Source organism: Novosphingobium sp. (genome assembly GCF_027486195.1).
Classification (GTDB): Bacteria; Pseudomonadota; Alphaproteobacteria; order Sphingomonadales; family Sphingomonadaceae; genus Novosphingobium.
The window spans coordinates 1-48,795 of record NZ_JAIXPP010000109.1 but is presented as its reverse complement, the minus strand read 5'-3'; the positions used below and the strand labels follow the sequence as shown (position 1 = coordinate 48,795).

Genomic DNA, 48,795 nt, shown 5'->3' with positions numbered 1-48,795 from the left:
GCGGAAACGGACCGGCTGGCGGGGCGGCTCAATTTCCTTGCTACAGTGGGTTCGGTTGCGCCTTTCGTCGGGCTGTTCGGCACGGTGTGGGGCATCATGGACAGCTTCTTCAACATCGGTGCGCAGCAGAATTCCTCGCTCGCGGTGGTGGCGCCGGGCATTTCGGAAGCGCTGTTTGCCACGGCCATCGGCCTGTTCGCGGCGATCCCGGCAGTAATTGCCTACAACCGCTTCTCGCACCGGGTGAACCGCTTCGAGACCCGGCTGTTCCGCTTTGCCGACCGCTTCCATGCGACCTTGAGCCGCGAGTTGGAGCAGTAACGCCATGGCGATGAGCATGGGCTCTGGCGGTGGCGGGCGGCGCGGGCGGCGGGGGCGCGGGCGCGGCGCGGCGATGAGCGAGATCAACGTGACGCCGCTGGTCGACGTGATGCTGGTGCTGCTGATCATCTTCATGGTGACCGCGCCGATGCTGACCGCGGGCGTGCCGATCGACTTGCCGGACAGCCGGGCCGAGGCGCTCAAGACCGACAGACAAGCGATCACGGTGAGCATGGACGGCGAAGGGCGGATCTTCCTCGACGATCAGGAACTTGCGCCGGGTGAGCTTTCCGACCGGCTGACGGGGTTGGCAGTGGCGGGGCCGGGTGGCCAACTGCCCGTCGTCACGCTGCGCGCGGATCGCAGCCTCGATTATGGCCGGGTGGTCGCGGTGATGGGCGCGCTCAATGCCGCGGGGTTCAAGTCGATCTCGCTGGTCACCAACGGTTCAGTCACGGCGCCTTAAGCGCGATGGGCATGACGGCCTCTTCCTCCTCCCAAGGCCTCACGCGCGAGGAAGCGCCCATACCGTTTGGGGCGCTTGGCATCGCGCTGGCGGCGCACGTGGCGCTGATTGCGGCGCTGACGCTCTCGCCGCCGGGCAAGTCGATCCTGTCGCCCCCCGAACGGATGACGGTGACCTTCGCCGAAGAGACTGCCGACCAATCGACCTCGCCGCAGCCCGATGCCGAGGCTGCGCCCGATGTCGCGCCGGTGCTGGGCGAGCCTGTGCCGGAACCGGCCCCGCCGCAGATCGCGCCGCCTCAGCCCAAGCCCCAGCCCCGGCCACAGCCCTTGCCTAAACCCGCGCCTCCGCCACCGCCTCAGGCAAAGCCGGCGCCGCAGCCCAAGCCTGTTGCGAGGCCGCAGCCGGTCATCAAGCCGCAGCCGCAACAGCGTGCCGTGCCTGCGCCGCCGCAGAAGCCGGCGCAAAAGGTGGCCGCCGCGCCGCCGCTTGACCCGCGCCAGCGGCGGCGGCCCGATGCGCCGAGCGGCGCCAGCCAACTGGGCTCCGATTTCCTCAAGGGGATCAATACGGGGACCCGGCCGGGCGCGACGGGCAATCCCGCCGATGCGCTGAGCGATACTGCCAAGGCCGCGATCCGCGTCACGATCAACCGCAAGGTGGTGCCGCCGTGGAACAGCTGCCCGCTGAGCGGCGTTGAGATCGAGAAGCTGCGCGCGAAAGTGACCTTCCAGCTTGATCGCAGCGGGAATATCGTCAGCATTGCAACGCCGGTTCTTTCCGGCCAGACTCCTGCCAATACGCCGCAGGTGGGCCGCTTCACCGAATGCGCGGTTCGCGCGATCAGGACGGCGGCGCCGTTCAACCTTCCTGTCGAAACGTATGATTTCTGGAAGACCTACACGCTCAATTTCAGGAAAGAGTAGAGCCCTTGCGTAGCACTCTTGTCGTTGGCCTTTGCGCGCTCCTCGCCGCCTCGCCGGTTCTGGCGCAGCCTGCCACACCTGCGCCTCAGCCCGCCGCATCGGCCGCGCCGGCGGATTCCTCGCCCGAGGAAGACGTAGTGGGTACGATCAACAACGATGCTGCCATCGCGATCCCGACGTTCCCGACCAACGAGATGCTGCCGACCGCAGCCGATGGCGGGAACACCGAGGCGCTCGGGCGCAATCTTGCGCGGGTGATCTATGGCGATCTCAAGAACAACGGGCTGTTTCGCCCGGTCGGCCCTGATGCGCTGCCGGGCATTGCCTTTGGCGAAGTGACCGCGCCCGCGTTTCCGAACTGGCGCGCGCGTTCGGCGGAAATGCTGGTGCAGGGCTTCGTCAAGGCCGGCGCCGACGGGCGGCTGACAGTGGGCTGCTACCTCTATGACGTGGCGCTGGGCAGCGAGCTGGCGCGGCAGGGCTATGTGGTGAAGCCCGAGGAGTGGCGGCGCGCGGCGCACAAGTGTGCGGACATGGTCTATTCGCGGCTTTCGGGGGAAAGCCCGTTCTTCGACAGCAAGATCGCCTATATCGCCGAGACGGGGCCAAAGGATCATCGCCGCAAGCAGCTGGCGATCATGGATTCGGACGGGGCCAACCACCGCTTCATCACCAACGGCCAGGCAACCGCGCTGACCCCGCGCTATTCGCCCGATTATTCAAAGATCGCGTACCTCAGCTTCCTCAACGGCACCCCGCGGATCTATGTCTATGATATCGGCAGCGGCCAGCAGCGGCTGGTGACCGAAGGCAAGGGGCCGACTTTCGCGCCGCGCTGGTCGCCCGATGGCAAGTCCATCCTCTATTCGATGGCGATTGCCGGGAATACGGACATCTACCGTGTGCCCGCAACCGGCGGCGAATCGGTGAAGCTGACGGATTCGCCGGGGATCGATGTGGGCGGCAGCTATTCGCCCGATGGCAGCAAGATCGTGTTTGAAAGCGATCGTTCGGGCAGCCAGCAGATCTATGTGATGAATGCCGATGGCACGAACCAGAAGCGCATCAGCTTTTTCGGCGGCCGCTCCGCCACGCCCGAATGGAGCCCGCGCGGTGACCAGATCGCGTTCACCCACATCGCTGGCAATCTTCGCATAGCGGTGATGAACCCATCGGGCGGCGAGATGCGCTACCTTACCGACAGCTGGCAGGATGAAGCGCCGACATGGTCGCCCAACGGCCGCATCGTGCAGTTCTTCCGCACCGCAAAGACCACCGGCAAGACCTCGATCTGGCAGGTGGACCTGACCGGGCGCAACGAGCGGCGGCTGAATACGCCGGTCGATGCATCGGACCCCGCATGGGGCCCGGTTCTGCCCTGAACTGGTGCCAAAACCGTTTGCCGATTCGCCTTGTGCAATGCACTCTGGCGCTGATTGACCAAAGGAGACCCGTCCGTGACCCGCAAGATCATCACATCGAAAGTCTTGACTGGCCTGCTGCTCACCTCCGGCCTTGCGCTCGCGGGTTGCGCCACCAAGCCCAAGGAACTGCCGCCGCAGCCGACCGGCGCGACGACCACGACGACGACTACGCCGCCGCCGGTCAGCCAGCCGATGGGGCCGGTGCCGGGCAGCCAGGCCGATTTCATGGCCTCGGTGCTGGGCGACACGATCCTGTTCGACACGGACCGCTACAACATCGACAGCGAGGATCAGGGCATCCTGCAGAGCCAGGCGCAGTGGCTGGCGCGCTATCCCGGCAAGCGCGTGACCATCGAAGGGCACTGCGACGAGCGCGGCACGCGTGATTATAACCTTGCTTTGGGCGAGCGCAGGGCCAATGCGGCGAAGAACTACCTCGTTAGCCTCGGCATCGATGCTTCGCGCATCACCACGGTGAGCTATGGCAAGGAGCGCCCGGTCGCTCTGGGTTCGGACGAGGCAAGCTGGGCGAAGAACCGCCGTGCGGTGACGATAACCGTACAGTGAAAAGGGATTAGCCACTTCGATGGCACGGCAAGGCAGATCGGCTGACTGGGGTTTCCCACGCTGGCGCGGCTATGGTGGCTCGCGCGAGGCGGCCCCGGTGCGCCTTTGCGACCGGGCCGGCTGCGACGAGAAAGGCGACCGGCCTGCGCCCAAATCGCCCAACAACCCGGACCGGTGGTACTTCTGCGAGCGCCATGCCGCCGAATACAATGCCGGGTGGAACTACTTCGAAGGGCTCGACAAGGAAGAGGCCGAGCTGCGCGAGAAGGCCGAGCGGGGCGAGGCTTCGGGCTATGCGCAATCGGCCTATCAGGCCTGGGCAGGCCCCGGCGATGGCAGCCGCAGCCGCGACGAGATGCGCGCGCTGGAAGCGCTTGGGCTGGAAGTGGACGCCGATTTCGAGGCGGTGCGCAAGGCGTGGCGATCACGCGCCAAGGAAGTGCATCCCGATGTGCGCCCCGGCGATGCCGAAGCGGCGGCGGAGTTCCTGAAGCTGCAGACGGCGTACGAAGTGCTGCGCGCGGCGGAGGAGCGGCGCGAGTGGAAGGGGTCTGACGCGGGCTGAGGGCCGGGCGCATGGTGTCTCGACTTCGCTCGACACGAACGGGACTTTGTTTTCCGCTTAGCCGAGTTCTTCGCTGAGCAATTCCGCGATGCGGGCTTCGTTCGGGAAGCCTTCGCCGACCCAGCGGGCCTCCACCGCGCGGAGGATGCGGGCGACTTCGGGGCCGGCGCTGACGCCGCGGGCGACGATTGTGCCGCCTTTGAGCGGAAACTGCGGGATATCCCAGCCATCGAGCGGCGCGGTGTCGCTGCCGGTGATCAGCAAGCGATCGAGCGCGGCTGCGCGGCCGACCTGGTAGGCGAGCGGGCGGGCGGCTTCCTCGGGAATGGTGCGCGCGGCGACGAGGGCGAGGTGCTTGCGCTGGGCGATCGAGAGCCTGAGGCGCGCGGCGATCAGTTCGGCCAGCGGCGGATCGGCGGGGAGCAGCGCGGCGAGGCGGCGCAGCGGTTCGGGCGCAAGTGCGCGGGCGGCCTCGGCGGCGAGGAGCGGCGGGAGCGCGGCGGGATCGGCTTCAGGCAGGATTACGCCAAGCACGCCGAGCTCAGCCATGCGCGCGGCGGTGGACGCTGGGTTGGGCAGGGCCAGCAGCATGAGGAGTTCGCTGGCGATGCGTTCGCGCGAGAGGCCCTTGAGGCCGGGGGCGAGCGCACTGCAGGCGGCTTCCGCCGCTGTGTCGGCAGGGAGCGAGCCGAAGCGGGCCTGGAAACGGAAATAGCGCAGGATGCGCAGGTAATCCTCGCGGATGCGCGCCTCTGCATCGCCGATGAAGCGCAGGCGGCGGGCCTTGAGGTCTGCGAGGCCGCCGAAGTAGTCGTGAACCGTCAGACCCTGCGGATCGGCGTAGAGCGCGTTGATCGTGAAATCGCGGCGGGCCGCGTCTTCCGACCAGTCGGTTGAAAACGCGACGGTGGCGTGGCGGCCGTCGGTCGAGACATCGCGGCGCAGAGTGGTGATCTCGACCGGGCCGCCTGCGAGCACGGCGGTGACGGTGCCATGGGCAAGGCCGGTAGGGACACTGCGGATGCTTGCGGCCTTGAGCCGCTCGATCACCGCAGGCGGTTCGAGCGGGGTGGCCATGTCGATGTCCTTCACCGCGATGCCCAGCAGCGTATCGCGCACCGCGCCGCCGACGTAACGGACGAAGCCTTCTCCGGCCGGATCGAGCGCGGCGACAAGCGCGGCGAGGTCTTCGCGACGGGTCCAGTCGGCAGCAGGGAGGCGCGTTTCAGCCATGCCAGCGGATCCGCTGCGCAAGATTGGCGATGATCCCGGCGGTGACGCCCCAGATCCGGTGCTCATTCCACTGGATATCGATGTAGCTACCGCGCCGCCCAGCCCATTCGCTTTCCCGCCGGACGTAGTTGGCGGGATCGAGCACGAAGCCGAGCGGGGGTTCGAACCAGCTCGCCACTTCGGCAGGATTGGGCTGGATGGGCAGGTCTGGCGGAACCATCGCGAGGACGGGGGTGATGTCGTAGCCGGTGCCGGTGCGGTACTGGTCGGTCGCGCCGATTACGTCCACCAGCGCGGGATCGATGCCGAGCTCCTCGTTCGCCTCGCGCAGCGCGGCCTCGATAGGGGTTTCGCCCGCATCGATCTTGCCACCGGGGAACGCGGCCTGCCCGGGGTGCGCGCGCATATGCGAGGGGCGGTGGATGAGGAGTACGCCGGGGCCTTGCGCGTGGTCTGGCCGGTCGGTGACGGCGATCAGCACGGCGGCGGCGCGCAAGGGCGTATCGGGAAGCGGGCGCCAGTCCTCGTAAGCGGGCGGGACGGGGAGGGCGTGCCCGACGTCGAAAAGATCGGCGAGGCGTTCGCGCAGGCTCATGCGGGCAGCAGGCTGAAGCGGGTGCCCCGGCTTTCGACCGCGAGCGCTTCGGGTTCGGAGAGAGTGAGCGCGTGGTCGATCAGCTGGCCGTAAGTGCTGCGGTTGAGCCGCGCCTCGGTGCCATGGCGCACGGCGAGGTAGAAGGCGGGGACTTCGGGCGTGCCCGCAGCGCGCAAGGGATGATCGGGGCCGGCGAGGACCACGTCGTCGCTATTGAGGCGGAACGCGATGACCGGGTGGCCGTTCTCGTCGCTGCGGACTTCCATGTCGGTCGCGATGAAGGCGGCGTCGTCCACCGCGATGGCGAGCTTTTCGACCGGAGTGACGAGCCAGTGCTGGCCTGCTGCATCGCGGGTGAGGAGCGATGAGAAGGCGCGGACCATGGCCGGGCGGGTGATCCTGCCGCCCTCGTGGAACCACGTGCCGTCTGCCGCGATGCGCATGTGGCTTTCGCCGATGTTCGCGGGGGACCAGCTCTCTACCGCCGGCAAGCGGCGCGATGCGATGGCCTCTGCCAGTTCGCTCAGCGAAAGCGCTGCAAGTTCGGGGGGCGGTTCATAGGGCACGAACCGCCGATGCCAGATCAGATCAGCCGCGCCAAGGGCCGAGCATGCCCTCTGTGGGCAGGACGGCCGGATTGGCGGTGCGGCAGAGCAGGCGCGCCGGGTCCCACGGGCCGGGCAGCTTCCACCCGCCGGTGTGTGCGGCGGAAAAGCCGAAGAAGCGGCCATAGTAATCAAGATCGCCGATCATCACCTGTGGCAGCGGCGCGCGCGGATCGATCGCGGTGAGGCTGGCGGTGACGAGCGCCTTGCCATAGCCCTGGCCCTGAAGGCCCGGGAGGACAGCGACGGGGCCGACCATGATCATCGGGTGGGCGCGGCCGCTTTCATCGTTCAGCGCGACAGGCCAGCACTGGATCGTGCCGGCGATATGCTCGCCTTCGTCGAGCGCGGCGAAGGACAGGCCGGGGAGCCACTCGGTCCCCTCGCGTACCTTGTAGGCCGTGCGCGCGAAGCGGTCCGGCCCGAAGGCGGCATCGAGCACGTCTTCGATCAGCGCGGAATCGATATCGGCAAGCGGGATCAGCGTGGCCAAGGGGATGCGGGCTTTCGGGTGGATGGCGGAAGGCGCGCCGATAGCGGGCGAGGGGGCCGGGGGCAAGCGCGGGGTCACGATCCGGTCAGCACGACGACCGTATTGTAGGCCATGTGGAGCACGACGGCGGGGGCGAGCCTGCCGGTGCGCTTGAACATCACGCAATTGAGCGCCCCGAGCAGGCCCACCGGAAGCCACGCGATCGGCGGGTGATAGATCGCGAAGAAGGCGGCGGCGGCAAGCACCGCTTTCCAGCCGCCCCATTGCCGATCCAGCGCCCGGTAGAGCAGGCCGCGGAACAGATATTCCTCGGCAAAGGGCGCGCAAAGGATCGCGATGATGGCGTAGCTGAAGCGCAAGGACGGGTTCGCGGCCCACTGGGCGTGAGTCGCCGCGATGTCGTGCGCGAACGGGGGAAACATGGCGAGGATGTGGATATAGGCCCAGGCGAAGCCGCCGAGCAGCAGGCCGAGCACCAGGCCTTCCGCCATCGCCCGCCCATGATGGCGCATGAGGTTCCACAGCGTCTCCCACGGTGCGACGAACATGTGCACGGCCTGCGCGGGCGGAGGAGACCACAGCCACGCGGCTGCTGGATTCATGCCGCGATCCTCAAGGACCCGCGCTGTCACCATCGAGACGAGCACGGCGCTGGCCGAATAGCCGACGGCCATCGCCAGCGGCAGATTTTCACGCCCGCCGATGCCCGCGACGAAGGCGGCGATCACGGAGGAAAGCTCCAGCATCGCGCTGACCGCGATCATGGCATGCATCAGCGTGGGCGGCGGCGGCAGCTTTTCCGACCAGGGATCATAGAGATAGGGCAGGCGCGCGCGGAAGTTTTCCCACATCGCGGCGGCGGTGACCCATGAATAGACGATGCCGACGATGGCAAGCGACCAGACCTGCGTGCAGATTCCGATCGCAAAGGTCAGCATGCCGAGCTGCGCGGCCCAGCGCCGCCCGGAGGGAATCGACTGCGCTTCGCCCGATTCCGAAACGACCGTGACCAGCGTGACAGCCTTTTCGGCCATGCTGCGGGCGAAGAGGTACCAGCCCACGCCGACCAGCGCGATCTTCCACCAATCCTGCGGGAACAGCGCGCAGCCCAGCAGCAGGACCACCGCAACCAGCAGCGTCGCGATCAGCGACCACAGCCAGGCCTTGGCCTTGAGCACGCTTTCGATCCCTTGCGGCCAGGTCAGCGCGATCCACAGCGCGGAGCCTTCCGAGACCAGCGACTTGGGGCCGAGAACCCAGAGCATGTAGGTGCCAAGAGTAATCGCTGCACCAGCGAGGAGGTTCCAGGATTGGGCGGCCAGACTGAGTGCGCCGCGCAGCTGGAACAGGTTGTAGCCAGCGACGGTGAGCGGGATCAGGATGGTCTGCACGATGGCGCTGCGATCGCGCAGGAACCACAGGACTTCCTTGCGAAACAGCGGTTCGCGCCCGAAGCGCGTCTGCCGTGCGGGTCCTGTGCTCAGGGTTTCGGCCGCGAAGGCGCCCGACAGGCCATTGCGCAGCGCGCGCACGCTGAGCCAGACGGCGAAGCCGAGCATGGCGGCGGCGAGGAACCAGCCAAAGGCGATGGCACGCAGGAACGAGCGGCCCCCCGCACCATCAAAGCCGAGCAGCAGGGCGAGCAGGGGCGCGGGCACGCGCGCGGCGATGGCAAGGGTGCCGGCAAAGTGCCCGACCAGCCAGTCGATCGTGGCGGCGCCGACAATCGGGCCAACCATGCCGACGAAACCGAACCAGCTGATGACGCCGATCACGCCGCCGCGGGTGCGCGGGGACAGGCGCAGCACCGCGGAGATTTCAAGCGCCTTGCCCAGGCATCCCGCCGCAATGGTGAGGGGAATGCCGATCACCACCGCGCCGATGAGGCCCAGCAGCACATCGTAGGTGAGACCGAGCAGGGCGCCGACGAACAGTGGTCCGGCCCAATAGGTAGGGTTGGCGGCAAGCGGCGCGATCATCTCGGCAAGGAAGACCGCGCCGGGTTGCACCGGGTGCGAGAAGAGCCATTCCCACATGGGATGGCGGCGGCGCTGGATGTCGAGCTCCAGTCCCTCGCCCTGGCATACCAGCGTTACCAGCCAGAGCAGGACGAGCAGCGATCCCAGCAGCGCGGGGATGGGTTGCGAGAGGCCTTGCGGGGTGAGGCCAGGCTCGGCGCTTTCGGCAAGGACAAGCCCGTTGCTGCCTGGTGCTGCGACGCGCGCGCGCAGCTTTGCCGCGATCTCTTTTTCGTCCTCACTGCGCTGATCCCGCGCGATCCTTGCCGCCTCGTCGCCGATGGCCTCCGCCAGCGAATCGCTGCGGACTTGCGGCGAGGCAAAGGATGTCTGATCGGCTTCCTGCACCTGTTCGAGGAATTCCTCGCTGACAACCATATGCCCGTGGAGCTCTGCTTCGGCGCGCTGGCCGGCGGTTACCGCAACAAACACCGAGCCTGCCGCGAAGCCATGGATGACAACGCTGATGATCAGGCCGATCAGCAAGCCGAGGCCCGACCAGTCCGTTCCCTTGCCATCGCTTCTTTGGCTCAGCAGCTGCTGTTGCCGCTTGCTGCGCCCGCTCTGGCGGCGGCGCGCCGATGCCAGCAGCAGACGCACGGTGCCCCAATAGCCGGGGGGAGAGGCGGCGCTCATTCCTGCGCGGGCCGGGCGGTCAGCTTCAGGAACAGCGCTTCGAGATCGGGCTCGCCGTGGCGGGCAGCGAGCGCGCCAAGCTCGCCCTGTTCGACCACGCGGCCTTCGTTCACGATCACCGCGTGCGAGCACAGGCGCGCAACGTGGTCCATCAGGTGGGTCGAGAAGAGGACCGTGGTGCCGGTGGCCGCTGCCTCGTTCACCAGATCATAGAACAGGCGGGTGGATTCTACATCGAGCCCGTTGGTCGGCTCATCCAGCACGAGCAGGCGCGGCTGGTGCAGCATGGCGAGCAGCAGGCCGAGCTTCTTCTTCATGCCGCGCGAGTATTCTTCGGCATATTTGTCGAGATCGTCGGCAAGGCGCATGCGCATCGCGAGAGCTTCGATCCGCGCCATCGCCTCCGGCACATCGAGGCCGTGCATCCCGGCGCTGAGCGCAAGAACCTCGCGGCCGGACAGGTAGGAATAGAACACCGGCTCGTCGGGCAGGAAGCCGATTGCGCGCTTGACCTCGACCCGATCCTCGAACGCATCAAGCCCGGCGACGCGCAGCGTGCCCGATGTGGCCTTGAGAATGCCCATGAGCAGGCGGAACAGCGTGGTCTTGCCCGCGCCGTTGGGGCCGAGCAAGCCGCAGATCTGGCCGGGCGGAACGCGGAAGGAAACGTCGGTCAGTGCGGTCTTGGGGCCGAACGACTTCGAGACGCGTTCGATAATAACGATATCGTCATCCATGCAGGCCGCCCTCGACTGGCAGGAGAGGTGAAAGCCGCCCTGATAGCGCCAATGCAGCCGTGCGCGTCGGCAGACATATTCTACACCAATCTGGCTCCATTACTCCAAGTCTAGCAGACAATTACGGGCAGGCAACCGCAGCGTCTCACAAGATCACTTCCACCGGGGCGGGGGCGGGCATGGTGTGGAGTTGCCAGAAATGTTCGGCGATCGTTTCGGGCGCAAGCGGCGTGCCGGGGAGGATCTGGCCGGTCACGGTGACCGTGCCGACGCGGATGGCTGAGCCTTCCAGTTCCTTGTGCAGCGTCTGGGCAAGGTTGCGGATCCCGGCCTTGCCGATGGCGAGCGAGGCGGCCGGGAGCCAGCCGGTGGGATCGAGCGCGAGGCCGCCGCCGGTGAGCAGCACCGTGCCTTTCCCGCGCGCCTGCATGGCCGGAAGCACCGCCTGCACCGCCGCCAGCGCACCGCCAACGTTGACGCGGAAGTCCGCCACCAACGCATCGAGCGGGATCTGCGAGGGGACCGCAGGCGTGGCGCTGTAGGCATTGTAGATCAGCACCTCGATCGGCCCCAACTGGGCCTCGACCGCGTGGACGGTGGAACCGAGGGCGGTGAAATCACCAGCATCGACCGCGCGCAGATCGAGTTTGTGGCCCTGTTCCGCCATGGCGGCCGCGAGCACAGCGGATTTATCGGGGCTGCGCGCCAAGCCTGCGATCGCATAGCCGCCGGTGGCAAAGCGCTGGGCAAGCGCGGCGGAAAGACCCAGGCCCATGCCGATGATGAGCGCGACGGGGCGCGTGGCAGACATGCGCTGTTCTCCTCTTCCAGTGACCGTCTCAGCCTTCGCCGGCGGTCTTGAGTCCTCCTGATACGGCGTCCCTGAGGGCGCTGTACATGAGGTATTCGAACGGCAGGCCCTCGATCAGTGCGTCTTGCGCGCCAGCAACCGCAGCCGCGAGTTGAATTCGCCGCGATCGACGTAGCAGCCGTGGAGATGGCGGAAGCCGGTTGCCGGGTTGAATGCCTCGCGCCCATGGAGCACGCGGCGGTTGTCGAACACGATCATCTCGCCCGCCTTGAGCTTGAAGGTGAGCCGGTAGGCCGGGTCGCGCGTCATCGCCATGAAGGCGCGATAGGCGCGGTAGTAGGCGGGCATGACATCCGCCGGCATATCGAACGTGGCGGCAATATGGGCGTTCCAGCGGATTTCGCTGATGGCGCCCGCGCGCTCCCCGGTGCCGTTCAGCGTGATCACCGGGGCGTGGGTGCGGATATCGGCGTCCGCATCGTGGAAGCGGAAGGGTATGGCGATTTCGCTGAGCAGGCGGAAAGCCTCCGGATCCTTCGCGCGCAGATCCTCGGCGAGGGCAAAGCCATCGGCAAAGAGCGAGCCGCCACCTTCGGCCTCGTTGGCGAGGCAGTGGAGGAACTGGAAGCCCGGCGGCACTTCCTGATTGGGCAGGTCGGTGTGCAGCGGCAGGGTGACGGCGGTGTAGGCAAGGTTGTTGGGATCGGGCTTGCTGACGACCTCGAAGGTCATGCCGAAGTTGGTTTCGCGCAGGAAACCGATCTTGCAGGCAATCTCCACGCCCGCGTCGATCCGGTCGTCGAGGCCATCGACGATCGAGAGGCCGACGGCGGCGGTATCCTGCATCCACGCGCGCAATGCGCCTTCATTCTCGAGCAGTTGGGCCGCAGCATAGCGCGGCAGGCTGGCCGGGGTGAGTTCCGCGCGCCAGAGCCGGGGCACAATCGCGGCGGGGTCCTTTGTGGCGCAGCCGGGACGATGCTCGAAGAGCAGGGCCATGGGCACGCGGCTGACATGGCCATCGGCGAAGTGCAGGATCACTTCGTCGCCCGCGCGCTCGGCACCCAGCAGGACCGGCTCGGGATCGAGCGTCAGCAGATCGAGCACGCGTTCCTCGGTCTGCGGGTGAAAGGCGCTGGGGCAATTGTCGCGAAGCCAGAGAGTGGGATAGGTCACGGGGCCGGACTGGGACCACGTCGCGAGGAGGGCATCCGCCCGCACCTCAAAGGATGAGATTTTCATGGGAACGTCCCGTCATGGAGCAAGGGTCAACTGACGATGTCGATCAGCCCTTGCGTGGCGGCGGGCGCCAATCCTGCACCTTGCCATAGCGGAACGACGCGGGGCGCCGACCATGGATCAGGTCTGAGCAGGAAAATGTCATAATGCTGCAGCGTATGGCGTATCGTTTGGTTGGACAACTGTAAAACAAGCGTTGCCCTCATTGCCACTTGCTGCGCAGCATGCCACCCCTGCTAGCGATGGATCATTCGCATGGCAGGCCGTCCGGCCCGGCGCGGGACACCGCCCCGTTCGCCCCAACCCTGATCGGCATCGGCGCGGCCACGGCAGCGGCGCATATCGGCAATAACTTCACCACATACCTTGTCGGCGGACTGATGGACCGCTTCGGTTTCACACCCTTCGCGATGGGCGCGTGGAACATGGCCGAGACGCTGAGCTATGCCGCCGCGATGTTCCTTGTCGCGCCGCGCGCGCGCGGGCTGGATGCGCGGGTGCTGGCGATGATCGCGAGCGTGGTGGTGATTGCTGCGCAGGCAGGATCAGCGCTGACAGGGGCCTATCCGCTCTTGCTCGCCGGGCGGATCGGCACGGGGCTGGGCTTCGGCCTCATGAACAGTGCGCTCAATCTGGCGGCGGGGCGCACGGGCAATCCGGCGCGGTGGATCTCGCTGGGGATTGCGGTGCAGACCTTGCTCTACAGCGGGATCGCGATTGTGGTGCCGCTGGTCGGGCGCGATTTTGGCGCGAGCGGGATGTTCCTTGGGCTGGCGGGGATTTCCGTGCTGTTCGGCCTGTGCGCGCTGCTGCTGCCTGGGGGCAAGGGTGCTGTCGAGGCACACGCGCAAGCGGCTGCGCCCATCGGCGCGGAAGGATGGCGCGTGCTGGCGGCGATGGCGCTGTTCGCGTTTGGCTCGCTGGCGATCTGGCCGTTCATCGAGCGGACCGCGCATGCCATCGGCATCCCGGCGACGCAGTTCGGGCTTTATCAGAGCGCGGCGGTGCTCGCGAGTGCGGTGGGCAATGCCGGGCTTGCTATGGTGATCGGCCGCCTGCCGCGCGCCTGGCCGTTGGCGGCGGCGCTGGGTATGTGCGCCTTGATGTGCGGCCTGCTGACCACCGTGGGGAGCGAGGCGGCGTTCGGTGCGGCCTTCGTCGCGTTCATGGTGAGCTGGTTCCTGACCTATCCGCTGCTGCTGCGGCTTGCCTATGCGCAGCCCGCCGGAGAGCAGCTGGCGGTGATGACGACGGGGATGTGGCTGCTTTCACAGAGCCTCGGCTCGCTGGCGGCGGGCGCGATGGCGCAGAGCTTTGGCGCCTACACGCTGATCGGGCCGGTGGGCGGAGTGATCTGTGCGTTGGCGATTGTCGCGGCGATGCCGGTGGCGAGAAGGTTGGACGGGGAATCGTCCCTTGTTTCATCATTGCGAGCGTAGCGAAGCAATCCAGAGCGGTTGTGCGTAGCGCTCTGGATTGCTTCGCTACGCTCGCAATGACGAGGGTGAGTTGGTGAGCGCTAGGCCACGCTCGCCAGATAGGCTTCGAGTCTTGCCAGCAGCGCGGTTTTGTCAGCGGCAGGGAGCCACGCCGCCTCGAAGCCATTCCGGGCGATCCCGGCGAGATCGGCGCGGGTCAGTTTGCTGCGGGAGACGGCGCGCAGCAGCACCTCGTTGATGTACTCGCTGGCCATGTAGGCGGGGTCGTCTGACGAGATCGTGACCTTGAGGCCGGCGTCCAGCATCGAGCGCACCACATCGACCGGCTGGGCGATGCCGCGGCGCAGGGTGCCAGAGAAGGTGGGGCAGACAGTGAAATACATCCCCCGCTGCTTGGCGATGGCGACGAGTTCGGGCGACTGGACGATATTGCCGCCGTGGTCGATCCGGTCGACCTTCAGGTCGACCAGCGCGGTGCGGATGTTCTTCAGCGTATCGACCTGATCGACGTCGCAGTGGGCCGTGACGTGGAGGCCGTTGGCGCGGGCCTTGGCGAAATGGGCGGCGAACTTTTCGGGCGGGTGGCCCGCTTCATCGGAATCGAGCCCGACGCCGACGAGGTGCTGCTTGAAGGGCAACGCGGCATCGAGCGCAGCCATCGCAGATTCGGCAGTGAGGTCGCGCACAAAGCACAGGATGAGCTGCGAGCGGATGCCGAGCTTCGCCTCGGCGTCACGGCGGGCGCGGGTGATGCCCATGATCACGGCTTCCATCGCCACGCCGCGCTTCAGGTGCTCCTGCGGATCGAAGAACATTTCGGTGTAGATCACGTTCTGCGAGGCGGCTTTGGCGAGGTAGGCATAGGCGAGATCGTAGAAATCCTGCTCCCTCAGCAGCACCTTCATGCCGTCGTAGTAGATTGCGAGGAAGCTCGGCAGGTCGTGATACTGGTAGCTCGCCTTCATCGCGGCGACATCGGCGAAGGGGAGATTGAGCCCGTTGCGCTTGGCGAGGGCAAACTTCATTTCGGCCTCGAGCGTGCCTTCGAGATGCACGTGGTATTCGGTCTTGGGCAGGCCCTTGATGAAGGTGACAAGCGCGGGATCGACGCCTTCGGCGGGCGCGGCTGCATAAGCCCAGCGGGGGAGCATGGCGAGCGTAGTTGCGGCGGTGAGGCCAGCCATGAGAGTGCGACGTGTGATCATGTATTCGGCCCCCGGATTGTCCCTTTGCGGGCACATTCGGGATGCAAATGGGCGGGGTCAATCGGGTTTTGTGCAATGGACCGTGCTGGAAATGCGTTCAGCTTTCCGCAAACGTGAAGGGCTCGGGCGTCTTGCGGTAGTCGTCAGGGAGAATCTCGCGGCCCAAGGGCGGTTCGGCGCGAGCAGTGCAGGTGGCGCGGTTGCAGAGGCGGCAGGTAACGCCAATGGGCGTGGGGGCGGGTTGTTCGCCGCGGGCGTAAATCAGCCTAGCCGCGTGTTCGGCGGTGCAGCCGAGCGCAATCGCGCGCAGCACGGCGGGCTTGCCGTGGCCGCCGCCGCCCGAGGTGACCGAGCGCGCGACGCTGAAAAAGCGCTCGCCGCCAGGGAGTTCGAGCCACTGGGTGAGCACTTCGCCGGGGCGGCGGAAGCAATCGTGCAGGCTCCACAGCGGGCAGCCGCCGCCATGCGCGGCGAAAGGGAAGCCGGCGCCGTCGAGCCGCTTGGAGACATTGCCCGCCGCATCGACGCGGATGAAGAAGAACGGTACGCGTTCCTGCCCGGGGCGATTGAGCGAGGTGAGGCGGTGGGCGACTTGCTCGAAACTCGCGCCGAACTGGCCGGAGAGCGCCTCGATATCGTAGGCGCGGGCTTCCACCGCGCGGGCGAAGCGGTCGTAGGGCATGATCAGCGCGGCGGCGCCATAGGCGGCGAGCGCGCGGCGGACGAGCTGGGCCGCGGTCTCGCTCGAAAAGCTGGCTCCGCGCACGAGGGCGGCGATCTCGCCGCGCAGCGCAGTGTAGGCGATGTGGAGGGCGATCTGCCAGCGGCGGGCCTGCGGGCTCAGCGTTTCGTCGATCAGGAGCTGCTCGGCGTGGCGATCGTAGCGGCGCAGCGCGTCCATCATGATCTCTGCCGGCATGAGGCGGACGCGCAGGCCTTGCCCGCGCAAGTATTCGGCAAGGCCGCCCTCCTGCAGGCCGCCGAGCTTTTCGATTTCCTCCGAAAGGGCCTCGGCCTTGCTGTCGAGCGCGGGGAAATAGTTGCGGCGTTGGGCGACGAATCGGCGCGCTTCGGCGAGCGGATTGGCTACATCGCTGCCCGCGCCGCCGCGAAGGCCGGCCAGTGCCTGCTGTTCGCGCATGTAGGCGGTGTGGAGGCGCAGCATGGCCTCGGTCACGCCGGGATAGCTTGTGGCGACGTCCGCCACTTCGAGCGCGGGCAAATCGATCTCGGCGAAGATCGGATCCTTGAGCACATCGGCGAGGCGGCGGGCGTAGTCGTCGCGTTCGTCGGCCGCGAGCTCGCTGACATCGAGCTTGTAGGCCTTGGCGAGGCGCAGCAGGAGATCGGCGGTGAGGGGGCGCTGGTTGCGTTCGAGCAGCGCGATATAGCTGGGCGAGATCGCCAGATCGTCGGCCATGACAGCCTGCGTGAGGCCGAGTTCGCGGCGCAAGCGCTTCAAGCGGGGGCCGAGGTAGAGGGGGCGCGATTCCATGGGTTCGGGCAGTCCTGTGAAGCCTGTACAACTTTACAAGCATATTCTGTAAAGTTTGACAACATGACTGCGCTGCGGGTTTCGCGGGTGCGTTCGCGGGTCTAGCCGGGGTGCATCAAGCCTACCCCAGACAGGAAGCGAGACCCATGACCTATTCCCAGACCATCAACGAAGCCGCCAAGGCGATCGCGCCCTTCGGCAAGCCCTGGGACGGGATCGACGCCGCTTCGGTAGCGCGCATGCGTCTGCAGAACCGCTTCCAGACCGGGCTCGACATCGCGCGCTACACTGCCAAGATCATGCGTGCCGATATGGCCGCCTATGATGCCGATCCGGCCAAGTACACGCAGTCGCTCGGCTGCTGGCACGGCTTCATCGGCCAGCAGAAGATGATCTCCATCAAGAAGCACTTCGGCACGACCAAGGGCCGCTACCTCTACCTTTCGGGCTGGATGGTCGCCGCGCTGCGCAGCGAGTTCGGCCCGCTGCCCGATCAGTCGATGCACGAGAAGACCAGCGTTCCGGCGCTGATCGAGGAGCTTTATACCTTCCTGCGTCAGGCCGATGCGCGTGAGCTGGGCATGCTGTTCCGCGAACTCGATGCCGCCAAGGCCTCGGGCGATGCGGTCAACACGCACCGCCTGCTGCACAAGATCGACGAATACCAGACCCACGTCGTGCCGATCATCGCCGATATCGATGCGGGCTTCGGCAATGCCGAGGCGACCTACCTCCTCGCCAAGAAGTTCATCGAAGCGGGCGCCTGCTGCATCCAGATCGAGAACCAGGTCTCGGACGAAAAGCAGTGCGGCCACCAGGACGGCAAGGTGACCGTGCCGCACGAGGACTTCCTCGCGAAGATCCGCGCGGTTCGTTACGCTTTCCTGGAGCTGGGCGTCGATGACGGGATCATCGTTGCGCGCACGGACAGCCTTGGCGCGGGCCTCACCAAGCAGATCGCCTTCGTGAAGGAACCGGGCGACATTGCCGACCAGTACAACAGCTACCTCGATTGCGAGGAAGTCGATGCGGCGACGCTCGGCCACGGCGATGTGCTGATCAGCCGCGACGGCAAGCTGATGCGCCCCAAGCGCCTTCCTTCCAACCTGTTCCAGTTCCGCTCCGGCACCGGCGAGGACCGCTGCGTGCTCGACGGGATCAACAGCCTGCAGAACGGTGCGGACCTGCTGTGGATCGAGACCGAGAAGCCCCACATCGGCCAGATCGGCGGCATGGTGCGCCGCATCCGCGAAGTGATCCCGAACGCCAAGCTCGTCTACAACAACTCGCCGAGCTTCAACTGGACGCTGAACTTCCGCCAGCAGGTGTTCGATGCCTGGAATGCGGAAGGCAAGGACACCAGCGCCTATGACCGCGCGAAGCTGATGAGCGTTGACTACGACGGCACCGCGCTGGCGGACGAAGCTGATGAACGCATCCGCACCTTCCAGCGCGATTCGGCGCGGGAAGCGGGGATCTTCCACCACCTCATCACGCTGCCGACCTACCACACCGCGGCGCTCAGCACCGACAATCTGGCGCGCGAATACTTCGGCGAGGCGGGCATGCTGGGCTACGTGAAGAACGTTCAGCGCGAGGAAATCCGCCAGGGCATCGCCTGCGTGAAGCACCAGAACATGGCCGGGTCTGACCTTGGCGATGATCACAAGGAATACTTCGCTGGCGAGGCAGCCCTGAAGGCGGGCGGCGCGCATAACACCATGAACCAGTTCGCAGCATAAGCACCGAGCAGAGGAGCAGGACAATGGCTGAACCGACCCGGGCCCGTGCGGTCCTTTCCACCGAAGACTTCAAGCTGATCCGCGAGGCAGTGCTGCACTACCTCAAGGTGATCGAGGACCAGCCGGAATCGGTGAAGTTCTCGCACCTCTACCACCGGCTCGGGAGCGCCATGGGCAGGTAATCCGCCCTCGCGCCCCACACGATACTTTCCTGGGGAGGAAAGCTGGCCCGCCGTGCGATACATCGCGCGGCGGGCCTTTTTAGTAAAAAAAGTATAATATAACAAATAATTGCTCGATGAGAGAGGTGCCGTCTTGTAACAGTTCTGTCTCCAGCCGCGCATAGCCGCCCCTCATTCGTCAACACGAATGGGGGACCTGACGTGACCACATCTGCCAACCGCCTTGCCTTTGCGCCGCGTACCGCGCGCCTGCTGGTCCGTGCCACGCTTCTGGCCGGAAGCGTGCTCGCCTTCTCACCGGCCCTGGCAGCGGACGAAGCTGCGGGTGGCGCGGCAGCCGAAATGGCCGACGACGAGACGACCCGCGCCGCGCGCGAGATCGTGGTGCAAGCCGAGATCGGCTTTCGCAACCGCGCGACAGATGGAGCCGAGCCCAAGCTGGTCTATGACGAGGAATACTTCCGCCGCTTCGAGCCGCTGACAGCTGGCGATGCGCTGAAGCGCGTGCCTTCGGTCACGTTCCTTTCCGACGTGCTGGAAAGCGACGGAGCGCGCCTGCGCGGGCTTGATCCGGGCTATACCCAGATCCTGATCAACGGCGACCGGGTGCCCGGCGCGAACGCCGACCGCTCGTTCTTTCTCGACCGGATTCCTGCCGAACTGATCAAGCAGGTCGAAATCGTGCGTTCCTCCTCGGCCCGCCGCACCGGTGATGCCGTGGCGGGCACGCTGAACATCGTGCTGCGCAACGCCTTCAGCATGGACGGCGGCTATGTTCGCGCCGGCGGGCTGTTCTTCGATGATGGCAAGGCCAAGCCCAGCGGCGGCCTCTACTATGGCGGCAAGCTGGGGCCGGGCCGCTTGCTGATCGGTGCAAACGTGCAGGGACGCTATGCGCCCAAAACCAAGAAGAGCCTGCGCTACGGCGATTCGCCCGAGAACAATCCGAATTTCGCCACCGACGATTTCAACAACCGCGAAGAGCAGTCCGATATCCGCAACGGCACCGACTATGCCGGTAACGTCAGCTGGGCGATGGAGCAGGGCGGCACCAAGTTCGAGATCGCGGGCAATTATGTGCGCACCGAACGCGAGCAGATCGAGCGCTCGTTCGAATTCAACGATCCGTTCGTTTCAACCGGCCCGGTCCGCCTCAATGCAGGTGGCACATTGCTGACCGACAACTACAACCCGCTGTTCATCAAGCAGGAAAGCATGGCGCTCACCAGCAAGTTCAGCCATGAGACCGATTGGGGCAAGACCACCGCCCGCGTCAGCTTCTCCAGCTTCCGGAATGACGAGCGCGAGTTCGAGCATGAGGTCGATTTCGACCGCAGCCGGCCGCGCTATACAGGCGACTTTGGCACGACGGCGCTGCGCGATACCGAACTGGCTGGCGAACTGGAGCAATCGTTCCGCCTGACCAGCGCAATCAACCTTGCGGTAGGCGGGTTCGCGCAGAACAAGATCCGCAAGACTGACATTGCGGCTGTGCGCAACCGTTTCAACGTGACCGACAATCTTTCAGGATACGCACAGGCGACCGACAATCCCGAGCAGTTCGCCCGGCCTTTCGTGGATATTGAAGCCACCCCCGGCGGCTTCAACCGGATCGAGGAGGATCGCCGCGATCTTTATGCCCTGATCGAAGGCAAGAGCGGAAATGTGAAGTTCGAGGCAGGGCTCCGCTGGGAAAACACCGCGGTGCGGATCGAGGATTTCACGGTCGATCCGGCGGATGCTTCGGCGCGGGTGAAGTACAATTTCCTGCTGCCTTCGGCTTCGGTGCGCATCGAACTGGGCGCGGGCCGGATCACCGCTTCGGCCGCGCGGACCGTGCGTCGCCCGCGCTTCGATTTCATCTCGCCCGCGCTGCTCGAGGCCGAACTGGGTGACAACGATCTGCTGGGCAATCCGCAACTGAGGCCGGAAACATCCTGGGGCGGCGATCTGGGCTATGAGCACCGCATCGGCCGGACGGGTGTGATCGGGGTCAACGCGTTCTATCGCACGATCAAGAATGTCGTCGAAGTGGCCAACACCGGGCGCGAAGGCTCGGAAGGCGAGAACACCTTCGTGCTGCAGCCCCGCAACACCGGCAGCGGTGAAGTCTGGGGCGTGGAGTTCGATCTTTCGGCCAGCCTGGTTTTCATCGGACTGCGTGAAACCGGCATTTTCGGCAACCTGACCTTGATGCAGAGCAGCATCCGTGACGATTTCGGCACGAGGCGCTTCAATGGACAATCCAAGTATATCTACAACTTCGGCATGATCCAGAATTTCCCCAGGATCGGCGGCACGATCGGCGCGACCTATCGCAAGCAGGGTCCGGCGTTTGACCGGATCATCGGTGAGGAAATCCGCACGACCTATGGGGCCGATCTTGAGGTGTTCGTCGAAAAGCGCTTCGGCAAGAGCTTCACGCTGCGTGCTGTCGGCTCGAACCTGCTCAACGGCGCCAAGGATGAGGTGTTCAACAAGTTCACCACGATCGGCGATCAGCGCACGCGCAGCTTTGACGAGTATGAGCTTGAATCCGAGACTGGCGGTCCGGTGTTCCAGATCGTCGCGCGGTACGCGTTCTGATGCGGCTCTGGGTGGCAGTGGCTGGGGCTGCGCTGCCGATGGCGGCTTTGGCTGCGCCGGTGACGGTATCGGTCACCGCGCAGGGGGAAACTGTGCCGGTTGGCACTGCGGCGGCTGATGCCGCAGACGATCCGGCGATCTGGCGCAATCCGCGCCAGCCTTTGCGCAGCCTGATCGTGGCGACGGACAAGAAGGCCGGGCTCTATGTCTACGGACTCGATGGAAAAGCGCGCGATTTCTCGCCCGATGGGCGGCTCAACAATGTCGATCTGATCGGCATGGGGCGGCGCGGCGTGATCGTGGTGGCGAGCGACCGCAACGATGAAGCTGCGGCGCGGCTGCGGCTCTACCGGCTCGATACGCGCCGCGCAAAGCTGGTGCCGCTGGGCACGGTGAGCGGCGGCGCGGGCGAAGCCTATGGCGTGTGCCTGATGCGCGTCGGCGCGCGGCTTCATGCGTTTTCGGTGCTGAAGGACGGGACCGTTGCGCAAGTGTCGATTACGTTGGGGCAAGGAAAGCCGCGCGGGCGGATCGTGCGCCAGCTCAAGCTGGAAACCCAGCCCGAGGGCTGCGTGGTCGATCAGCGCAGCCGCAGGCTCTATGTGGGCGAGGAAGATCGCGGCATCTGGGCGTTCGATGCGCAGGCCACGGCTTCGCGTCGGGGGCGGCTGGTCGCGGCGGTGGACGGCGCGCAGCTTGTCGCCGATGTCGAGGGACTGGCGCTGGCACCGCAGGGGCGGCGCGGCGGCTGGCTGATCGCATCGAGCCAAGGCGACAATGCCTATGCGCTGTTCCGGCTGCCCGGGATGAAGCCCGCCGGACGCTTCCGCATTGCCGCGGGCCGGCTGGGATCGACCGAGGAAACCGATGGCATCGCCTTCCATCCCGGCGCGTTTGGCCCACGCTACCACGCCGGGCTTTTCGTGGCGCAGGACGGCGACAATGCGCCTGCAGCGCAGAACTTCAAGCTGGTATCCTGGGCGGATGTGCTTGCGGCCTTGCGGCGCTGAGCCGGGGCCGCAAGCAAGTGCTCACGCCGTCTTATCGGACTCAAGAGGCTTTGCCACTTCGCTGAACGAGGGTTCGCGTACCATTCCATCGTCCGCTGCCGGAAATCACCCGCTCGATCTGGAAGCGGGGGCGCAGCAAGCAAACCTTGGCAGGGCTTCAGAATTTCTGAAGTGACAATACCCAATTAAATTAGTAGAGATTTTGCGTGCGCCGGGGATGTCCCTCTCCCCGTCCTCGGCGCATCGCGGCTTTTGATGGATGTCAGCTTGCTCCGCGTCACCAACGGCTAAAGCGCACGAACAGGGGCGACCTCGCCAGATTCGTGTTCCGATCAAGGAGCCCGGAATATGTCGAGACTTTCGAACCCGCCCCGTAGTGCCCGCAAGCCGTCCGCCCGTTCGCCCGTCGCCAGCGCCGCTGTTGCCCGTCTGCCGCACCCATCGTGGCGCCTATTGGGCGAGACCGCGACCGCAGACCGCACGCTGTCGGCCGAGGATTTCTGGCAGAAGCTGGGGCTCTGATGCGGCGTTTCCGGCGACAAGAGCGTGTTCGCGGCGGGGGTCTGGGCGGGCCGGAAAGCGCGGCTATGGCGGAGCCAATCTGAACTCGCTGGCCTTAGTCTATCGGTTTAGTAGAAATGGACTTCCGACTTAGGAGCCACATTGATGAAGACCGCGCTGATCATCCGCCACGTGCCGCGTGAAGGCGTAGCCGGCTTCCGCGCGCCGATCGAGGCGGCGGGCTACGTGATCAACCGGGTGGATGTGATCGACCATGATTTCCATGCGCTTGATCTCGTCTCGCCCGATCTGGTGGTGATGATGGGCGGGCCGATGGGCGTCTACGAGCGCGAGGCGCATCCGTGGATTACCTGCCAATTGAAGCTGCTGGCGCGGCGGCTGGCGGCGGATCGGCCAACGCTGGGTGTGTGCTTCGGTTCGCAGATGATCGCGGCGGCGCTGGGGGCGGATGTTTATGCAGGGCCAGTCAAGGAAATCGGCTTCGCGCCGGTGATGATCCACGACCGCGAGGGGCCGCTGCGCCATCTGGCGGAGGTGCCAGTGCTGCATTGGCATGGCGATACCTTCACCCTGCCCGCTGGAGCGGAGCTGCTGGCTTCGAGCCCGCTCTATCCGCATCAGGCGTTCCGCAAGGGGCGCAATGTGCTGGCGCTGCAGTTCCATGCCGAGATGGGCGAGGACGAGCGCTTCGAGGACTGGATCGCGCAGGACATGGATTACCTGTCTGCCGCCGGGAAGTGCCCCGGCGAATTGCGCGCTTCGCATGCAGCGCATGGACCGGGCGCAGTTGCCGCCGGGCGGGCGATGATCGCGGAATGGCTGGCGGGGCTTGCCGCCTAAAGGCCTTCGCGCCAGCGGCTGAGGCGCGCGACGGCATCCTCCAGCATGGCCTGTGGCTTGCAGTGGCACAGGCGCACGATGGTGGCGGGGCCACCTTCCCCTTCCCACAGCGCGGAGAGCGGGATCGAGGCGACCCCTCCCTCGCGCACCGCGCGTTCGCTGAAAGTGCGGTCGTCAAGCGCGATACCGCTGGCGGGCAGGTGGATGCAGGCGAACCAGGTAGCCTTGCTTTCGAGCACGGCAAAGCCCGCGTGCTTCAGGCCTTCGATGAGGACGGCGCGTGAGGCGGACCATTCGGCATGGAGCGCCGCGGTGATCGCGGGATCGGCGAGGCCTTCGGCGGCGGCCCATTGCAGCATCGGCGGGGTGGTGAAGGTGAGGAACTGGTGCGCCTTGCCCAGCACCGCGGCGAGCGCGGCATCGCCGACCAGCCAGCCGACCTTCCAGCCTGTCGCGCCGAAGATCTTTCCGGCCGAGCCGATCTTGATCGCGCGCTCTGCCATGCCAGGCTCGGCCAGCAGCGATTGGTGCGCGCGGCCATCGAAGCGCACGGCTTCCCACACTTCGTCGCAGATGGCGACGAGATCGTGCTCGCAGGCGATCCGGGCGAGGAGGGCGAGGTCTTCCGGGCGGGCGACCGAGCCGGTCGGATTGAGCGGATCGTTGAGGATCAGGGCGCGGGTGCGCGGGCTGATCGCAGCGCGGATCGCCGCTTCGTCATAATGCCAGCCCGGCGGGCTTAGCGGCACGAACACCGGCACACCGCCAGCACGGCGCACCAGCGGGGCATAGGCATCGTAGGCGGGCGAGAAGAGGAGCACTTCATCGCCTACCCCGACGACGGCAAGGATCGCGGCGGCAATCGCTTCGGTCGCGCCTGAAGTGACGACGACTTGCTCGCGGGTGAGGGCAAGGCCTTGGGTCCGCGCATAGAACGCGGCGACCGCATCGCGCAGTTCGGGCACGCCCATGCTCGGCGGGTACTGCTGCGAGCGGGTTTCCATCGCGCGCATCGCGGCAGTGGTGAGCGCGGCGGGCGGCGGCGTATCGGGAAAGCCCTGGCCCAGATTGATCGCGCCGAGGCTGCGGGCAAGGCCCGACATGTGCTCGAACACGGTGACGGGCATTTCGGCGTAGATGGGGTTGAGGCGAAGGTCGGTCATCGCGCTCCACGCTAGCGCTGCGCTGGCAGCCTGCCCAGCCTCGTCTCGACAGGAAGCTGGCTGGGGCGGGAGGATTCGAACCTCCGAATGCCGGTACCAAAAACCGGTGCCTTACCACTTGGCGACGCCCCAGCGGGAAGGCGCGCTTATAGCGGCGCGTTCATGAATGAAAAGGGGCGGATGGGGCAGGATTTTGCCCCATCCGCCGGACCGTCAGAGCGTCCCTTCCGGCAGCGACGCGAAATCGGCGGCGCTGTGGCGTTCGGGCAGGCCATTGGGGCGATTGACCAGCTTGCCGCGCTTCACCGCGGGGCGGGCGTCGATCTCGGCAACCCAGCGGCCGACGGCTTCGTATTCGTGCATCGAAAGGAAGGTCGCCGCATCGCCATAAGCATCGCCGCGGTAGATATTGCCGAGCCAGGGATGCGTGGCGATATCGGCGATGGTGTATTCATCGCCCGCAAGGAAGCGGGTTTTCTTGAGCTGGTTGTTGGCGACATCGAACAGGCGCTTGGTTTCCATCGCATAGCGATCGATCGCATATTCGATCTTGAACGGGGCATAGGCGTAGAAGTGGCCGAAGCCGCCGCCCATGAACGGGGCCGAGCCGACCTGCCAGAACAGCCACGAGAGCACCTCGGCGCGGGCGGGGCTTTCCTTGGGCAGGAAGTGGCCGAACTTTTCGGCAAGATGCACCAGCATCGCGCCCGATTCGAACAGGCGGAAAGGCTCGGGGCCGCTCTTGTCGAGCATCGCGGGAATCTTGGAATTGGGATTGAGATCGGTAAAGCCGCTGCCGAACTGGTCGCCATCGAAGATCTTGATCAGCCAGGCATCGTATTCTGCGCCGGTGATACCGAGCTCAAGCAGTTCCTCGAGCAGGATCGTGACCTTCTGGCCATTGGGCGTGCCGAGCGAATAGAGCTGGAACGGGTGCTCGCCGACCGGCAGCTTCACTTCCTTCTGCGCACCGGCGGTGGGGCGGTTGACGCCGGCAAAGGCGCCGCCGTTCTCCTTGTTCCAGGTCCAGACCTTGGGCGGCACGTATTCTTCAGACATCGGGATCTCCTCGGGGAAGTTTTTGCTTGCCCCAAGAGTGGCGTTGCCGCGCGCGGATGGCAAGGCGCAGGGGCCGCGCAGATATTCTGCTCGCGCCCCACTTTTTTCTATCGCGAGGTCCGAGGCGGCAGCCAAAAAATAGGAACAGTTCCTATTTTTAATCCAGAGGTAATCGGGAGGCAATCTACTAAAATATAATATAAAAATAGGGACAGACCCTATTTTTCGAGCGCAATCCGCGCCAGTGCCGGGACCAGCTCATCGAAATGGTCAATCACCGCGTCCGCGCCGAGTTCATCTGCCGGCAGATCGTTGAACCCGAAGCGGACCGCGACGACGGGCAGGCCCGCCGCGCGTGCGGCGCCCACATCGAAGGTGGTATCGCCGACAAAGGCGGCGCGGCCACCACCGCAGCGCGCGACCATTTCATGGAGCATGTCGGGCGCCGGCTTGGCGCCGCCGGGGCCGAGCGTATCGCCGCCGATGATCGTGGCGAAGCGGGAAGTCAGGCCCAGTTCGTCGAACAGGCGGCGGGCGAGGTCCTCGCGCTTGTTGGTGGCGATGGCGAGGTGGACACCGCGCGCGGCCAGCGCTTCCAGCATGGCCTCACCGCCGGGGAACAGCGCGGTGTGGCGGGCGATGTTTTCGGCGTAGAAAGCAAGGAGCCGCTCCTGCAACGCGGGAAAATCGATGCCATCCAGCCCGCCGCTGGCAGTGAGCGCGTTGTGCAGAAGTTGCGCGCTGCCGCCGCCGATGTAGCGCCGTGCCTGGTCCAGCGGGACGAGCGGGCGGCCGACATGGGTAAGCGCATGGTTGAGCGCGTGACCGATGTCGTAAGCCGTATCGAGCAGCGTGCCATCGAGGTCGAACCCGACGATCTGGAAGGGAAAATCCGTCATGCCGCGCTCCGTGGCGGCACGTTCTGGAAACTGCAAGCAAATGCTGGCAAGGAGCGCGCATGACCGAAGCTTCCTCCCCGCCCGAACGCCCACTCGCCCTTGTTGTCCTCGCCGCCGGCAAGGGCACCCGCATGAAAAGCGACCTGCACAAGGTGCTGCACCCGATCGCCGGGCGGCCCATGCTGATGCACCTGCTGGCGAGCGCCGATGCGCTGGACCCGGCGCGCAAGGTCGTTGTGGTGGGCGCGGGGCGCGAGCAGCTGGCAGCTGCGCTGGGCGACAGCGCGGAGCTGGCGGTGCAGGACCCGCAGCTCGGCACCGGCCATGCAGTCCAGCAGGCGGAGAGCGCTCTCGCCGGGTTCGCGGGGGATGTGCTGATCCTCTATGGCGATGTGCCCTTCGTGCGCACGGAAACGATGCGGGCGATGCTCGAACGGCTGCATGAGCCGGACAATCCGGCAGTCGTGGTGCTGGCCTTTGAACCTGAGGATGCGCTGCAATATGGCCGGGTGATCGCCGAGAACGGCGTCGTCACCAAGATGGTCGAGCACAAGGATGCGAGCGCCGAGGAGCGCGCCTGCCGCCTGTGCAATTCGGGCCTGATGGCGGTGCGCGGGGAGGAGCTCTTTGCGCTGCTGGGGCGCGTTGGCAACGACAACGCGCAGGGCGAATACTACCTCACCGATATCGTCAACGTGGCCAATTCCGACAGGCGGGTGTGCGCAGTGGTGGTGACGGATGATCCGGACGAAGTGGCGGGGATCAACAGCCGCGCCGAACTCGCCGAGGCAGAAGGGCGCTGGCAGAAGAAGCGGCGGTTGCAGGCAATGGCCGATGGCGCCAGCCTCGTTGCGCCCGAGACGGTGTGGTTTTCGTGGGATACCGTGCTTGGCCGCGATGTGACGGTGGAGCAGAATGTGGTGTTCGGCCCGGGCGTGACAGTGGCGGTCGGCGTGGTGATCCACGCTTTCTGCCATATCGAGGGCGCGCGGCTGGAAAGCGGTGTTTCTGTGGGCCCCTTCGCGCGGCTGCGCCCCGGCGCGGTGCTGGAAGAAAAGGCGCGCGTCGGCAATTTCGTCGAAGTGAAGAACGCGGTGCTCCATGCCGGCGCCAAGGCCAATCACCTGACGTACCTCGGCGATGCCGACGTGGGCGCGGGCGCGAACATTGGCGCGGGCACGATCACCTGCAACTATGATGGCTACTTCAAGTATCGCACCGTGATCGGCGAGCGCGCCTTCATCGGATCGAACTCGGCGCTGATCGCGCCGGTGAAGATCGGGGCGGATGCCATCGTCGCGGCTGGCAGCGCCGTGAGCCGCGATGTGGCCGACGGCGAACTTCGGCTGGTGCGCGCCGAGCAGCTGGTCAAGCCCGGCTGGGCCGACCGCTTCCACGACGCGATGAAGCGCAAGAAGGCTGAACGGAAGTAGAGGGCGCGCAAATGATCACCGTAGTCCCGGCAGCCGAGGAGCATCTCGACGGCTGGGCTACGCTGCGGCACTTGCTGTGGGATGAGTCTTCGCAAGCGGAGCACCGCGAAGAAGCCGAGGAACAACTGGCCGAGCCGGAGCGGTTCCTCAATCTGGTTGCGCTCGATGGAGCAGCAGTCGTTGGCTTTGCCGAAGCGTCGATCCGCCACGAATACGTGAACGGCTGCGAGGATTCCCCGGTGCTGTTCCTCGAAGGCATCTGCGTCGCGCCGGAAGCGAGGCGGCAGGGCCTCGCGCGGCGGCTGGTTGCGGCCGTGGCGGACTGGGGCCGGGCGCAGGGGTGCCGCGAATTCGCTTCCGATACCTGGCATGACGACACCGAAAGCCATGCCTTCCATCTCGCCGCCGGTTTTGCCGAGACCGAGCGGGTGGTCTATTTCCGGCAGGAGCTCTGATCGTGCCTATCGCCCAGCTCAATGTTGCCCGCTTCCGCAAGGCCAAGGCCGATCCCGCCAATCAGCCCTTCATGGACGCGCTCGATCACGTGAACGCGCAGGCGGATGTGGCGGACGGTTTCATCTGGCGGCTGGTGGGTGCCGATGAAACTGGGGGCGATGCCAACGATGCCACCGCGATCGAGGCGGTGGCGGGGGACGCCGATTTCATCGTCAACCTTTCGGTTTGGCGTGATGTGCCCTCGCTGGAAGCCTTTGCCTATCGCCAGGCCGATCACCGCAGCGTGCTGGCGCGGCGGGGCGAGTGGTTCGATCCGATGGAGCCTTCGCTGGCGCTGTGGGAAGTGCCGGACGGCCATATCCCGAGCGTGGCCGAGGCGCTGGACAGGCTGGCGCAGCTGGGGCGCGACGGGCCGAGTGCGGCGGTCTTCACCTTCCGCTGGTGGCGCGAGAACCGCTAGTAGTACCGCGCCGCAAACCGGTCGATGAAGGCGACGAGGTTCGGCGTCTGGCCGATGGCGCGGCGCACTTCGCTTTCGAAGGGCGCGCGCCAGATGTTGACGAGCTGGGCGTAGACCACCGCGTCGGTCGAGCTGGGCTCCGCGCCGAAGAACCAGTCCGACGCGCCGAGGATATCGGAAAGTGCGTTCACGTCGCGGCGGCCGATGGCGGCGATTTCCGCAGCGCTGTGGATGCCCATGCCGTGGCCTTCGAGCTGCTTTTTCACTCCGCGTCGGGCGATGGGGCCGAGCACCCGGCGCACCGGCACGGCAAGGCCGCCGAGCACGACATCGCGGAATTGCTGCCAGTTTGCATCGTTCATCCAGCGATCATGGACCATCGTCCAATAGAGATTTTCGTCGATCAGCCGCTGGATCGCCACCGCCGTGCCGCGCTGCGAGGGGGTGAGGTGGGCATCGGGGTCGACGCCGTGGCGCTGCATGAGGTGCGCGATGATGAAGGTCGAATCGCCGATTTTCTGCCCGTCTTCCTCGATCCACGGGGCCTTGCCCTTGGGGCCAGCAAAGGGCGTGGCGGCAGTCATGCTCTCGTGCGGGATGCCGGTCATGCGCAGCCATGCGTCGAGCTTGAGGCAGAACGGGCTGACGGTGGGCAGGCCCCAGGCCCCGGGCAGGTGATAGACCTTGAGCGTGGACGTAGCGGCCATCGTGGGTTCCCCTTCCCGCATCGGCTGTACCGACTTGTTTACGCCTGAAGACTATAGGGGATCGGGGCGGAGACAAGCCCTGACCATTCCTCTTGACATGATATCATGATATGATATCGCGATATCACTATGACACGGATCCTTGCCGACCTGCCCGATGAAGACATCCGTTGGCTCGATGCCCGCGCGGCCGAGCAAGGCAAGTCCCGCGCCTCGGTGCTGCGCGATGCGGTGGCTACCTACAAGGCGCAGGTCGCGTCTCCGGGCACGGACTGGATCGATCTGGGTTTCGGTCTGTGGAAGGATCGCACCGATATCGGCGATTCCGTCGAATGGCAGCGGCGCGAGCGAGCATCGTGGACGCGCCCCTGGGATGACGACTACGAGGCGACCAAGGCGGAGTTTCCGGACCTGTTCGATGCCGAAGACGATCGCCAGCGTGCCGTCTATCTCGCAATGCGCGGGTCTGGGTCCAAACCGGAAGATGACGCAGCGTGAGCGACTATGCGTTCGATTCCAACATCGTGATCGATGCACTGCTCGGCTATGACCGCGCGCGGGCCGAGCTCAAGCGCGCGGCCTCGGCGGGACGGCGGCTGTGGCTCAGCCGCATGGCCTGGGTGGAGATTCTCTCGAAAGGCGAGGGCCAGACCCTGCGCGAGACCGAAGCATTCCTTGACCGGTTCGCGATTGACGAAATCGATGTGGAGATCGCGTCGCGCGCAGCAGCCTTGCGGCGCGAACGGCCGCGTTTGAAATCGCCGGACGCGATCATCCTTGCCACCGCACTCACCCGCGGCCGCGTCCTTGTCACCCGCAACACCAAGGATTTCCCGGCCGAGATGCCCGGTATCCGCGTCCCCTATACTCTCTAAGCGAAAGCACCTCCCCATGTGCGGAATTATCGGAATTGTCGGCAAGGAACAGGTGGCGGACCGGCTGGTCGATGGTCTGCGCCGCATGGAATACCGGGGCTATGACAGCGCTGGTATCTGTCTCGTCGCGGATGGCCAACTGGTGCGCCGCCGGGCCGAGGGCAAGCTGAACAACCTTGTGCTCGAACTGGCCCGCCATCCGGCCGCAGGCCACATCGGCATTGCCCACACCCGCTGGGCCACCCACGGCGCGCCGACGACCAGCAACGCGCACCCGCACGCGACGGACGAGGTGGCGCTGGTGCACAACGGGATCATCGAAAACTTCAAGCCGCTGCGCGATGCCCTGATCGCGCGCGGCCGCAAGTTCGAGAGCGAGACCGATACCGAAGTCGTCGCGCACCTCGTTTCGGAACAGGTCGAGGCCGGCCTCAGCCCTCAGGATGCGGTCAAGGCCGTGCTGCCCACGCTGCGCGGGGCGTTTGCTCTGGCCATCGCGTTCCGCCAGCATGACGACATGCTGATCGGCGCGCGGCTCGGCTCGCCACTGGTGGTGGGCTACGGTGAGGGCGAGACCTACCTCGGTTCCGACGCATTGGCGCTCGCGCCGCTGACCCAGCGGATCACGTATCTGGAAGAAGGCGATTGGGTCGTCATCACGCGCGAAGGCGCGACGATTTACGACGTGAACAATGTGCAGGTTGTGCGGCCCATCGTTGCCTCGGGCGCGACGGCGGCAGCGATCGAGAAGGGCGAGTTTCGCCACTTCATGCAGAAGGAAATCTTCGAGCAGCCGACCGTGGTGGCGCAGACGCTGCGCAGCTACTTGCGCCGGATCGACCAGACCGTGGCGCTGCCGCAGATCGATTTCGACCTCTCCAGCATCAGCCGCGTGACCATCGTCGCCTGCGGAACGAGCTTCTACGCAGGGATGGTCGCGAAGTACTGGTTCGAGCAGTTCGCGCGCCTGCCCGTCGATATCGATGTGGCGAGCGAGTTCCGCTACCGCGATCCGGTGCTCGAGCCGGGCGGCCTCGCGCTGTTCATCTCGCAGAGCGGCGAGACGGCGGACACACTTGCCGCGCTGCGCCATTGCAAGGCGGAAGGGCAGACCATCGCCGTCGTCGTCAACGTACCGACCAGCTCGATGGCGCGCGAAGCGGATCTGCTGCTGCCGACCCACGCCGGGCCGGAAATCGGCGTCGCCTCGACCAAGGCGTTTACCTGCCAACTCGCCGTGCTCGCCGCACTGGCTGCACACCTGGCGGTCAAGCGCGGGCGGCTGACGCGCGAGGAAGAGGCCGATATCGTCAACCAACTGGCCGAGACGCCCGCCGCGCTCAATGCGGCGCTCAGCCATGACGACGAGATCGCGGCGATGGCGCACCTCATCGCCCCGGCGCGCGATGTGCTCTATCTGGGCCGCGGGCCGGACTATCCGCTGGCGCTGGAAGGCGCGCTGAAGCTCAAGGAAATCAGCTACATCCACGCCGAGGGTTATGCCTCGGGCGAAATGAAGCATGGGCCGATCGCGCTGATCGACGAGGCCGTGCCGGTGATCGTGCTCGCGCCTTCGGGGCCGCTGTTCGAGAAGACCGTGAGCAACATGCAGGAAGTGCGCGCGCGCGGCGGCAAGGTCGTGCTGATTTCGGATGCGGCGGGGATCGAGGAAGCGGGCGAGGGCTGCCTTGCCACGATCGAGATGCCCAAGGTTCACCCGCTGATCGCGCCGCTGGTCTATGCCGTGCCGGTGCAGCTGCTGGCCTATCACGTGGCCGTGGCGAAGGGGACCGATGTGGACCAGCCGCGCAATCTGGCGAAGTCGGTCACCGTCGAATGACCGCAGCGGCCGCGGGCATCGCGGACCATGGCAGGGCTGGAGCGCTCGTGCGCGAGCTGCCGGTCCTGCTGTTCATTGCCGCATGTTCGCTGCTGATCCGCATCTGGTGGATGGACAATCCGGTCGTCGACCACGACGAGCAGTTCTATTCCTACGTCGCCACCGCCATGCTCGATGGGCAGGTGCCCTATGTCGACATCTGGGATCGCAAGCCGGTCGGGCTGTTCCTGCTGTATGAGGGTGCGCATGCGCTGCTTGGGCGCGGGGCCTTCGCCTATCTCGCCATGGCCAACCTGTTTGCCTGCATCGGTGCCTGGCTTGCCTATCGCATGACGGCAGTGCTGGCCGACCGCCGCACCGGCTGGGTCGCCGCGCTGCTTTACCTTCTCGCCATGACCGTGTTCGGATGCCGCGGCGCGCAGAGCGAGTTGCTGTTCACGCCGCTGTGCATGGGCATGATGTTCCTTGCGATGGTCTGTCCGGGATCGCTGCGAGCGATGGTGCTGGCCATGCTGCTGGGGGGCCTCGCGCTTCAGATCAAGTATACCGCAGCGCCGTTTTGCGCGGTGTTTGCCGTGTTCGTACTGGTGGAGGACTATCGCCGGGTCCGCGCGGTGCTGCCGGTATTGGGGCGGGCCTGCCTCTATGCGCTGGCGGGCCTCGCACCCACGATCGCGATCGGCGCGTGGTATGCGGCTGCGGGCCATTGGGATGACTTCGTCTACGCCAACTTCGTCTCGATCTTCGAACGCAAGACGAGCATCGGACGGTTTCATCCCAAGACCCTGACGGTGATCGCGCCTTTCCTGCTGATGATCGCAGCCGGGGTCTGGGCATGGTTCCGGCTCGGCCAGACCTATCCGCGGCGGGCCAGCACCCTCGTGGTGGTTATGACGGTGGGGGCGCTCGCCTCGATCTACTTTCCGAGCAATGTGCTGGCCTACTACTACGCCTTCCTTGGCCCGTTCGCGGTACTGCTGGCGGTGCCGTTCTACGATCTGCGCCAGCGCGCCGGGTGGTTTGGTGCGGCGGTGCTGGTCGGGGCACTTGTCGTCGTGGGGAACTTTCCGCAGAACATCGCCGCCGGCCGCACCGATGTGGCCCAGTTCCATGCCATGGTCGAACGGATCAAGGCGGGCGGCCCGGGCCGCACGCTCTATGTCTTTTCAGGGCCGACGGCAGCCTATGCGGCCACGGACACGCGCCCGAAAGCGAAGTATCCCTTCCCGTTCCACAGCGCCGAATACATGGAGCACGGCGCGGTGGGGCGGCCGCAGGAGCAGATCGTCGCCGAGTTCCTTGCAAAGCGCCCGATGTTCATCCTGACGCGGTCCGACCTGAGCATCTACGCGACCTCGTTCACGGCACCGACGGTGATGAATGAGGCTCGCACGCATTACACGCCGGTCGGGGACTACCTGATCCTGGGGGACGGGCTGACCTTGTGGCAGCGGCGGCCCGAGCCTGCGCCGGGCGCGGGCTGACCGCCGGTCAGGCCTCGCCCGCGCTCACCCGCAGCGCCGCGATGTGCTCCGGCCCGATCCCGCAGCACCCCCCGAGGATCGAGGCACCGGCTGCGTGCCACGCCGCGGCGAAGCGCCCATAGCCTTCGGGCGTCAGGTCCTCGCGGATGGGCGTAAGGCCGTTGTTGGCTTCGGCATCGGCGGCCATTGGCGGGAAGGCATTGGCATAGACGCCGATGCGGATAGGGCTGTCAGGCCCCAGCTCGGCATGCGCGGCGCGCACGGCGGCTTCCATCACTTCGGGCTGGCTGCAATTGAACAGCAGCGCCGCCGCGCCGATCTCCTGCGCAAGGCGGGCGGCTTCGGCCACGCTCTCGCCCGAGCGCAGGACCGGCTCGGCGACCGGCTGCCCATCCTCCAGCGTGAACGAGAGCCACAGCGGCTTGGCCGTGGGCGCGGTGAGCGAGGCGGCCAGCCGCGCTTCGACGAGCGAGGACAAGGTCTCCGCGAGCCAGTGGTCGATGCTGGGCGCGAGCGCTGCGACGAGGACTTCGAGCACTGGGCGGGCACGGTCGAGATCGACGAGATCGGGGCGGTAGGACCCGCAGATGGGCGGCAGCGATCCCGCGACATGCACCTTTCGTCCCGTGGACTCTTGTGCCGAATCAGCGACTTCGCGCGCCAGCCGTCCGGCAAGGGACGCGAGCGCGGCGCCCTGCTCCGCAAAGCGTTGCTCACCGATATGAAAGGGGACGACGGCATAGGAATTGGTCGTGATCACGTCCGCCCCGGCCGCGACATAGGCGCGGTGGACGGCGCTGACGAACTGCGGCCCCTCGATCAACGCGAGCGCCGACCATTCGGGCTGGCGGAAGGGCGCACCGCTGCGGGCAAGTTCGCGGCCGGTGCCGCCATCGAGGATCAGGAGGGGGGCAGTCATGGTCGGGACGAAACTCGCGCTAAGGGTGGCGTGTGGGCGCTAGCACGGTGCCCGGCAAAGCGGCAGGGGCAAGCTGCAGGGGCCGCAGCCAAAAGGTAAAAAAACGCGCCCGGCAATTCGTTACGGAACGAGCTTGTGCCCTTTGTTTCGGGCGCTTGAAAAACACCCTGAAAGGCGCAGCTCGTGGTGGAAGACGCCACCTGCTTACCATTGCGCAAGGTTTCCCCACTAAGCCGCGAAGTGTGACGCGAACCACTGATCAAACCTTGCCCGCTCTGCCGCGGGAACTTCCGGCGATGGCCGTGCTGGGCCTCTCCGATTCGGCGGAAGGCGATTGGGGACGGCTGCGCGGATTGCAGTATTCCGGCCTCGCCCGGCTCACCCGCCCCAGGCTGGTAGCCCATGGGCTCGCAGCCATGCTCGTCGTTCAGGCGCTGTGGGGGGCAATCCCGTTTGCGGTGCTGCTGGGCTGGGCCGTGGCGCTCGCCGGGGTGCTGGCCTGGGGCGCAAGCTTCGACCGCACGCTCGAAGATGCCGATCGCCGCCGGATGACGCGGCACGAAATTCACCGCCACACCGTATGCACCGTTGCAGCGGGTCTGGTGTGGGTCTTGCCGATCCTCGTCATGTCGCCTTTCGCCTCGCCCGAGCAGCGGCTGCTGGTCTGGACGATCATGGCGATGCTGATGGCCGGCACGGCGCTGGCTTTCGCTGCCGTTCCGCTCGGCGCGGTGCTGTTCAACGCGATTCTTGGCGCGGCGAGCGTCGTGGTGTTTGTCTTCTTCGGCAAAGTGACGGCGGCTGCTGCGGCAGTGACTTTCGTGATTTTCCTGTGGGTGGGCAGCCTCGAGGCGGCGCGCATGTTCCTCGCCGGCAAGGTCGCCGAAGCGGGCGTCGCGGAAAAGAGCGAGGTCGTCTCGCTGCTGCTGCGCGAGTTCGAGGAAGGCGAGGCGGACTGGCTGTGGCAGACCGATTCCAACCGCCGGGTCCGTGCCGCGAGCCCCCGCTTTGCCTTCGCGCTGGGCGAGGATCCCGAAGACATCGACGGCAAGCCGCTGATCCAGCTGATCGCCGGGTCGGCATGGGAAAGCGGGCATTTCCATTCCTCCCTGCATGATCTGGCCGAACGGCTGAAGCGGCGCGAGAGCTTTTCGAACCTGCTGGTCCACGTGACCCTGCACGGCAATAACCGCTGGTGGGAGCTCTCCGCCTCGCCGCGATTTAACGACAACGGCAATTTCATCGGCTTCCGCGGTGTCGGTTCGGACGTAACCGAGCAGCGCGAGAGCGCCGACAAGATCGCCTATCTCGCCCGCTACGACACGCTGACAGGCCTGCCCAACCGCCTGATGCTGACCGAGACGCTGGGCGAGGCGATGTGCGAGGCGGACCGCTGGCGGATGCGCTGCGGTTTCATGATGATCGACCTCGACCGGTTCAAGGCGGTCAACGATACGCTTGGGCACCTCGTCGGCGACCAGCTGCTCGCCAAGGTTTCGGACCGGCTGAAGTCGCTGATGAGCGAGAACGAGCTGTGCGGGCGCCTCGGCGGTGACGAGTTTGCCATCGTGGTCCGCGATACCGGCGACGGGACGCGGATCCGCGAAGTGGCCTACGCGGTGATCACTGCGCTTTCGCAGCCTTACGAGATCGATCACCACACGCTGTATGTCGGCGCGAGCGTCGGCTCGGCGATCGGGCCCCGCGATGGCGCGACCGTTGAGACGCTGATGCGCAATGCCGACCTCGCGCTCTACCGCGCCAAGGACGAGGGCGGCGGGTTGCACTTCGATTACGAGCCTTCGCTGCATGCGCATGCCGAGGAGCGGCGCAAGCTGGAGTTCGCGCTGCGCCACGCGCTGGAGCGCGGGGAATTCACGCTGGCCTATCAGCCGGTGGTCGATGCGATCACCGAGGCGCCGGTGAGTTTCGAGGCGCTGCTGCGCTGGCATTCGGCGGACCATGGCCCGATCAGTCCCGCCAAGTTCATTCCGCTCGCCGAAGACACCCGGCTCATCGTGCCGATTGGCGAATGGGTGCTGCGCACCGCGTGCTTCGAAGCGATGAACTGGCCGGACCCGATCAAGGTTGCGGTCAACGTTTCGGGCGAGCAGCTGCTTGATCCCAGCTTTGCCGAAGTGGTGGTGAGCGCGCTCGCCGCCAGCGGCCTGCCGCCGCACCGGCTTGAGATCGAAGTGACCGAAAGCATTTTCGTGCGCGACGGGACGGCGGCGCAGCAGACGCTGGAGCGGATCATGTCGCTGGGCTGCGGCGTGGCGCTTGACGATTTCGGGACGGGCTATTCCTCGCTGGGTTACCTCCGGAAACTGCGGTTCTCGACGATCAAGGTGGACCGCAGCTTCGTGCAGGGCGCCGCGAAGGACAATCCCGAGAGCCTTGCCATCGTGCGCGCCGTGGTGGCGATGGCCGACGCGCTTGAGATGTCGACGACTGCCGAAGGTGTCGAAACCGAAGAAGAACTGGCCAAGATCCGCCAGCTTGGCTGCAAGAAGATCCAGGGCTACTACTTCGGCCGCCCGATGACCGCGCGCGACGCGGCCGGGCTGTTCGATACGCTGGAGTGGCGCCGCCAGCTTGCCTGAGATCAGGCCGCGACGCCGAGGCCTGCCAGCACACTTTCAAACAAGGCCCGGCCATCGCTGCCGCCCTGCGCGGGTTCGATCATGCGTTCGGGGTGCGGCATCATGCCAAGCACGTTGCCAGAAGCATTGAGGACGCCCGCGATATCGCGCTGCGAGCCGTTGACGGGTTCACCGTAGCGGAAGGCGACGCGGCCTTCGCCTTCGAGGCGGTCCAGCGTTTCGGCATCGGCGAAGTAGTTGCCATCGTGGTGCGCGACCGGGATCGTGATGCGCTGGCCGGCGGTGTAGCGCGCGGTGAACAGCGACTGGTTGTTTTCGACGACCAACGGCACATCGCGGCAGACGAAGCGGATGCCGGCGTTGCGCATCAGCGCGCCGGGGAGCAGGCCGGCTTCGGTGAGGACCTGAAAGCCGTTGCACACGCCGAGCACGGTGACACCGCGATGGGCGGCGACGACGACCGCCTGCATCACCGGTGAGCGCGCGGCCATCGCGCCCGAGCGCAGATAATCGCCGTAAGAAAAGCCGCCGGGCAGCGCGATGAAATCGAGGCCCGCAGGTAGTTCGGCATCGCCGTGCCACACGCGGTGGACCGTGCCGCCGGTGATCTTTTCAATCGCAACTGCCATGTCACGGTCGCAGTTGGAGCCGGGGAAGGTGATGACAGCGGCGGTGAAGGGCATGGGCTGGGCTTTCGGTGTCTGGTGTCTCGACTTCGCTCGACACGAACGGGGGGAGGCGTTCCGGTTCCTGCTCAGGCGACCTTTTCGATGCGGAAGTTTTCGATCACCTGGTTGGCGAGGAGCTTGCGGCACATCTCGTCCAGCGCGGCGTCGGTGGTGCTGTCGGCCACGTCCATTTCGATCAGGCGGCCGGCGCGCACATCGTTGACGCCTTCGAAGCCGAGACCTTCGAGCGCGTGATGAATGGCGCGGCCCTGCGGATCGAGCACGCCGTTCTTGAGGCTGACGTGGACGCGAACTTTCATGGGTGAAGAGCCTTTCGTGGCGGCGAAGGGAAGATTCGCGTGCGCCTATGCTCCGGCGCGCGGCCAAGCGCAAGTTGGCGGCAAGTTGACACGGTTGACACAGTCCTGAGTGAAAACCCTGCGGCCCCGGCGGGCAGGACATGCGCGGCTGCCGAAGCGGCGTGGAAGCGATGAAAAATGGCGGAAATGCGCAACATGGAGCCACCATACCAGATCGCCGCGATGTAGGAAAATCGGCCCGAAACGCGCCGCTACCGACTTTTAAATAACAGACGCGTCTGTTATTTATTCGGCCATGGCCCGAGTCACACCTCCCGATCGCGATGACCGCATCCTCGATGCAGCGCGCGAAGCCTTTGCCACGCGCGGATTTGCCGCGACGACGATGGAAGACATTGCGCAGCGGGTGGGGATCAGTCGCAGCGCGATCTACAGCCGGTTCGAGAGCAAGGAGGCGTTGTTTCGCGCGTTGGTGCAGGGGATGATCGGGCACGTGCTGCCCGAGGCCATGCCGGACCTGGCGGGCACCAGCGCCCCCGATGCGCTGCGGCGGTTCATCCATGTGGTGATGGTGCGGCTGGGGAGCGGCAACATTGCCTTCCTGCCGCGCCTGATCATCGGCGAGGGTCAGGCCTTTCCCGATCTGGTGAAGTTCTACCACGATCACGCGATCACCCGCGTGCTCGGCGCGATCGAGGCGATCATCCGCCACGGCGTTACGCGCGGGGAATTCGCCTGCGCCAATCCGGCGCTGGCGGCGCGCAGCGTGGCGGGCGGCATGATCTTTTCAGCGCTGTGGCGGATCGTGTTCGAGCCGGTGGGCGCGGACCCGCTCTATATCGAGGCGATGGCGGTGAGCCATGCGGAGGTGCTGCTGAAGGGGCTGACGGCCCGGGGAGATTTCGCATGAGCCTCCGCGCGCGCCTGCCGATCCTGCTCCTGCTGGCCGTGCTGGGGGGTGTGGCCGTGTGGTTCTTCACGCGCAGCAGCGCACCCGAACCGTGGCTAGGCTATGTCGAGGGTGAGGCGCTTTATGTGGCCGCGCCGGTTTCAGGCACGCTGGCGAGCCGGCCAGTGGAGCGCGGCGGGCGGGTGAACGCAGGCGCAGCCCTCTTTGCGCTCGATCCGCGCAGCGCGGATGCGAGCGCGGCGCAGGCGGCGGCGCAAGTGCAATCGGCGCAGGCCTCGCTCAGCGATCTGGGCGCGGCGCGCGAGCGGACGCCGGAGATCGATGTGTCGCGCGCGGCAGAAGCTTCGGCGCGGGCGCAGCTGGTGCGGGCGGAGGCGGACTTCCGGCGCTTTGCCGATCTGGCGGCGAAGGGCTTTGCCAGCCGCACGCAACTGGACGCCGCGCGGGCGGCGCGGGACAGTGCGGCGGCGAGTGTGGCACAGGCGCAGGCGCAGCAACGCAGCGGCGCGCTGACTGTGGGGCGCGAGAGCCAGCAGGCGGCAGCCGCCGCGCAAGTGCAGGGCGCGAAGGCAGCGCTGGCTGCGGAAGCGCGGCGGCGGCAGGAGATTGCGCCGACCTCCCCGGCGAGCGGGCAGATCGAGCAGACCTATTTCAACCCCGGCGAATGGGTGCCGGCGAACCAGCCGGTCGTCTCGATCATTCCGGACGACAAGCGCAAGATCCGCTTCTTCGTGCCGCAGGACAAGGTGGCGGGGCTGCGCATGGGGCAGGCAGTGCGCTTTACCTGCGATGGCTGCGGGGCGGAGCGGACGGCGACGGTGCGGTTCATCGCGCCGCGCGCGGAATATACGCCGCCGGTGATCTACAGCGAGCATGCGCGGGCGAAGCTGGTGTTTATGGTGGAGGCCATGCTGCCGACAGACCAGCCGCTGCCGCTGGGGTTGCCGGTAGCGGTGATGCCGTGAACGATGATCTCGTCATCGATGTGCGGGGGCTGACCAAGCGGTTTGGCGGGCGGACTGTGGTCGATGCTGTCGATCTGGCGGTGGCGCGGGGGCGGATTTGCGGCTTTCTGGGGCCGAACGGATCGGGCAAGACGACGACTTTGCGGATGATCTGCGGGCTGCTGATCCCCGATGCGGGCGAGGGCACCGTGCTGGGCGAGGACCTGCGCACGCGGCGCAGCTCGATCAAGGCGCGCGTGGGGTACATGACGCAGAAGTTCGGGCTGTTTTCGGACCTGACGATTGCGGAGAATCTGGAGTTCTTTGCGCGGGTGCATGGGCTGGACCGGCGGCGCGAGCGCGTGGCGGAGGCGCTGGAGCAGCTGGGGCTGACGAGCCGCGGCGATCAGCTGGCGGGCAAGCTTTCGGGCGGCTGGAAGCAGCGCCTCGCGCTCGCGGCCTGCGTGCTGCACGGGCCGGAAATCCTGCTGCTGGACGAGCCGACCGCAGGTGTCGATCCGCAGGCGCGGCGCGAGTTCTGGGAGCAGATTCATGGGCTGGCGGCGGGCGGGATGACCGTGCTCGTCTCCACCCACTACATGGACGAGGCCGAGCGCTGCCACGAGATCGCCTATATCGCCTATGGGCGGATGCTGGCGCGGGGGAGCATTGCCGAAGTGGTGGCCGCGTCGGGCCTCAAGGCGCTGCAAGGCGAAGGGCCGGGTGCGGACCGGCTGGCGGCGGCGATCGAGGCGCGGCCCGGAGTGGCGATGGCGGCGCCGTTTGGCACGGCGCTGCATGTCTGCGGGCCTGACATGGCGGCGCTGCATGAAGCGGTGGCGCCGTGGGCGGGGACGATTGCGTTCCGCGAGGCGAGTCCGAGTTTGGAGGACGTATTCATCCATCTGATGCGCGGGGCCGAGGATAACTCGGTGGTGGTGCACGCATGAGGATTTTCTCGCGCAGAGGCGCAGAGGCGCGGAGAAGAGAAGGGTTTCGCGCAGAGACCGCAGAGAGCGCAAAGGTATCGCGCTTTGCGGCGAAGCCGCGCTACACTTTCAAGCCTGCGCGTGGATACAAAAGGCCTGCGGCGCTCGGAACATCTCTGCGATCTCTGCGGTCTCTGCGCGAACCAAGTCCTTCCTTTCTCCGCGCCTCTGCGCCTCTGCGCGAACAATTTCCCGGAGCCCGCACATGAGCGCCACGCCGCTGCAGCGCATCGGCGCGATGGTGTTCAAGGAAGTGCGGCAGATGCTGCGCGACCGGGGCACGGTGGGTATGATGCTGGTCATGCCGCTGATGCAGCTGATGATTTTCGGCTATGCGATCAACAACGATCCGCGCGGGCTGCCGATGGCGATCGAGCGGGGGGACAATTCGGTCTTCGCGCGCTCGATCGATGCGGCGCTGCGCAACACGACATACTTCAAGGTGACCGAGCTGGTGGAAAGCCCTGGCGCGGGGGAAGAGCTGCTGCAGAACGGCAAAGTGCAGTTCGTGGTGACGATCCCGGCCGATTTCGGGCGCGATCTGGTGCGTGGGCGGCGGCCGCAATTGCTGGTGACGGCGGACGCTACCGATCCTGCCGCTACCGGCCCCGCAATCAGCGCGATCAGCGAGGCGGTTTCGACCGCGCTGGGGCATGATCTGATCGGGCCGCTGGGGAGCCGCGCGGCGGGGCCATCGCCGGTCGATCTGGTGCTGCACCGCAGCTATAACCCCGAAGGGATCACCAGCCACAACGTGGTGCCCGGCCTGCTCGCCATCGTGCTTTCGATGACGATGGTGATGCTGACCGCGCTATCGGTGACGCGCGAGGTGGAGCAGGGGACGATGGAGAACCTGCTGGCGACGCCGCTGCGCCCGTTCGAGGTGATGGTGGGCAAGATCGTGCCCTATCTGGCCATCGGGATCGTGCAATTGAGCGTGATCCTGTTGGCGGCGCGGTTTCTGTTTCAGGTGCCGTTTGCGGGGCCGCTGCCCTTGCTGCTGGGGGCGACCCTGCTGTTCATGGTGACGAGCCTAGGGCTGGGCTTCACGCTTTCCACGCTGGCGCAGAGCCAGTTGCAGGCGATGCAGATGAGCTTTTTCTACATCCTGCCCTCGGTGCTGCTATCGGGCTTTGCCTTTCCCTATCGCGGGATGCCGCAGTGGGCGCAGACGTTGGCGGAAGTGCTGCCAACCACGCACTTCATCCGGCTGGTGCGCGGGATCATGCTGAAGGGCTGGGGAATCATCGATGCCCTGCCCGAAATGAGCGTGCTGGCGGGGATGCTGGCACTGCTGGGGTTTGTGGCGGTGCGGCGCTATCAGGATACGGTGGCCTGAGGCGTCAGTCCTTCTTGCCGGGCGCGGCGTACGACATCGACAAGCTGCTGGCGTTACCGGTGAAATCCACGCTGAGGCGGGCGGTTTCGCTTGGAGACTGGTTGCGGATCAGCGCGATTTCGCCGGGCGCATAAGCGTGACGGAACTGGCCGCCGGGGGCGACTGTGGCGATCACGGTTTCGGGCGCGTCTTCGGCAGGGCCGGTCTTGGCGAGGATCACGACGCCGGTCTGGCCGGTGTTGCGGCCGGAGACGACCATTTCGGCCTGCTGCTCGCCGCCGAGGAGGAAGGTTTCGGCGGGCGGGACGGTGAGCTCGCTGTGGCCTGCGCGGGCCGCGGCGGGGAAGAGCGCGAGGGCGGCGGCGATGGCGGCGGCGAAGCGGGTGGTCATGTCGGGCGGTCCTTGGCGAGTGCAGTGCAAGGCTAGGCTGGGGCCGGGCGGGGCGATAGCGCCCTATCGGGCAGGCGCTGCTGCACCTTCGGGGAGGACGAGCGCGATCACGGCCTGATCGGGGGCGAGGTAGCGCTGGGCGAGGGCCTGGAGATCGGCGGCGGTGAGCGCGTCGAGGCGCTGGCGGGCCTTGAAGTAGCGTTCGAGACGTTCGGGCTGGGATGCCGCGCGTTCGGTGAGGGCGAGCCAGCCGGCGTTGGTCTTGAGCAGATTGTCGAGCCGCTCGCGCATCGGGGCGCGGGCGCGGGCGAGGATGTCGGCATCGATGGGCGCGGCGGCGAGGCCGGCGATGGTGCGCTCGATCGCGGTGCGGGTGGCGGCGACATCGGCGACATCGACCGAGGCGTTGACGCTGAACGTGCCCCAGCCGCGCCAGACCCGGCTGAGCGAGGAGGAGGTGGCTGGCGAATAGGCCTTGCCGAGCGCCTCGCGCACCACATCGAGCACTTCGATGCCGGCGACTTCCTGCAGGAGTTCGAGGCCGATGGCGGTCACGGGATCGCTGTCGTCGGTGGTGGGCCAGACATAGCGGACGATCGCCTGGTTGGCCTCGCCCTTGTGGCGGATCACGGTGAGGCCGCGCTGGGGGGTGAAGCTGCGCTGGCGGGCTTCCTCGTAGGGGCGGAAATCGGGTTCGCGCGGGGGGAGGGCGCCGAAGGTGCGGGCGGCCATGGCAATGGCGGCATCGGGATCGAGATCGCCGACGAGGGTAAGCTCGATCGCGCCGTTTGCAAGGCGATCGCCGATATCGGCCTTGAGCCGCGCCATGGTGAGCGCCTGATAGGCTTCGGGCGGCTGGATGGTGAAGCGCGGATCGCCGCTGGAAAGGAGGCCGGGGAGCGTGTTGGCGATCGCGGAGGCGGGGGTGGCATCGCGGCGCGCGAAGAAGTTGGTCATCGTCTGGTGGTAGAGGATGTCCGCCGAAGTGCGCCAGCCGGGATCGGTGATCTGCGCGGCGAGCAGCTGGAGCTGGAGTTCGAGATCGCGGCGGGTAGTGCCCGCGCCCATCGCGAAAGCATCGCCCGATGCTGCGATGCTGTTGCCGACGGAGTGGCCGGCGAGCAGGGTCTGCAGATCATCGAGGCTGTGCTTGCCGAGGCCGCCGGTGGAGAGCATCGCGGTCATTTCGGTGGCGAGGGGATTGGCCTTGGTATCGAGCAGTTCGCCGCCATCGACGTATAGGCGGACAAGCACGCGGTCCTGTTCGAGATCGGTGCGCCGCAGATTGAGGCGGACGCCGTTGGCGAAGCGGATCTGGCGCAGGCCGAGATCGGCGCGAGTGACGTCGCTGGCAACCGTGCCGGGCGTGCCGAAATCGGTATAGGCGAAAGTGCCCGAGGGCGCGCTGACCTTGAGGCGCAGGGGCGCGCGCAGCGCTTCGTTCCAGGTGGCGCGCAGGGCTCTCTCGCCGGTTGCAGCGCCATTGGCGGGCGCAGTGCGGCCCTGGAAGCGGATCAGCGGGTTTTCGAGCGGCAGCACCTCGGCGCGCAGCGCGGCGAGCACGGCGGCGGGGGTGAACGAGGCGGCGTGGCGGTTGAAGCGTTCGAGCGCGGAGGCGGGGGTGGTGGGTACCTTTTCATCGCGCAGGAGCTGGATCACCGCGCCGACGAGCGCATCGTTGCTGCGCGTTTCGGCGGCGGCGGCGGCGTTTTCGATGCCCGTGCGCGCATTGGCGACCTGCTCGGCCACTTCGGCTGCGGTGAAGCCCCTGGCCAGCGCCTCGCGGTAGACCTGCGCGGCGGCGAAGAGACCATCGCGCCAGCCCTTGTCCGGCGTATCGACGACGAGATTGGTGGTGCGGCCGATGTGGAAGACTTCGCTGGTGCCGAGCCCGGCGCCGCGGAAGGGCGGCTGCGCGAGGCGGCTGAGGCGCTGCATGCGGCGGTTGATCACGCCGTAGCCGATCTGGCGCAGGAGGTCGATGCGGCGCTGCTCCTCGGTATCGGGCTCGCGGCGCCAGCGGCCATGGCGCGAGACGGTGACGCGTTCCGACAGCGCCGGATCGAGGTGGATGCGCGCGGCGCCCTGCTGATCGGGATGGACGCGGCCCTGATCGGGGCGCTTTGCGGGCGCGCGGACGGGCCAATCGGCAAAGCGCTTGGCGATCGCCGCCTCGACCGCATCGGCATCGAAATCGCCGACGACGATCAGCGTGGTTTTCGCAGGCACATATTCGCGCGCCCAGAATGCCTTGAGCGCGTCTGACGTGGCGGCTTTGAGCGAATCCGCCGTGCCGATGGGGAGCCGATCCCGGAAGTGCGCGGCGGGATAGAGGAAGGCCATCTGGTCCTTGTTGTTGTCCAGCGCATAGCCCTGCCCGTCGCGCAGTTCGGACAGGACAACGCCGCGTTCGCGCTCCACGGCGGCGGGATCGAAGGCAAGCTCGCTCGCCGTCTCGCGCAGCAGCATGAGCGCGGTATCGAGGAGCCGGGGCTCGTTGCGCGGCAGGCTCAGCATGTAGAGCGTGTGTTCGAAGCTGGTCTGCGCGTTGGTATCGGCCCCGAAGGCGAGGCCCTCGCGCTCGAGCAGCTTGATCATCTCACCCTCGGGCACATGGGCGCTGCCGTTGAAGGCCATATGCTCGACGAAATGGGCAAAGCCGCGCTCGCCATCCTGCTCGTCGAGCGAGCCGGCATCGATCTGGAGGCGGACTTCGGCGGTGGCCCTGGGGCTCGCATTGTGGCGGATCACGTAGCGCATGCCATTGGGCAGGCGGCCGAAGCGAAAGGCGGGATCGGGCGCGAGGTCGCTGCGTTCGAAGGCCCAGACTGGCGCAGGTTTTGCCGCGGCCGGTGCAAGCGGCACGGCGGCGAGGACGAGCAGGGCGAACAGGCGGACGAAAGCGCGGTGGAGCATCACCGGCGGTTCTGGCGGCTTGCGGGTGAATGCGCAATGACGCTTGGCAGCGGAGGGCCTGCTGTTAAGCTCGCGCCATCGTGATGAGGGGGAATGGAACATGAAACTGCGCACAGGTCTGGCTCTGGGGCTGCTGCTGGCGAGTGCGGGGACCGCGTGGGCAGCGCCGGCCAAGGCGCCCGTCTATGACGAGCGGCCGCAGGCGATCACGCAGCCGGTTGCGGCGCGCGATTACGAGCGGCGCGCGGTCGAGATCCCGATGCGCGACGGGGTGAAGCTGCACACGGTGATCATGGTGCCCAAGGGCGCGAAGAATGCAGCGATGCTCCTCACGCGCACGCCCTACAACGCCGAGGAAATGACCAGCCAGCACGGCTCGCCGATCATGGCCGTGGCGCTCGATGGCTATGACCATGCGCCCGATGTGGTGACGGCGGGCGGCTATATCCGCGTGGTGCAGGACGTGCGCGGCAAGTATGGTTCCGAAGGCGCCTACGTGATGAACCGGCCCTTCGTGGGGACGTCACTCAACCCGACCAAGACGGACCACGCGACCGACACTTATGACACCATCGACTGGCTGGTGAAGAACGTGCCCGAAAGCAACGGGCGGGTGGGCATCATCGGCATCAGCTATGACGGCTTCACCGCGCTCGCCGCGCTGGTGAACCCGCATCCGGCGCTGAAAGTGGCGGTGCCGATGAACCCGATGGTCGATGGCTGGCGCGGCGATGACTGGTTCCACAACGGCGCATTCCGCCAAATCGGCATCAGCTATATCTGGGAACAGGTGGCGACGCGCGACAATGCCAACAAGTATGAAGTGGCCGAGGCGGACGCCTATGCGCACTTCATGAAGTATGGCTCGGCGGGTGCGCTGGCGACCGCGCAGGGCCTCGATCAGATCGGGTTCTGGCAGAAGCTGAAGGCGCATCAGGCGTGGGACGGGTTCTGGCAGGAACAGGCGATGGACAAGGTGCTGGCCAAGGCGCCGCTGAAGGTGCCGACCTTGCTGGTTCATTCGCTGTGGGATCAGGAGGATATCTACGGCGCGCCGGCGGTGTGGAAGGCGCTGAAGGGCGCGGACAAGGACGGCCTGCTGCATATGTCGATCGGGCCGTGGTACCACGGGCAGGCCATCGAGAAGGCCGATACGCTGGGCGCGCTGCATTGGGATGCGGACACCGGCAAGTGGTGGCGGATGAACGTGCTGGCGCCGTTCCTTGCGCATTACCTCTATGACAAGCCGATGGATGTGCCGGCGGTGACGGCGTTCCAGAGCGGCACCAACCAGTGGCAGCGGTTGCCGGGCTGGCCTGCGGCGAAGGGGGAGAAGAAGCTCTACCTGCTGCCGGGCGAGGGGCTGGGGTTTGAACCGGCGGCTGCGGCGGGGACGGTGGACTATGTCTCCGATCCGGCCAAGCCGGTGACCTATTACCCGCGCCCGAACCAGCAGGAAGGCTATGACGGCAATCCCTGGCCGACCTGGCTGGTGGGCGACCAGCGCGCGGTTTCGGGGCGGCCTGATGTGCTGGCCTTCGTCGGCCCGGTGCTCGACAAGCCGGTGACGATCGCGGGGGCGCCGGTGGTGCACCTGACCGCCTCGACCAGCGGGACCGACAGCGACTGGGTGGTCAAGCTGATCGACGTCTATCCCGATGCGGTGCCGGGCGACCGGGCGATGGGCGGATACGAACTGGCCGTGGGCATGGACATCTTCCGCGGCCGCTTCCGCGAGACCTTGAGCGAGGCGCGGCCGCTGAAGGCCGGGGCGGCGCTGGGCTATGTGTTCGAACTGCCGCAGGCGAACCATGTTTTCCTGCCGGGGCACCGGATCATGGTGCAAGTGCAATCGAGCTGGTTCCCGCTTTATGACCGCAACCCGCAGACGTTTGTGCCTTCGATTTTGGATGCCAAGCCGGGGGATTATGTGAAGGTGGTGCAGAAGGTGAGCGTGGGCGGAGAGAGCGGGAGTTATATTGCGCTGCCGGTGGTGGAGTAGGGGGTGGTGTTTGGGGATTTAGTAAAGTGTAGCCGTAATCCTAAGGCGGGGCACAGCCCCGCCTGCATTGCGTGCTCGTTCTAGGTTGGAGCATCGACATTGCGCGCGGGAATTGCCCACCAAAGAGCCACAGATGACAACTAAAGCACAGATTTTTAAAGCGATGGGGTTGATTTTTCTGTCAAAATGTGCTACGCGCCTCGTCGCTAGTAGCGAAGAAAGCTGCTAAGCAGCGACCGCTTAAGCGGTTCTTCGCTACTAGCGACGAGCAAACTTTTAGAATGCTAGAAGTTTGCTTTTGGCGAGCGCGGTTCTTTTTCTTCGACATTTTGCAATCACTCCTTCCAGATCTGGCAAAAAGCCTCTTCATAGAAAGCATTATACGGCTTTTTCTGGAAAAAAGCTAGCTTTCTTAGAAGTTTACGCGTCTTTCTCGTAGACGGTCAAAGAGGCTGTGCGTGGAAAGCGTGGAACAAATACGTCTGTACGGCTACATAGGGCTGGACGGCGTAGCTTTGCTGCAAACAAGCCGTCAAAAAGGAGGTGATCTCTATAGGCATTTCAACTGCACTTCTGACCGTCGCCATTATTTCGGCGGCGCTGTCGTTCACCACTCTCGTGCTTAAAATCATCGAGGTGGCACGCTCAAAGTAATCTGTGAGCGTCGGGAGGGGCTAGGCTGGCACCTAGCCCCAAACGAATGAGGGGGCTGCCTCTGGCAAGGCCGCCCCCTGTATTCTTCCGGTAATCTCTACCGAGCT

45 protein-coding genes and 1 tRNA gene are annotated in these 48,795 nt (G+C 66.1%); 26 read left to right on the top strand and 20 right to left on the bottom strand.

Annotated elements, in window-relative coordinates:
* From Q0071_RS18910 to Q0071_RS18885, 6 genes are all read left to right on the top strand, one after another.
* On the top strand, nucleotides 1-321 hold a 321-nt coding region (locus Q0071_RS18910; RefSeq protein ID WP_298173343.1), incomplete at its 5' end, for a MotA/TolQ/ExbB proton channel family protein.
* A 4-nt stretch (nucleotides 322-325) separates the two neighbouring features.
* Complete coding sequence (locus Q0071_RS18905) at nucleotides 326-787, top strand: ExbD/TolR family protein (RefSeq protein ID WP_298173340.1); 462 nt, start codon at nucleotides 326-328, stop codon at nucleotides 785-787.
* A gap of 11 nt (nucleotides 788-798) precedes the next feature.
* Complete coding sequence (locus Q0071_RS18900; RefSeq protein WP_298173336.1) at nucleotides 799-1,713, top strand: hypothetical protein; 915 nt, start codon at nucleotides 799-801, stop codon at nucleotides 1,711-1,713.
* Between the two features lie 5 nt (nucleotides 1,714-1,718).
* Nucleotides 1,719-3,095: a Tol-Pal system beta propeller repeat protein TolB gene (gene tolB / locus Q0071_RS18895; RefSeq protein WP_298173333.1), complete on the top strand. Its 1,377-nt coding sequence runs from the start codon at nucleotides 1,719-1,721 to the stop codon at nucleotides 3,093-3,095.
* Between the two features lie 75 nt (nucleotides 3,096-3,170).
* Nucleotides 3,171-3,704 carry a peptidoglycan-associated lipoprotein Pal gene (pal, locus tag Q0071_RS18890; RefSeq protein WP_298173330.1) on the top strand — a complete coding sequence of 178 codons (534 nt, stop codon included), beginning with the start codon at nucleotides 3,171-3,173 and terminating at the stop codon, nucleotides 3,702-3,704.
* A 19-nt stretch (nucleotides 3,705-3,723) separates the two neighbouring features.
* Entirely contained in the window at nucleotides 3,724-4,269 is a 546-nt protein-coding gene (locus Q0071_RS18885) for a J domain-containing protein (protein ID WP_298173328.1), read from the top strand.
* 57 nt (nucleotides 4,270-4,326) lie between these two features.
* Here Q0071_RS18885 and Q0071_RS18880 read toward each other — a convergent pair whose 3' ends face one another.
* From Q0071_RS18880 to Q0071_RS18845, 8 genes are all read right to left on the bottom strand, one after another.
* On the bottom strand, nucleotides 4,327-5,502 hold the full coding sequence (locus tag Q0071_RS18880; protein WP_298173325.1) for a CCA tRNA nucleotidyltransferase: 1,176 nt from the start codon (nucleotides 5,500-5,502) through the stop codon (nucleotides 4,327-4,329).
* On the bottom strand, nucleotides 5,495-6,097 hold the full coding sequence (locus Q0071_RS18875) for a CoA pyrophosphatase (RefSeq protein WP_298173323.1): 603 nt from the start codon (nucleotides 6,095-6,097) through the stop codon (nucleotides 5,495-5,497). Before Q0071_RS18875 ends, Q0071_RS18880 begins: the two co-directional genes overlap by 8 nt.
* Nucleotides 6,094-6,663 (bottom strand): DUF1285 domain-containing protein, encoded by a 570-nt coding sequence (locus Q0071_RS18870; protein ID WP_298173320.1) that lies wholly within the window; start codon nucleotides 6,661-6,663, stop codon nucleotides 6,094-6,096. The genes Q0071_RS18875 and Q0071_RS18870 overlap by 4 nt, the downstream gene beginning before the upstream one ends.
* A 22-nt stretch (nucleotides 6,664-6,685) precedes the next feature.
* Complete coding sequence (locus Q0071_RS18865; RefSeq protein WP_298173317.1) at nucleotides 6,686-7,195, bottom strand: N-acetyltransferase; 510 nt, start codon at nucleotides 7,193-7,195, stop codon at nucleotides 6,686-6,688.
* 74 nt (nucleotides 7,196-7,269) lie between these two features.
* Nucleotides 7,270-9,849 (bottom strand): CPBP family intramembrane glutamic endopeptidase, encoded by a 2,580-nt coding sequence (locus tag Q0071_RS18860; RefSeq protein WP_298173314.1) that lies wholly within the window; start codon nucleotides 9,847-9,849, stop codon nucleotides 7,270-7,272.
* Nucleotides 9,846-10,586 (bottom strand): ABC transporter ATP-binding protein, encoded by a 741-nt coding sequence (locus tag Q0071_RS18855; protein ID WP_298173312.1) that lies wholly within the window; start codon nucleotides 10,584-10,586, stop codon nucleotides 9,846-9,848. The genes Q0071_RS18860 and Q0071_RS18855 overlap by 4 nt, the downstream gene beginning before the upstream one ends.
* A gap of 145 nt (nucleotides 10,587-10,731) precedes the next feature.
* Nucleotides 10,732-11,397: an SDR family NAD(P)-dependent oxidoreductase gene (locus tag Q0071_RS18850; protein ID WP_298173309.1), complete on the bottom strand. Its 666-nt coding sequence runs from the start codon at nucleotides 11,395-11,397 to the stop codon at nucleotides 10,732-10,734.
* 114 nt (nucleotides 11,398-11,511) lie between these two features.
* Nucleotides 11,512-12,639, bottom strand: a complete 1,128-nt coding sequence (locus Q0071_RS18845; protein ID WP_298173306.1) for a TauD/TfdA family dioxygenase — start codon at nucleotides 12,637-12,639, stop codon at nucleotides 11,512-11,514.
* Between the two features lie 239 nt (nucleotides 12,640-12,878).
* On the opposite strand from Q0071_RS18845, the gene Q0071_RS18840 reads away from it, so the two are divergent.
* On the top strand, nucleotides 12,879-14,075 hold the full coding sequence (locus tag Q0071_RS18840; protein WP_298173303.1) for an MFS transporter: 1,197 nt from the start codon (nucleotides 12,879-12,881) through the stop codon (nucleotides 14,073-14,075).
* 80 nt (nucleotides 14,076-14,155) lie between these two features.
* Here Q0071_RS18840 and add read toward each other — a convergent pair whose 3' ends face one another.
* Complete coding sequence (add, locus tag Q0071_RS18835) at nucleotides 14,156-15,280, bottom strand: adenosine deaminase (protein ID WP_298173300.1); 1,125 nt, start codon at nucleotides 15,278-15,280, stop codon at nucleotides 14,156-14,158.
* Between the two features lie 97 nt (nucleotides 15,281-15,377).
* Nucleotides 15,378-16,775, bottom strand: coding sequence for a short-chain fatty acyl-CoA regulator family protein (locus Q0071_RS18830; protein WP_298173296.1), 1,398 nt, complete (start codon nucleotides 16,773-16,775; stop codon nucleotides 15,378-15,380).
* A gap of 146 nt (nucleotides 16,776-16,921) precedes the next feature.
* On the opposite strand from Q0071_RS18830, the gene Q0071_RS18825 reads away from it, so the two are divergent.
* The 6 genes from Q0071_RS18825 to Q0071_RS18800 all read left to right on the top strand — a co-directional run bounded on the left by Q0071_RS18825 (nucleotide 16,922) and on the right by Q0071_RS18800 (nucleotide 23,657).
* Nucleotides 16,922-18,517 (top strand): isocitrate lyase, encoded by a 1,596-nt coding sequence (locus Q0071_RS18825; protein ID WP_298173292.1) that lies wholly within the window; start codon nucleotides 16,922-16,924, stop codon nucleotides 18,515-18,517.
* Between the two features lie 23 nt (nucleotides 18,518-18,540).
* Nucleotides 18,541-18,699, top strand: coding sequence for a hypothetical protein (locus Q0071_RS18820; RefSeq protein WP_169793754.1), 159 nt, complete (start codon nucleotides 18,541-18,543; stop codon nucleotides 18,697-18,699).
* A gap of 201 nt (nucleotides 18,700-18,900) precedes the next feature.
* The gene (locus Q0071_RS18815) at nucleotides 18,901-21,285 is read left to right on the top strand and encodes an outer membrane beta-barrel protein (protein WP_298173288.1); all 2,385 of its coding nucleotides are present in this window, start codon (nucleotides 18,901-18,903) and stop codon (nucleotides 21,283-21,285) included.
* Between the two features lie 11 nt (nucleotides 21,286-21,296).
* Nucleotides 21,297-22,295, top strand: a complete 999-nt coding sequence (locus Q0071_RS18810; protein ID WP_298173285.1) for a phytase — start codon at nucleotides 21,297-21,299, stop codon at nucleotides 22,293-22,295.
* A gap of 348 nt (nucleotides 22,296-22,643) precedes the next feature.
* Nucleotides 22,644-22,817: a hypothetical protein gene (locus Q0071_RS18805; RefSeq protein WP_298173282.1), complete on the top strand. Its 174-nt coding sequence runs from the start codon at nucleotides 22,644-22,646 to the stop codon at nucleotides 22,815-22,817.
* A 144-nt stretch (nucleotides 22,818-22,961) separates the two neighbouring features.
* Complete coding sequence (locus Q0071_RS18800) at nucleotides 22,962-23,657, top strand: glutamine amidotransferase (protein WP_298173277.1); 696 nt, start codon at nucleotides 22,962-22,964, stop codon at nucleotides 23,655-23,657.
* Here the strand turns inward: Q0071_RS18800 and Q0071_RS18795 are convergent.
* From Q0071_RS18795 to Q0071_RS18780, 4 genes are all read right to left on the bottom strand, one after another.
* The gene (locus Q0071_RS18795) at nucleotides 23,654-24,820 is read right to left on the bottom strand and encodes an aminotransferase (RefSeq protein ID WP_298173274.1); all 1,167 of its coding nucleotides are present in this window, start codon (nucleotides 24,818-24,820) and stop codon (nucleotides 23,654-23,656) included. The two genes, Q0071_RS18800 and Q0071_RS18795, sit on opposite strands and share 4 nt — an antisense overlap.
* 57 nt (nucleotides 24,821-24,877) lie before the next feature.
* A tRNA-Gln gene (locus Q0071_RS18790) sits at nucleotides 24,878-24,952 on the bottom strand.
* A gap of 81 nt (nucleotides 24,953-25,033) precedes the next feature.
* Complete coding sequence (gene yghU / locus Q0071_RS18785) at nucleotides 25,034-25,879, bottom strand: glutathione-dependent disulfide-bond oxidoreductase (RefSeq protein WP_298173270.1); 846 nt, start codon at nucleotides 25,877-25,879, stop codon at nucleotides 25,034-25,036.
* A gap of 218 nt (nucleotides 25,880-26,097) precedes the next feature.
* Nucleotides 26,098-26,778 (bottom strand): HAD-IA family hydrolase, encoded by a 681-nt coding sequence (locus tag Q0071_RS18780; protein ID WP_298173267.1) that lies wholly within the window; start codon nucleotides 26,776-26,778, stop codon nucleotides 26,098-26,100.
* A 59-nt stretch (nucleotides 26,779-26,837) separates the two neighbouring features.
* On the opposite strand from Q0071_RS18780, the gene glmU reads away from it, so the two are divergent.
* Genes glmU through Q0071_RS18765 form a run of 3 tightly spaced genes read left to right on the top strand, consistent with a single transcriptional unit; the run spans nucleotide 26,838 to nucleotide 29,127 of the window.
* Complete coding sequence (gene glmU / locus Q0071_RS18775; RefSeq protein WP_298173264.1) at nucleotides 26,838-28,211, top strand: bifunctional UDP-N-acetylglucosamine diphosphorylase/glucosamine-1-phosphate N-acetyltransferase GlmU; 1,374 nt, start codon at nucleotides 26,838-26,840, stop codon at nucleotides 28,209-28,211.
* Between the two features lie 11 nt (nucleotides 28,212-28,222).
* On the top strand, nucleotides 28,223-28,666 hold the full coding sequence (aac(6'), locus tag Q0071_RS18770) for an aminoglycoside 6'-N-acetyltransferase (protein ID WP_298173261.1): 444 nt from the start codon (nucleotides 28,223-28,225) through the stop codon (nucleotides 28,664-28,666).
* A gap of 2 nt (nucleotides 28,667-28,668) precedes the next feature.
* Entirely contained in the window at nucleotides 28,669-29,127 is a 459-nt protein-coding gene (locus Q0071_RS18765) for a DUF3291 domain-containing protein (protein ID WP_298173258.1), read from the top strand.
* On the opposite strand, the gene Q0071_RS18760 is transcribed toward Q0071_RS18765, so the two are convergent.
* A complete protein-coding gene (locus tag Q0071_RS18760; RefSeq protein ID WP_298173256.1) occupies nucleotides 29,124-29,834 on the bottom strand; it encodes a glutathione S-transferase family protein in 711 nt (236 codons plus the stop codon). The genes Q0071_RS18765 and Q0071_RS18760 overlap by 4 nt on opposite strands.
* A 129-nt stretch (nucleotides 29,835-29,963) precedes the next feature.
* Between Q0071_RS18760 and Q0071_RS18755 the strand changes: the two genes are divergently transcribed.
* Genes Q0071_RS18755 through Q0071_RS18740 form a run of 4 tightly spaced genes read left to right on the top strand, consistent with a single transcriptional unit; the run spans nucleotide 29,964 to nucleotide 34,033 of the window.
* Nucleotides 29,964-30,332, top strand: coding sequence for a ribbon-helix-helix protein, CopG family (locus Q0071_RS18755; RefSeq protein WP_298173255.1), 369 nt, complete (start codon nucleotides 29,964-29,966; stop codon nucleotides 30,330-30,332).
* Nucleotides 30,329-30,709, top strand: a complete 381-nt coding sequence (locus Q0071_RS18750) for a PIN domain-containing protein (protein ID WP_298173252.1) — start codon at nucleotides 30,329-30,331, stop codon at nucleotides 30,707-30,709. The genes Q0071_RS18755 and Q0071_RS18750 overlap by 4 nt, the downstream gene beginning before the upstream one ends.
* Before the next feature lie 16 nt (nucleotides 30,710-30,725).
* Complete coding sequence (gene glmS / locus Q0071_RS18745; RefSeq protein WP_298173249.1) at nucleotides 30,726-32,549, top strand: glutamine--fructose-6-phosphate transaminase (isomerizing); 1,824 nt, start codon at nucleotides 30,726-30,728, stop codon at nucleotides 32,547-32,549.
* The gene (locus Q0071_RS18740; protein WP_298173246.1) at nucleotides 32,546-34,033 is read left to right on the top strand and encodes a glycosyltransferase family 39 protein; all 1,488 of its coding nucleotides are present in this window, start codon (nucleotides 32,546-32,548) and stop codon (nucleotides 34,031-34,033) included. Before glmS ends, Q0071_RS18740 begins: the two co-directional genes overlap by 4 nt.
* A 7-nt stretch (nucleotides 34,034-34,040) precedes the next feature.
* Here the strand turns inward: Q0071_RS18740 and Q0071_RS18735 are convergent, their stop codons facing one another.
* Nucleotides 34,041-34,952, bottom strand: a complete 912-nt coding sequence (locus tag Q0071_RS18735; RefSeq protein ID WP_298173243.1) for a homocysteine S-methyltransferase family protein — start codon at nucleotides 34,950-34,952, stop codon at nucleotides 34,041-34,043.
* Between the two features lie 296 nt (nucleotides 34,953-35,248).
* Here Q0071_RS18735 and Q0071_RS18730 point away from each other — a divergent pair, with 296 nt between their 5' ends.
* Entirely contained in the window at nucleotides 35,249-37,555 is a 2,307-nt protein-coding gene (locus Q0071_RS18730) for a bifunctional diguanylate cyclase/phosphodiesterase (RefSeq protein ID WP_298173239.1), read from the top strand.
* A gap of 2 nt (nucleotides 37,556-37,557) precedes the next feature.
* On the opposite strand, the gene purQ is transcribed toward Q0071_RS18730, so the two are convergent.
* Nucleotides 37,558-38,238, bottom strand: coding sequence for a phosphoribosylformylglycinamidine synthase subunit PurQ (purQ, locus tag Q0071_RS18725; protein WP_298173236.1), 681 nt, complete (start codon nucleotides 38,236-38,238; stop codon nucleotides 37,558-37,560).
* 71 nt (nucleotides 38,239-38,309) lie between these two features.
* Nucleotides 38,310-38,543 carry a phosphoribosylformylglycinamidine synthase subunit PurS gene (gene purS, locus Q0071_RS18720; protein ID WP_298173233.1) on the bottom strand — a complete coding sequence of 78 codons (234 nt, stop codon included), beginning with the start codon at nucleotides 38,541-38,543 and terminating at the stop codon, nucleotides 38,310-38,312.
* 295 nt (nucleotides 38,544-38,838) lie between these two features.
* Between purS and Q0071_RS18715 the strand changes: the two genes are divergently transcribed.
* The 4 genes from Q0071_RS18715 to Q0071_RS18700 all read left to right on the top strand — a co-directional run bounded on the left by Q0071_RS18715 (nucleotide 38,839) and on the right by Q0071_RS18700 (nucleotide 42,725).
* Nucleotides 38,839-39,453: a TetR/AcrR family transcriptional regulator gene (locus tag Q0071_RS18715; protein ID WP_298173230.1), complete on the top strand. Its 615-nt coding sequence runs from the start codon at nucleotides 38,839-38,841 to the stop codon at nucleotides 39,451-39,453.
* A complete protein-coding gene (locus Q0071_RS18710; protein WP_298173227.1) occupies nucleotides 39,450-40,418 on the top strand; it encodes an HlyD family secretion protein in 969 nt (322 codons plus the stop codon). The genes Q0071_RS18715 and Q0071_RS18710 overlap by 4 nt, the downstream gene beginning before the upstream one ends.
* Complete coding sequence (locus Q0071_RS18705; RefSeq protein ID WP_298173224.1) at nucleotides 40,415-41,347, top strand: ABC transporter ATP-binding protein; 933 nt, start codon at nucleotides 40,415-40,417, stop codon at nucleotides 41,345-41,347. Before Q0071_RS18710 ends, Q0071_RS18705 begins: the two co-directional genes overlap by 4 nt.
* A gap of 244 nt (nucleotides 41,348-41,591) precedes the next feature.
* On the top strand, nucleotides 41,592-42,725 hold the full coding sequence (locus Q0071_RS18700) for an ABC transporter permease (protein WP_298173220.1): 1,134 nt from the start codon (nucleotides 41,592-41,594) through the stop codon (nucleotides 42,723-42,725).
* A gap of 4 nt (nucleotides 42,726-42,729) precedes the next feature.
* Here Q0071_RS18700 and Q0071_RS18695 read toward each other — a convergent pair whose 3' ends face one another.
* Complete coding sequence (locus Q0071_RS18695) at nucleotides 42,730-43,116, bottom strand: hypothetical protein (RefSeq protein ID WP_298173217.1); 387 nt, start codon at nucleotides 43,114-43,116, stop codon at nucleotides 42,730-42,732.
* A 63-nt stretch (nucleotides 43,117-43,179) separates the two neighbouring features.
* On the bottom strand, nucleotides 43,180-46,032 hold the full coding sequence (locus Q0071_RS18690; RefSeq protein ID WP_298173214.1) for a M16 family metallopeptidase: 2,853 nt from the start codon (nucleotides 46,030-46,032) through the stop codon (nucleotides 43,180-43,182).
* A 100-nt stretch (nucleotides 46,033-46,132) separates the two neighbouring features.
* Between Q0071_RS18690 and Q0071_RS18685 the strand changes: the two genes are divergently transcribed.
* On the top strand, nucleotides 46,133-48,034 hold the full coding sequence (locus tag Q0071_RS18685) for a CocE/NonD family hydrolase (RefSeq protein ID WP_298173212.1): 1,902 nt from the start codon (nucleotides 46,133-46,135) through the stop codon (nucleotides 48,032-48,034).
* Nucleotides 48,035-48,795 lie beyond the last annotated feature (761 nt).

Excerpts from the sequence above, each read along its gene's own strand:
- Q0071_RS18860 (WP_298173314.1), bottom strand. The coding sequence starts at position 9,849 with ATGAGCGCCGCCTCTCCCCCCGGCTATTGGGGCACCGTGCGTCTGCTG.
- Q0071_RS18695 (WP_298173217.1), bottom strand. The coding sequence starts at position 43,116 with ATGACCACCCGCTTCGCCGCCGCCATCGCCGCCGCCCTCGCGCTCTTC.
- Q0071_RS18690 (WP_298173214.1), bottom strand. The coding sequence starts at position 46,032 with ATGCTCCACCGCGCTTTCGTCCGCCTGTTCGCCCTGCTCGTCCTCGCC.
- glmU (WP_298173264.1), top strand. The coding sequence starts at position 26,838 with ATGACCGAAGCTTCCTCCCCGCCCGAACGCCCACTCGCCCTTGTTGTC.
- Q0071_RS18740 (WP_298173246.1), top strand. The coding sequence starts at position 32,546 with ATGACCGCAGCGGCCGCGGGCATCGCGGACCATGGCAGGGCTGGAGCG.
- add (WP_298173300.1), bottom strand. The coding sequence starts at position 15,280 with ATGATCACACGTCGCACTCTCATGGCTGGCCTCACCGCCGCAACTACG.
- Q0071_RS18900 (WP_298173336.1), top strand. The coding sequence starts at position 799 with ATGACGGCCTCTTCCTCCTCCCAAGGCCTCACGCGCGAGGAAGCGCCC.
- purS (WP_298173233.1), bottom strand. The coding sequence starts at position 38,543 with ATGAAAGTTCGCGTCCACGTCAGCCTCAAGAACGGCGTGCTCGATCCG.
- Q0071_RS18805 (WP_298173282.1), top strand. The coding sequence starts at position 22,644 with ATGTCGAGACTTTCGAACCCGCCCCGTAGTGCCCGCAAGCCGTCCGCC.
- Q0071_RS18825 (WP_298173292.1), top strand. The coding sequence starts at position 16,922 with ATGACCTATTCCCAGACCATCAACGAAGCCGCCAAGGCGATCGCGCCC.
- Q0071_RS18735 (WP_298173243.1), bottom strand. The coding sequence starts at position 34,952 with ATGACTGCCCCCCTCCTGATCCTCGATGGCGGCACCGGCCGCGAACTT.
- purQ (WP_298173236.1), bottom strand. The coding sequence starts at position 38,238 with ATGCCCTTCACCGCCGCTGTCATCACCTTCCCCGGCTCCAACTGCGAC.
- Q0071_RS18875 (WP_298173323.1), bottom strand. The coding sequence starts at position 6,097 with ATGAGCCTGCGCGAACGCCTCGCCGATCTTTTCGACGTCGGGCACGCC.
- yghU (WP_298173270.1), bottom strand. The coding sequence starts at position 25,879 with ATGTCTGAAGAATACGTGCCGCCCAAGGTCTGGACCTGGAACAAGGAG.
- Q0071_RS18830 (WP_298173296.1), bottom strand. The coding sequence starts at position 16,775 with ATGGAATCGCGCCCCCTCTACCTCGGCCCCCGCTTGAAGCGCTTGCGC.
- Q0071_RS18700 (WP_298173220.1), top strand. The coding sequence starts at position 41,592 with ATGAGCGCCACGCCGCTGCAGCGCATCGGCGCGATGGTGTTCAAGGAA.
- Q0071_RS18715 (WP_298173230.1), top strand. The coding sequence starts at position 38,839 with ATGGCCCGAGTCACACCTCCCGATCGCGATGACCGCATCCTCGATGCA.
- Q0071_RS18855 (WP_298173312.1), bottom strand. The coding sequence starts at position 10,586 with ATGGATGACGATATCGTTATTATCGAACGCGTCTCGAAGTCGTTCGGC.
- Q0071_RS18795 (WP_298173274.1), bottom strand. The coding sequence starts at position 24,820 with ATGACCGACCTTCGCCTCAACCCCATCTACGCCGAAATGCCCGTCACC.
- Q0071_RS18730 (WP_298173239.1), top strand. The coding sequence starts at position 35,249 with ATGGCCGTGCTGGGCCTCTCCGATTCGGCGGAAGGCGATTGGGGACGG.
- Q0071_RS18755 (WP_298173255.1), top strand. The coding sequence starts at position 29,964 with ATGACACGGATCCTTGCCGACCTGCCCGATGAAGACATCCGTTGGCTC.
- glmS (WP_298173249.1), top strand. The coding sequence starts at position 30,726 with ATGTGCGGAATTATCGGAATTGTCGGCAAGGAACAGGTGGCGGACCGG.
- Q0071_RS18760 (WP_298173256.1), bottom strand. The coding sequence starts at position 29,834 with ATGGCCGCTACGTCCACGCTCAAGGTCTATCACCTGCCCGGGGCCTGG.
- Q0071_RS18885 (WP_298173328.1), top strand. The coding sequence starts at position 3,724 with ATGGCACGGCAAGGCAGATCGGCTGACTGGGGTTTCCCACGCTGGCGC.
- Q0071_RS18880 (WP_298173325.1), bottom strand. The coding sequence starts at position 5,502 with ATGGCTGAAACGCGCCTCCCTGCTGCCGACTGGACCCGTCGCGAAGAC.
- Q0071_RS18840 (WP_298173303.1), top strand. The coding sequence starts at position 12,879 with ATGGATCATTCGCATGGCAGGCCGTCCGGCCCGGCGCGGGACACCGCC.
- Q0071_RS18685 (WP_298173212.1), top strand. The coding sequence starts at position 46,133 with ATGAAACTGCGCACAGGTCTGGCTCTGGGGCTGCTGCTGGCGAGTGCG.
- Q0071_RS18845 (WP_298173306.1), bottom strand. The coding sequence starts at position 12,639 with ATGAAAATCTCATCCTTTGAGGTGCGGGCGGATGCCCTCCTCGCGACG.
- Q0071_RS18800 (WP_298173277.1), top strand. The coding sequence starts at position 22,962 with ATGAAGACCGCGCTGATCATCCGCCACGTGCCGCGTGAAGGCGTAGCC.
- Q0071_RS18820 (WP_169793754.1), top strand. The coding sequence starts at position 18,541 with ATGGCTGAACCGACCCGGGCCCGTGCGGTCCTTTCCACCGAAGACTTC.
- Q0071_RS18905 (WP_298173340.1), top strand. The coding sequence starts at position 326 with ATGGCGATGAGCATGGGCTCTGGCGGTGGCGGGCGGCGCGGGCGGCGG.
- Q0071_RS18850 (WP_298173309.1), bottom strand. The coding sequence starts at position 11,397 with ATGTCTGCCACGCGCCCCGTCGCGCTCATCATCGGCATGGGCCTGGGT.
- Q0071_RS18710 (WP_298173227.1), top strand. The coding sequence starts at position 39,450 with ATGAGCCTCCGCGCGCGCCTGCCGATCCTGCTCCTGCTGGCCGTGCTG.
- Q0071_RS18780 (WP_298173267.1), bottom strand. The coding sequence starts at position 26,778 with ATGACGGATTTTCCCTTCCAGATCGTCGGGTTCGACCTCGATGGCACG.